This is a genomic window from Pseudomonas palleroniana, assembly GCF_022836895.1.
In the GTDB taxonomy this organism is placed as follows: Bacteria; Pseudomonadota; Gammaproteobacteria; order Pseudomonadales; family Pseudomonadaceae; genus Aquipseudomonas; species Aquipseudomonas palleroniana.
This window is the reverse complement of record NZ_CP092411.1, coordinates 1172501-1229052: the sequence shown is the minus strand read 5'-3', so window position 1 is coordinate 1229052 and position 56552 is coordinate 1172501. Positions and strand designations below refer to the sequence as shown.

60 protein-coding genes, 4 tRNA genes and 2 rRNA genes (2 of these 66 running past the window's edge) are annotated in these 56552 nt (G+C 57.4%); 9 read left to right on the top strand and 57 right to left on the bottom strand.

Features of this window, described 5'->3' with window-relative positions; genetic code table 11:
* Positions 1 to 3123 carry the 3' portion of an Lhr family helicase gene (locus MJP36_RS05520; protein WP_244385005.1) on the top strand. Its footprint begins 1125 nt before the window's first position, so only the last 3123 of its 4248 coding nucleotides appear in the window; its start codon lies off the left edge, out of view; its stop codon occupies positions 3121 to 3123.
* A 65-nt stretch (positions 3124 to 3188) separates the two neighbouring features.
* Here MJP36_RS05520 and MJP36_RS05515 read toward each other — a convergent pair whose 3' ends face one another.
* Positions 3189 to 5306, bottom strand: coding sequence for a mechanosensitive ion channel family protein (locus tag MJP36_RS05515; RefSeq protein ID WP_244385004.1), 2118 nt, complete (start codon positions 5304 to 5306; stop codon positions 3189 to 3191).
* A gap of 173 nt (positions 5307 to 5479) precedes the next feature.
* On the opposite strand from MJP36_RS05515, the gene MJP36_RS05510 reads away from it, so the two are divergent.
* From MJP36_RS05510 to MJP36_RS05490, 5 genes are all read left to right on the top strand, one after another.
* Positions 5480 to 6682, top strand: a complete 1203-nt coding sequence (locus MJP36_RS05510; RefSeq protein WP_090365582.1) for an MFS transporter — start codon at positions 5480 to 5482, stop codon at positions 6680 to 6682.
* A gap of 148 nt (positions 6683 to 6830) precedes the next feature.
* Entirely contained in the window at positions 6831 to 7757 is a 927-nt protein-coding gene (locus MJP36_RS05505; protein WP_060755273.1) for a DUF72 domain-containing protein, read from the top strand.
* Positions 7754 to 8530, top strand: coding sequence for an endonuclease/exonuclease/phosphatase family protein (locus MJP36_RS05500; RefSeq protein WP_060755274.1), 777 nt, complete (start codon positions 7754 to 7756; stop codon positions 8528 to 8530). Before MJP36_RS05505 ends, MJP36_RS05500 begins: the two co-directional genes overlap by 4 nt.
* Entirely contained in the window at positions 8527 to 9789 is a 1263-nt protein-coding gene (gene clsB, locus MJP36_RS05495; protein ID WP_060755275.1) for a cardiolipin synthase ClsB, read from the top strand. Before MJP36_RS05500 ends, clsB begins: the two co-directional genes overlap by 4 nt.
* Entirely contained in the window at positions 9779 to 10735 is a 957-nt protein-coding gene (locus tag MJP36_RS05490) for a lysylphosphatidylglycerol synthase domain-containing protein (RefSeq protein WP_161548475.1), read from the top strand. Before clsB ends, MJP36_RS05490 begins: the two co-directional genes overlap by 11 nt.
* A gap of 5 nt (positions 10736 to 10740) precedes the next feature.
* Here the strand turns inward: MJP36_RS05490 and MJP36_RS05485 are convergent, their stop codons facing one another.
* Both MJP36_RS05485 and MJP36_RS05480 read right to left on the bottom strand, forming a co-directional pair.
* Entirely contained in the window at positions 10741 to 11496 is a 756-nt protein-coding gene (locus tag MJP36_RS05485) for an alpha/beta hydrolase family protein (protein WP_060755277.1), read from the bottom strand.
* Positions 11486 to 12595, bottom strand: coding sequence for a DUF3182 family protein (locus MJP36_RS05480; protein ID WP_244385003.1), 1110 nt, complete (start codon positions 12593 to 12595; stop codon positions 11486 to 11488). Before MJP36_RS05480 ends, MJP36_RS05485 begins: the two co-directional genes overlap by 11 nt.
* Before the next feature lie 207 nt (positions 12596 to 12802).
* Here MJP36_RS05480 and MJP36_RS05475 point away from each other — a divergent pair, with 207 nt between their 5' ends.
* A complete protein-coding gene (locus MJP36_RS05475) occupies positions 12803 to 13366 on the top strand; it encodes a cysteine hydrolase family protein (RefSeq protein WP_244385002.1) in 564 nt (187 codons plus the stop codon).
* Positions 13367 to 13387: 21 nt separating this feature from the next.
* Here the strand turns inward: MJP36_RS05475 and tam are convergent, their stop codons facing one another.
* Positions 13388 to 14149 (bottom strand): trans-aconitate 2-methyltransferase, encoded by a 762-nt coding sequence (gene tam, locus MJP36_RS05470; protein WP_244385001.1) that lies wholly within the window; start codon positions 14147 to 14149, stop codon positions 13388 to 13390.
* 101 nt (positions 14150 to 14250) lie between these two features.
* Between tam and MJP36_RS05465 the strand changes: the two genes are divergently transcribed.
* Positions 14251 to 15159: a LysR family transcriptional regulator gene (locus tag MJP36_RS05465; protein WP_199777903.1), complete on the top strand. Its 909-nt coding sequence runs from the start codon at positions 14251 to 14253 to the stop codon at positions 15157 to 15159.
* 69 nt (positions 15160 to 15228) lie between these two features.
* On the opposite strand, the gene MJP36_RS05460 is transcribed toward MJP36_RS05465, so the two are convergent.
* Both MJP36_RS05460 and MJP36_RS05455 read right to left on the bottom strand, forming a co-directional pair.
* Positions 15229 to 15744 carry a single-stranded DNA-binding protein gene (locus MJP36_RS05460; RefSeq protein WP_003232445.1) on the bottom strand — a complete coding sequence of 172 codons (516 nt, stop codon included), beginning with the start codon at positions 15742 to 15744 and terminating at the stop codon, positions 15229 to 15231.
* Between the two features lie 9 nt (positions 15745 to 15753).
* Entirely contained in the window at positions 15754 to 17148 is a 1395-nt protein-coding gene (locus MJP36_RS05455) for an MFS transporter (RefSeq protein ID WP_060755282.1), read from the bottom strand.
* 178 nt (positions 17149 to 17326) lie between these two features.
* On the opposite strand from MJP36_RS05455, the gene uvrA reads away from it, so the two are divergent.
* A complete protein-coding gene (uvrA, locus tag MJP36_RS05450) occupies positions 17327 to 20161 on the top strand; it encodes an excinuclease ABC subunit UvrA (protein WP_244385000.1) in 2835 nt (944 codons plus the stop codon).
* Between the two features lie 66 nt (positions 20162 to 20227).
* On the opposite strand, the gene bfr is transcribed toward uvrA, so the two are convergent.
* The 51 genes from bfr to MJP36_RS05195 form a co-directional block, all read right to left on the bottom strand.
* Positions 20228 to 20692: a bacterioferritin gene (gene bfr, locus MJP36_RS05445; protein ID WP_015886133.1), complete on the bottom strand. Its 465-nt coding sequence runs from the start codon at positions 20690 to 20692 to the stop codon at positions 20228 to 20230.
* Positions 20693 to 20847: 155 nt separating this feature from the next.
* On the bottom strand, positions 20848 to 22296 hold the full coding sequence (locus MJP36_RS05440; RefSeq protein ID WP_060755284.1) for a catalase: 1449 nt from the start codon (positions 22294 to 22296) through the stop codon (positions 20848 to 20850).
* A 235-nt stretch (positions 22297 to 22531) separates the two neighbouring features.
* Entirely contained in the window at positions 22532 to 22918 is a 387-nt protein-coding gene (gene rplQ / locus MJP36_RS05435) for a 50S ribosomal protein L17 (RefSeq protein ID WP_003176402.1), read from the bottom strand.
* Positions 22919 to 22959: 41 nt separating this feature from the next.
* Complete coding sequence (locus MJP36_RS05430) at positions 22960 to 23961, bottom strand: DNA-directed RNA polymerase subunit alpha (protein WP_003176403.1); 1002 nt, start codon at positions 23959 to 23961, stop codon at positions 22960 to 22962.
* Between the two features lie 22 nt (positions 23962 to 23983).
* Complete coding sequence (gene rpsD, locus MJP36_RS05425) at positions 23984 to 24604, bottom strand: 30S ribosomal protein S4 (protein ID WP_003176404.1); 621 nt, start codon at positions 24602 to 24604, stop codon at positions 23984 to 23986.
* An 18-nt stretch (positions 24605 to 24622) separates the two neighbouring features.
* Positions 24623 to 25012, bottom strand: a complete 390-nt coding sequence (gene rpsK / locus MJP36_RS05420; RefSeq protein ID WP_002555466.1) for a 30S ribosomal protein S11 — start codon at positions 25010 to 25012, stop codon at positions 24623 to 24625.
* 30 nt (positions 25013 to 25042) lie between these two features.
* Positions 25043 to 25399: a 30S ribosomal protein S13 gene (gene rpsM, locus MJP36_RS05415; RefSeq protein ID WP_003194635.1), complete on the bottom strand. Its 357-nt coding sequence runs from the start codon at positions 25397 to 25399 to the stop codon at positions 25043 to 25045.
* A 129-nt stretch (positions 25400 to 25528) separates the two neighbouring features.
* Complete coding sequence (gene rpmJ / locus MJP36_RS05410; RefSeq protein ID WP_002555468.1) at positions 25529 to 25645, bottom strand: 50S ribosomal protein L36; 117 nt, start codon at positions 25643 to 25645, stop codon at positions 25529 to 25531.
* Positions 25646 to 25672: 27 nt separating this feature from the next.
* A complete protein-coding gene (gene secY, locus MJP36_RS05405) occupies positions 25673 to 27001 on the bottom strand; it encodes a preprotein translocase subunit SecY (protein ID WP_016969470.1) in 1329 nt (442 codons plus the stop codon).
* Positions 27002 to 27439 carry a 50S ribosomal protein L15 gene (rplO, locus tag MJP36_RS05400; protein WP_060755285.1) on the bottom strand — a complete coding sequence of 146 codons (438 nt, stop codon included), beginning with the start codon at positions 27437 to 27439 and terminating at the stop codon, positions 27002 to 27004.
* Between the two features lie 3 nt (positions 27440 to 27442).
* Positions 27443 to 27619 carry a 50S ribosomal protein L30 gene (gene rpmD / locus MJP36_RS05395; RefSeq protein WP_003176408.1) on the bottom strand — a complete coding sequence of 59 codons (177 nt, stop codon included), beginning with the start codon at positions 27617 to 27619 and terminating at the stop codon, positions 27443 to 27445.
* A gap of 2 nt (positions 27620 to 27621) precedes the next feature.
* Positions 27622 to 28122: a 30S ribosomal protein S5 gene (gene rpsE / locus MJP36_RS05390; protein ID WP_003176409.1), complete on the bottom strand. Its 501-nt coding sequence runs from the start codon at positions 28120 to 28122 to the stop codon at positions 27622 to 27624.
* A 3-nt stretch (positions 28123 to 28125) separates the two neighbouring features.
* Positions 28126 to 28476, bottom strand: a complete 351-nt coding sequence (gene rplR / locus MJP36_RS05385; RefSeq protein ID WP_003186037.1) for a 50S ribosomal protein L18 — start codon at positions 28474 to 28476, stop codon at positions 28126 to 28128.
* Between the two features lie 10 nt (positions 28477 to 28486).
* Entirely contained in the window at positions 28487 to 29020 is a 534-nt protein-coding gene (gene rplF / locus MJP36_RS05380) for a 50S ribosomal protein L6 (protein WP_003176412.1), read from the bottom strand.
* Positions 29021 to 29032: 12 nt separating this feature from the next.
* Entirely contained in the window at positions 29033 to 29425 is a 393-nt protein-coding gene (gene rpsH, locus MJP36_RS05375; RefSeq protein WP_010206883.1) for a 30S ribosomal protein S8, read from the bottom strand.
* Between the two features lie 208 nt (positions 29426 to 29633).
* The gene (gene rpsN, locus MJP36_RS05370; protein ID WP_003176414.1) at positions 29634 to 29939 is read right to left on the bottom strand and encodes a 30S ribosomal protein S14; all 306 of its coding nucleotides are present in this window, start codon (positions 29937 to 29939) and stop codon (positions 29634 to 29636) included.
* 13 nt (positions 29940 to 29952) lie between these two features.
* Entirely contained in the window at positions 29953 to 30492 is a 540-nt protein-coding gene (rplE, locus tag MJP36_RS05365) for a 50S ribosomal protein L5 (RefSeq protein ID WP_003194642.1), read from the bottom strand.
* A 22-nt stretch (positions 30493 to 30514) separates the two neighbouring features.
* A complete protein-coding gene (gene rplX / locus MJP36_RS05360) occupies positions 30515 to 30829 on the bottom strand; it encodes a 50S ribosomal protein L24 (protein ID WP_007896770.1) in 315 nt (104 codons plus the stop codon).
* Positions 30830 to 30840: 11 nt separating this feature from the next.
* Entirely contained in the window at positions 30841 to 31209 is a 369-nt protein-coding gene (rplN, locus tag MJP36_RS05355) for a 50S ribosomal protein L14 (protein WP_002555479.1), read from the bottom strand.
* A 23-nt stretch (positions 31210 to 31232) separates the two neighbouring features.
* Positions 31233 to 31499, bottom strand: coding sequence for a 30S ribosomal protein S17 (rpsQ, locus tag MJP36_RS05350; RefSeq protein WP_003176419.1), 267 nt, complete (start codon positions 31497 to 31499; stop codon positions 31233 to 31235).
* A gap of 2 nt (positions 31500 to 31501) precedes the next feature.
* The gene (gene rpmC / locus MJP36_RS05345; RefSeq protein ID WP_002555481.1) at positions 31502 to 31693 is read right to left on the bottom strand and encodes a 50S ribosomal protein L29; all 192 of its coding nucleotides are present in this window, start codon (positions 31691 to 31693) and stop codon (positions 31502 to 31504) included.
* Positions 31693 to 32106, bottom strand: coding sequence for a 50S ribosomal protein L16 (gene rplP, locus MJP36_RS05340; RefSeq protein WP_003176421.1), 414 nt, complete (start codon positions 32104 to 32106; stop codon positions 31693 to 31695). The genes rpmC and rplP overlap by 1 nt, the downstream gene beginning before the upstream one ends.
* A gap of 12 nt (positions 32107 to 32118) precedes the next feature.
* On the bottom strand, positions 32119 to 32805 hold the full coding sequence (gene rpsC / locus MJP36_RS05335) for a 30S ribosomal protein S3 (protein WP_003176422.1): 687 nt from the start codon (positions 32803 to 32805) through the stop codon (positions 32119 to 32121).
* 13 nt (positions 32806 to 32818) lie between these two features.
* Positions 32819 to 33151, bottom strand: a complete 333-nt coding sequence (rplV, locus tag MJP36_RS05330) for a 50S ribosomal protein L22 (RefSeq protein WP_003103908.1) — start codon at positions 33149 to 33151, stop codon at positions 32819 to 32821.
* Between the two features lie 11 nt (positions 33152 to 33162).
* Complete coding sequence (gene rpsS / locus MJP36_RS05325) at positions 33163 to 33438, bottom strand: 30S ribosomal protein S19 (RefSeq protein WP_002555486.1); 276 nt, start codon at positions 33436 to 33438, stop codon at positions 33163 to 33165.
* A 16-nt stretch (positions 33439 to 33454) separates the two neighbouring features.
* Complete coding sequence (rplB, locus tag MJP36_RS05320) at positions 33455 to 34279, bottom strand: 50S ribosomal protein L2 (RefSeq protein ID WP_003186055.1); 825 nt, start codon at positions 34277 to 34279, stop codon at positions 33455 to 33457.
* A 14-nt stretch (positions 34280 to 34293) separates the two neighbouring features.
* On the bottom strand, positions 34294 to 34593 hold the full coding sequence (rplW, locus tag MJP36_RS05315; protein WP_002555488.1) for a 50S ribosomal protein L23: 300 nt from the start codon (positions 34591 to 34593) through the stop codon (positions 34294 to 34296).
* Positions 34590 to 35192, bottom strand: a complete 603-nt coding sequence (gene rplD / locus MJP36_RS05310; protein ID WP_003176424.1) for a 50S ribosomal protein L4 — start codon at positions 35190 to 35192, stop codon at positions 34590 to 34592. The genes rplW and rplD overlap by 4 nt, the downstream gene beginning before the upstream one ends.
* A gap of 12 nt (positions 35193 to 35204) precedes the next feature.
* A complete protein-coding gene (gene rplC, locus MJP36_RS05305; protein WP_003194649.1) occupies positions 35205 to 35840 on the bottom strand; it encodes a 50S ribosomal protein L3 in 636 nt (211 codons plus the stop codon).
* 81 nt (positions 35841 to 35921) lie between these two features.
* On the bottom strand, positions 35922 to 36233 hold the full coding sequence (gene rpsJ / locus MJP36_RS05300) for a 30S ribosomal protein S10 (protein WP_003186070.1): 312 nt from the start codon (positions 36231 to 36233) through the stop codon (positions 35922 to 35924).
* Positions 36234 to 36390: 157 nt separating this feature from the next.
* On the bottom strand, positions 36391 to 37584 hold the full coding sequence (gene tuf, locus MJP36_RS05295; RefSeq protein ID WP_060755286.1) for an elongation factor Tu: 1194 nt from the start codon (positions 37582 to 37584) through the stop codon (positions 36391 to 36393).
* Between the two features lie 30 nt (positions 37585 to 37614).
* Positions 37615 to 39720: an elongation factor G gene (gene fusA, locus MJP36_RS05290; protein ID WP_060755287.1), complete on the bottom strand. Its 2106-nt coding sequence runs from the start codon at positions 39718 to 39720 to the stop codon at positions 37615 to 37617.
* A gap of 30 nt (positions 39721 to 39750) precedes the next feature.
* On the bottom strand, positions 39751 to 40221 hold the full coding sequence (rpsG, locus tag MJP36_RS05285; protein WP_002555493.1) for a 30S ribosomal protein S7: 471 nt from the start codon (positions 40219 to 40221) through the stop codon (positions 39751 to 39753).
* 118 nt (positions 40222 to 40339) lie between these two features.
* The gene (gene rpsL, locus MJP36_RS05280) at positions 40340 to 40711 is read right to left on the bottom strand and encodes a 30S ribosomal protein S12 (RefSeq protein WP_002555494.1); all 372 of its coding nucleotides are present in this window, start codon (positions 40709 to 40711) and stop codon (positions 40340 to 40342) included.
* A gap of 217 nt (positions 40712 to 40928) precedes the next feature.
* Entirely contained in the window at positions 40929 to 45128 is a 4200-nt protein-coding gene (gene rpoC, locus MJP36_RS05275) for a DNA-directed RNA polymerase subunit beta' (RefSeq protein ID WP_090365559.1), read from the bottom strand.
* Positions 45129 to 45192: 64 nt separating this feature from the next.
* Positions 45193 to 49266, bottom strand: coding sequence for a DNA-directed RNA polymerase subunit beta (gene rpoB / locus MJP36_RS05270; protein ID WP_060755289.1), 4074 nt, complete (start codon positions 49264 to 49266; stop codon positions 45193 to 45195).
* A 219-nt stretch (positions 49267 to 49485) separates the two neighbouring features.
* A complete protein-coding gene (rplL, locus tag MJP36_RS05265; protein ID WP_060755290.1) occupies positions 49486 to 49851 on the bottom strand; it encodes a 50S ribosomal protein L7/L12 in 366 nt (121 codons plus the stop codon).
* Between the two features lie 78 nt (positions 49852 to 49929).
* The gene (gene rplJ / locus MJP36_RS05260; protein WP_016969477.1) at positions 49930 to 50430 is read right to left on the bottom strand and encodes a 50S ribosomal protein L10; all 501 of its coding nucleotides are present in this window, start codon (positions 50428 to 50430) and stop codon (positions 49930 to 49932) included.
* A 199-nt stretch (positions 50431 to 50629) separates the two neighbouring features.
* Positions 50630 to 51325, bottom strand: coding sequence for a 50S ribosomal protein L1 (gene rplA / locus MJP36_RS05255; protein WP_003232403.1), 696 nt, complete (start codon positions 51323 to 51325; stop codon positions 50630 to 50632).
* Complete coding sequence (gene rplK / locus MJP36_RS05250; protein WP_003176435.1) at positions 51325 to 51756, bottom strand: 50S ribosomal protein L11; 432 nt, start codon at positions 51754 to 51756, stop codon at positions 51325 to 51327. The genes rplA and rplK overlap by 1 nt, the downstream gene beginning before the upstream one ends.
* Before the next feature lie 117 nt (positions 51757 to 51873).
* On the bottom strand, positions 51874 to 52407 hold the full coding sequence (nusG, locus tag MJP36_RS05245) for a transcription termination/antitermination protein NusG (RefSeq protein WP_003176436.1): 534 nt from the start codon (positions 52405 to 52407) through the stop codon (positions 51874 to 51876).
* 9 nt (positions 52408 to 52416) lie between these two features.
* Positions 52417 to 52785: a preprotein translocase subunit SecE gene (secE, locus tag MJP36_RS05240; RefSeq protein WP_003194658.1), complete on the bottom strand. Its 369-nt coding sequence runs from the start codon at positions 52783 to 52785 to the stop codon at positions 52417 to 52419.
* Positions 52786 to 52830: 45 nt separating this feature from the next.
* A tRNA-Trp gene (locus MJP36_RS05235) sits at positions 52831 to 52906 on the bottom strand.
* A gap of 163 nt (positions 52907 to 53069) precedes the next feature.
* A tRNA-Thr gene (locus MJP36_RS05230) sits at positions 53070 to 53145 on the bottom strand.
* A gap of 26 nt (positions 53146 to 53171) precedes the next feature.
* Positions 53172 to 53245 (bottom strand) — tRNA-Gly (locus tag MJP36_RS05225).
* A gap of 24 nt (positions 53246 to 53269) precedes the next feature.
* Positions 53270 to 53354, bottom strand: a tRNA-Tyr gene (locus tag MJP36_RS05220).
* 143 nt (positions 53355 to 53497) lie between these two features.
* Complete coding sequence (locus tag MJP36_RS05215) at positions 53498 to 53944, bottom strand: hypothetical protein (protein WP_060755291.1); 447 nt, start codon at positions 53942 to 53944, stop codon at positions 53498 to 53500.
* 7 nt (positions 53945 to 53951) lie between these two features.
* Positions 53952 to 54701: a pantothenate kinase gene (locus MJP36_RS05210; RefSeq protein ID WP_244384999.1), complete on the bottom strand. Its 750-nt coding sequence runs from the start codon at positions 54699 to 54701 to the stop codon at positions 53952 to 53954.
* Positions 54691 to 55650 (bottom strand): bifunctional biotin--[acetyl-CoA-carboxylase] ligase/biotin operon repressor BirA, encoded by a 960-nt coding sequence (birA, locus tag MJP36_RS05205; protein ID WP_244384998.1) that lies wholly within the window; start codon positions 55648 to 55650, stop codon positions 54691 to 54693. The genes MJP36_RS05210 and birA overlap by 11 nt, the downstream gene beginning before the upstream one ends.
* 153 nt (positions 55651 to 55803) lie before the next feature.
* A 5S ribosomal RNA gene (gene rrf / locus MJP36_RS05200) occupies positions 55804 to 55919 on the bottom strand.
* Positions 55920 to 56070: 151 nt separating this feature from the next.
* Positions 56071 to 56552: ribosomal RNA gene (locus MJP36_RS05195) — 23S ribosomal RNA — on the bottom strand (it continues 2411 nt past the right edge of the window).

The following is a 56552-nucleotide window of genomic DNA, read 5'->3' as shown; positions in this document are numbered from 1 at the left end:
GGCACGCCCAAGGGCCGTCTGTTTGCCACTACCCGCGATGACTTGATCGAATGCGCCGCCCTGCTCGACTGCGTCAGGCGGGGCGAGCTGGATACGCTGCAGATCCCCGTGGCGCCGCTGGACGTACTGGCACAGCAGATCATCGCCGAAGTCAGCGCCCAGGAATGGCCGGAACAGGCGCTGCTCGAGCTGGTTCGTCGTGCCTCACCCTACGCCGCGCTGGATGAGCGCCATTATCAGGCGCTGCTGCATATGCTCAGCGACGGCTATAACGGGCGCCAAGGCATCCGCAGCGCCTACCTGCACCGCGACGCGGTCACCCATACTCTGCGCGGCCGCCGGGGCGCCCGGCTGACGGCCGTCACCAGCGGTGGCACCATCCCCGACAACGCCGACTACAGCGTGCTGCTCGAACCCCTGGGCTTGAATATCGGCAGCGTCAATGAGGACTTCGCGGTGGAAAGCATCGCCGGGGATATCTTTCAGCTCGGCAATACGTCCTACCGAATTGTGCGCGTGGACGCCGGCAAGGTGCGCGTCGAGGATGCCCACGGCCAGCCACCGACCATTCCTTTCTGGCTCGGCGAAGCGCCTGGGCGCAGCAACGAGCTGTCGGCGGCGGTGGCGCGCTTGCAGGGGCAACTGGACGCCCTGCTCGGCGCCAGCCCGGGCGACTTGCAAGCCGCGCTGGGCTGGCTCACCGACACCCTCGGCCTGAACCGCGCCAGCGCCGAGCAGATTCTCGATTACCTGGCCCGCGCGCGCCTGGCACTGAGCGCCTTGCCGTCACAGGACACGCTGATCATGGAGCGCTTTTTCGACGAGTCCGGCGGCACTCAACTGATCATCCACACACCGTTCGGCAGCCGCCTCAACCGCGCCTGGGGCCTGGCCCTGCGCAAGCGGTTTTGTCGCACGTTCAATTTCGAGTTGCAGGCCGCCGCCAGTGAAAATGCCATCGTGCTGTCGCTGTCCACCAGCCACAGCTTTGCGCTGGATGAGGTGTGGCGGTATCTCAACAGCCACAGCGCCGAGCACATCCTGATCCAGGCCGTGCTGGATGCGCCGTTGTTCGGCGTGCGCTGGCGCTGGAACGCCGGCGTGGCCCTGGCGTTGCCGAGGTTTACCGGTGGGCGCAAGGTGGCGCCGCAGATCCAGCGCATGAAAAGCGAAGACCTGATCGCCAGCGTGTTCCCCGACCAGATCGCCTGCCTGGAAAACCTGGCCGGGGAGCGCGAAGTCACCGACCACCCGCTGGTCGAGCAAACCCTCGACGACTGTCTGCACGAAGCCATGGACAGCGATGCCTGGCTGGCCCTGCTGCGACGCATGGAGCGCGGCGAGGTGCGCCTGATCAGCCGCGACCTGCCGGCGCCCTCGCCTATGGCCGCCGAAATCCTCAGCGCCCGCCCCTACACCTTTCTCGACGACGCCCCGCTGGAAGAACGCCGCACCCAGGCCGTGCTCAACCGGCGCTGGAGCGACCCGCAGAGCACCGACGACCTCGGTGCGCTGGACGCCGACGCTATCGCCGGCGTGCGTGAAGAAGCCTGGCCGGCGCCCAACGGCCCGGACGAAATGCATGAGGCGTTGATGAGCCTGGCGTGTATCGCCGCCCGTGAAGTCACGCCGCAATGGGCCGCGTGGCTGCAGGCCTTGGCCCAGGCTGGGCGCGCCTATCCGTTGCCCAACGGCCTGTGGGTGGCCGTGGAACGCTTGAGTTGCTTGCAGGCGATCTATCCCGGCAACTGGCCGCTGCTGCCGGGCTTCGATGAACCCTGGAGCTATGATGAAGCGATGGTAGAAGTGCTGCGCGCACGCCTGGGCGGGTTCGGCCCATTGAGCCTGAGCGAAATCGCCACGCCCCTGGAACTGCCGGTGAGCGATGTCACCCAGGCACTGGCGCGTCTGGAGCAGGAAGGCTATGTGCTGCGCGGTCGCTTCAGCCCCGGCGCCAACGCAGAACAATGGTGCGAACGGCATTTGCTCGCGCGCATTCATCGCTACACGGTCAAGCGCCTGCGCCGCGAAATCGAACCGGTGGCGTTGCAGGACTTCATGCGTTTTCTGTTTGATTGGCAGCACCTGTCCACCGCCACACGCGGCCAGGGCAGCGCCATGTTGGCGCAGATCATGGCCCAGTTCGAAGGCTATGCCGCAGCCGCATCCGCCTGGGACACCGACTTGCTCAGCGCGCGACTCAAGGACTACACCTGCACCTGGCTCGATGAACTGTGCCGCAGCGGCAAGCTGGTGTGGATGCGTTTGAATAACAAGGCCAGCGCCAGCGCATTGCGCAGTACCCCGGTCGTGCTGTTGCCCCGCAGCCAGGCGCCATTGTGGAGTGGGCTGACCGATCTGACCGACAGCGCGACGTTGTCGCCCAAGGCGCAGAAAGTCCACCAAGCCCTGCGTGAACAGGGCGCGCTGTTTTTTGATGAACTGGTGCATGAAGCTCACCTGCTGCGCAGTGAACTGGAAACCGCATTGCAGGAACTGGTGGGTGCCGGGTTGGTGAATGCCGACAGCTTTGCCGGGCTGCGTGCGCTGACCACGCCCGCCAGCAAACGCCAGGCGCGCAGCAGCCGGCGTGGGCGTGGCGCCTTTGTCGGTGGAATGGACGATGCCGGCCGTTGGGCCTTGGTGCGCCGCTCAACCAGCGCCGCCGGCGCGCATTCGGCCGAAACGCTGGAGCATGTGGCGATGACGCTGCTGCGCCGTTATGGCGTGGTGTTCTGGCGTGTGCTGGAGCGCGAGGCGGAGTGGCTGCCGAGCTGGCGAGAGTTGTTGCGCACCTTTCATCGGCTGGAGGCGCGTGGGGAAATCCGTGGCGGACGCTTTGTCAGTGGCTTGGCGGGGGAACAGTTTGCGTTGCCGGAGGCGATCCCGTTACTGCGCGAAGTACGCCGCAGGCCACACGACGGCAGCCTGGTTGCCGTGTGTGGCGCGGACCCGTTGAACCTGGTCGGCACCCTGTTGCCGGGCAGCAAGGTGCCGGCACTAAGCGGGAACCGGATCGTGTACCGCGACGGGTTGCCCGCAGCGGTGCTGGTGAGCGGCAAGCAGCAACTGCTGGTGGATACGGATCAGCAGGCGGTGCAGGAGAAGTTGATCAGGCATTGAAATGGGGGGCCTCATCGGGAGCAAGCCCCCTCCCACAAGGGGAATGCCGGAAAAAAACGACCCGGTCATTGAGGGCGCGGTTGTTCGGTCAGCACCCCTGACGCCGGTGCCTCTTCATCCGGCTCATCCACCTGGGCGTTGCGCTTGGGCAACAGGACCTGCTGTGGATAAGTTTGCGCGAAGTGCACCTGCGCACAGTTATCCACAAGCTTTTTCAGGCGCTGGTTGAACGCACGGCTGACGGCATATTGGCCACCCGACACCGTGCGGAACTGCGCGGTGAGCACCACGCCGTTGAGGTCCATCTTGTCGACGCCGAAGACCTCCAGCGGCCCTTGCAGGTTGTACTTGAGGAACACGTCATCACGGATCGACTGCCCGGCCTCGCGGATCAGCTCCACGGCTTTATCCACGTCGGTATCGTAGGTGAACTGCACCGAGAAGAACGCATAGGCAAATTGCCGCGACTGGTTGGTGACCGCCTTGATCTGCCCGAACGGCACCGAGTGCACAAAGCCTTTACCGTCGCGCAGGCGCAGGGTTCGGATGGTCAGCCCCTCGACCGTACCGGCGTGGCCGGAGTCCAGCACCACCCAATCGCCAATCGACAGGGTGTCTTCGATGATGATGAACAGGCCGGTGATCACGTCCTGCACCAATTGTTGGGAGCCAAAACCGATGGCCAGGCCGACCACACCGGCACCCGCCAACAGCGGCGCGACGTTGATCCCAAGATTGGCCATGGTGGTGATTGCGCAGATCACCACCAGGATGATTTTCACCGCATTGCGCAGCAGCGGCAGGATGGTTTTGACCCGCGTGCTCGGCTGGCGGCCGGAACGCTTGTTCACCGGTGGCTTCAACGCTTCCTGGATCGCCGTGTCGAGGACCACCCAGAACAGCCAGGTCACCAGCAGGATCAGGCCGATACTGCTCAAGGAGTCACTGATCGCCCGGCCGACCGAGTTGCGCTGGGCAAATTCAAACAACGACACGCCCCAGATACGCCCGAGAATTTCGATAAACGCGATGGCCATGACAATGCGCAGGATCGCGTGCAACAGGCTGAGGAAGCGCTCCTTGTAGGCGCTGCTGCGCTGGATCGCCACTTGGCTGCGAGACTTGAACAGGTGTTGCAGCACCGTACTGAGGAACACCGTGCCAATCAGCAAGATCGTGGTGAACAAGGCGCAACGCAGGGCCTTCTGACTATCGTCGCCGGCGCCGATCAGGTTGATCGCCGAGACCAGCACCATCAACAGGATCGGCCAGTACCACAAGCCGGAAAACACCCGCAGCGATTGTTGCAGCGCCGGGTGTATAAGGCGTTGCGCCAATGGCCGATTGCGAATCAAATGGGCCACCGGACGCCGTAGGCGTATCACCAGTACGCCAAAGATTACCGTGGCAAACAGCCCCGTGAACACGGCAATGCTGCTGGTGATATTGCCGCCCAGTTGCCGGGCGATCTGCGGGCTGGTCAAGGCATCGCTGAGGGCGGCCAGAAAGCCGATCAGGAACAACGGCCTGGGCGAGTAACCGCGAATAATCCGCACGGCCGCACGCTTATGCCCGACGTTGAACATGACGATGACGCACAACAACATCGAGGTGGAAAAAATGCCGCTGCTGGTGGCATAGGCGAAACACAGCGCCAGCGCACGCCCCACGGACGAGGGTAGAAAGTGGCTGACGTAAAGCGTCAGTGGCAGGCACACCAATGCCGGCAGGGTGTAGGGCAGTACGTACCCCAACAGCGCCTGCAGGCGCCCACGCCGCTCAATGAAGCGCCGGCGACTCAAGCGCCGTACGATCAAACGTCCCAGCAGCATCAACAACGCAAAGGCGCCGCCCCATACCCCGGACAGCAGCAGGAAATCCCCGGCCACGCTCCACGGCGAGCGCTCGGCGGTCTGGTCGACCAGGCGCCCGACCTCATCCGCCGCACGGTCGGCGCGAAGGCGCCAGGCGTCGATGAGGTTTTGATTGAGGTCGAGTTTGTCTTGCACGTCGTCGATGCTCGAGCTGATGGCGCCGAGCAAGCCACCTTCCACCAACAGCTCCGGCTTGGCCGGTTCGGCAGGCGCCGCCGCCGGAGCCGGCGCAGTCGTGGCAGCTTGCAGCACGCCGTTGCCAAACAACAGCAGCGCACCGAGCAGTAATGCGGTCTTGAGAGTGGGCAAAACAGCGGCTCCTTCAGCAGGGTCTGTAAGGAACTGACGGGTTTGCGCCCTGATCGTTCCCCTCGCCTTACTTTTGCGCACGAGGCAAATATCAAATGCCAATCCTTGGCTTTTTCCGCACAAGCCAAACCCAGACACTGCGCTCCTGAATCAAACCCACCGGAGTTGCAGCCATGCCCATTGCCTTGCTCGCGCTGACCCTCAGCGCTTTCGCCATCGGGACGACCGAGTTCGTCATCGTTGGCCTGTTACCCACCATCGGCACCGACCTGGGTGTCGACCTGCCGTCCGCCGGCCTGCTGGTCAGCCTCTACGCCCTGGGCGTCGCCATCGGCGCGCCGGTGCTCACCGCCCTCACCGGCAAAGTGCCGCGCAAATTGCTGCTGCTGTCGTTGATGGTGCTGTTCACCCTCGGCAACCTGCTGGCCTGGCAGGCGCCGAGTTATGAGTCCCTGGTGCTGGCGCGGATCGTCACCGGCCTGGCCCATGGCGTGTTTTTCTCGATCGGCTCGACCATCGCCACCAGCCTTGTGCCCAAGGAAAAAGCCGCCAGCGCAATCGCCATCATGTTTACCGGCTTGACCGTCGCCCTGGTCACCGGCGTACCGCTGGGCACCTTCATCGGCCAGCATTTCGGCTGGCGTGAAACCTTCCTGGCCGTCTCGGCCCTGGGCGTCATCGCGTTTATCGGCAGCCTGATCTATGTGCCGAAAAACATCAGCCACAGCAAACCCGCGTCACTGCTGCAACAACTGCAAGTGCTCCAGCAACCGCGCCTGCTGCTGGTGTATGCCATGACCGCCATCGGCTACGGCGGCTCGTTTATCGCGTTCACCTTCCTGGCGCCGATCCTTCAGGATATCTCGGGCTTCAGCGCCAGCACGGTGAGCCTGGTGCTGCTGGTGTACGGCGTTTCGGTGGCCGCCGGGAATATCTGGGGCGGCAAGCTTGCCGATAAACGCGGCCCTATCAGTGCCTTGAAAATCATCTTCGCCCTGCTCGCGGCGGTGTTGTTCATGCTGACGTTCACCGCAGCGAGCCCGTGGCTGGCCCTGGCCACCGTACTGGTGTGGGGCGCGGTCGCCTTCGGTAACGTGCCGGGCCTGCAGGTGTATGTGGTGCGCCAGGCTGAGCATCACACCCCGCAAGCGGTGGATGTGGCATCGGGGCTGAATATCGCCGCGTTTAACCTGGGTATCGCCGGTGGCGCCTGGGGCGGTGGTTTGATCGTGGCGCATATGGGGCTGATCCACACGGCCTGGATCGGTGGCCTGGTGGTGCTGGTGGCATTGGCACTGACGGCATGGAGTGGCCGGCTGGACCGGTTGGGGCCGGTGTATGCCGAGTCGTCGAACCCTGTCGTCGCCGGGCACTGAAGCCGTCGCAGCGCAAACGCCAGGGGGGAGCGGGCTTGCTCGCTCCCTCCTGGGTATGTGCCGTCTGTAGGAACGGGGAAACTTTCCGCCGAGTCTCTCAGTCATCCCTGAACAGCGGTCAACCGACCCATCATTCACGGGAGCAACCATGGCGGCGATACACATCGGCATTTCCGGCTGGCGCTACAAGCCTTGGCGCGGGGATTTCTACCCCGAGGGGCTGACCCAGAAACGTGAGTTGCAGTTTGCGTCACGCGCCGTCAACAGCATCGAAATCAACGGCTCGTTCTACGCGCTGCAAACTCCCAAGCGCTACGCCGAGTGGTATGCGCAGACGCCTGAAGACTTCCAGTTCAGCGTCAAGGCGCCGCGCTATATCACGCATATCCTGCGCCTGCGCGAGGTGCACAAGGCGATGGCCAATTTCTTCGCCTCAGGTGTACTGGAGCTGAAAGAAAAGCTTGGGCCGATCCTCTGGCAGTTCCCGCCCAGCTTCCAGTTCGACCCGCCACTGTTCGAAGCCTTCCTGGCCGAATTACCCACCAATACCCAACAAGCCGCCGCCCTCGCCCGCCAGCATGAGCCGCGCCTGAATGGCAAGGCGAGCATGCAACCCCATGGCAAGCGAGCGTTGCGCCATGCCGTGGAGATTCGCCATAAAAGCTTTGCGGTACCGGAATTCGTGCAGATGCTGGCAACACACGGCGTGGCACTGGTGGTCGCAGACACCGCCGGCAAGTGGCCCTATCTCGAAGACGTCACCGCCAATTTCCTTTATCTGCGCTTGCACGGCGACAAAAAGCTGTACGCCAGCGGCTACAGCGACGAAGCCCTCAAGCGTTGGGGCGATCGCATCGAGTGCTGGGCGCAGGGCAAGCAACCGGCGGATGCGCATCTGGTCGCCCCACAACGCAAGCCCCGCGCCCTTAAACAGCGCGAGGTCTTCTGCTTTTTCGACAATGACATCAAGGTGCGCGCGCCCTTTGATGCACGCCAATTGCTGCAGCGTTTCGGGCTAGACAAACACCTGGTGACAACGCCCGGCACATTGCCGGAGCCTGGGGTGTTGCCATGACCCAAGTGGAGCTGGTCCCTACCCCGCCCACCACGGCCATCACGCATTTCACGGTGCTGACGGTGAATATCCACAAGGGCTTCACCGCGCTGAATCGACGCTTCATCCTGCCCGAGCTGCGTGAAGCGGTGCGCAGCGTCGGTGCCGATATGGTGTTCCTGCAGGAAATCCACGGCACGCACGAACGCCACCCCCAGCGCTACAGCGACTGGCCAAATATGCCGCAGTACGAGTTCCTCGCCGACAGCATCTGGCCGCAGTTCGCTTACGGGCGCAATGCGGTCTACCCCCATGGCGATCACGGCAACGCGCTGTTGTCGAAATTCCAGATCGTGCGCTACGACAACCTCGATATCTCGCAAAGCGGGCATGAAAACCGTGGCCTGCTGCATTGCGTGCTGCGCTTGCCGGGCACCGGGCAGGAAGTGCACGCGATCTGCATTCATTTAGGCTTGCGTGAGGTGCATCGCCAGCAGCAATTGCGCTTGCTGGAGCAGCGCATCAGCGAGATTCCCGCCACGGCGCCGCTGGTGGTGGCCGGCGATTTCAACGACTGGCGCCAGAAGGCCGACCTGAGCCAGAGCGGCCTTCAGGAAGTCTTCGTGCAAGCCCTGGGCAAGCCGGCGCGCACATTTCCTGCACGCCTGCCTTTGCTGCCATTGGACCGAATTTACGTGCGCAATTTGAAGGTGCATAACCCCCGGGTACTGACGACACGGCCGTGGTCTCACCTCTCGGACCATGTGCCGCTGTCGGTGGAGATCGAACTATGACCGTTGCCGTAGAGCATATTTCCACTGATCAGCCGCCAGACGAAGCCAAGGCCCGCGACCTGGATTACGGCTGGCAGAGCGGTAACCAGGTCGAGTTGCTGGAGAACGGCGAGGCGTACTTTCCACGGGTCTTCGATGCCTTGCGTAACGCCCGACGGGAGATCCTGCTGGAGACCTTCATCCTCTTCGAAGACAAGGTCGGCCATGAGCTCAAGGCCGTGCTGATCGAGGCCGCGAACCGTGGAGTGAAGGTCGTGGCCAGCCTGGATGGATTTGGTTGCGGCGAGCTGAGCCCGGCGTTCCTGGGGGAACTGGCCGAGGCCGGAGTGGTGGTGCAGATGTTCGACCCGGCGGCCAAGACGCTGGGCATTCGCACCAATTGGTTTCGTCGCCTGCACCGCAAGATTGTGGTGGTGGATGCCGAAGTCGGGTTCATCGGCGGCATCAACTTCTCTGCCGATCACTTGGGTGATTATGGCCCCGAGGCCAAGCAGGATTATGCGCTGCGCATTATCGGGCCTGCGGTGGCGGATCTGCATCATTTTGCGCTTGCGCAAAGTGGCCGCCAGGTACGCACGCGCCGCGGCTGGCGGCGGCGCCAGCAGAGGCCGTCGCTATGGAACACCGAAAACGGCGATGGCCAGGTGCGCCTGATTTACCGCGATAACGTGCAGCACCGCGATGACATCGAAGAAGCCTACATCCACGCATTGAGCCAGGCACAACAGCGCGTGGTGATCGCCAACGCCTACTTTTTCCCCGGCTATCGCCTGTTGCGCGAAATCCGCAATGCCGCGCGCCGGGGCGTGCACGTGCAACTGATCATGCAGGGCCAGCCTGACGTGCTGTTGGCCAAACTGGCGGCGCGCACGCTCTATGGTTATCTGCTCAAGGACGGCGTGGTGATTCACGAGTACTGCGAGCGCCCGCTGCACGGCAAGGTGGCGCTGGTGGATGACGACTGGAGCACCGTGGGTTCAAGCAATCTGGACCCGTTGAGCCTGGCGTTGAACCTGGAAGCCAATGTGCTGATCCGCGATCGTGCATTCAATCAGCATCTGTATGAGCGCCTGGAAAACCTGGCCAACAACCATTGCCGCACCCTGCCGGAAAACCGCAAGCAGCGCCTGTGGCTCTGGCGTTTGACCGTCGGGTTCCTGGTGTTTCATGTGATGCGGCATTTCCCGGCGCTGGCAGGCCGGTTGCCGAAGCACAAGCCTCGACTCGAACCTTTTGAGGTCCAGCACCATGACATCTGATGCCCAAGGTTCGCGATTCAAGCGTTGGAAAAAACCGCTGACCATCGCCTTCTTCCTGTTGCTGATCGTGCTGTTCACCCTGCTCGCGCGGCGTATAGATTGGAGCGAAGTGATCCAGACCCTGGGCGACTTCAAGGTGCGCACACTGGTGATCGCCAGCGCGCTGACGCTGTGCAGTTTCCTGGTGTACGCCAGCTTCGACCTGATCGGCCGCACCTATATTCGCCAGCCCCTGGTGTGGAAGCAGATTTTGCCGGTGGGCATCATCAGCTACGCGTTCAACCTCAACCTGAGCGCCTGGGTTGGCGGTATCGCCATGCGTTACCGGCTGTATTCGCGGCTGGGGGTCAGCACCGCCAATATCGCCAAAATCCTCGGCCTCAGCCTGGCGACCAACTGGTTCGGCTACATGGCGATAGCCGGGGTTATTTTCAGCAGCGGACTGGTCAGCATGCCGCCCGGCTGGAAAGTCAGCAGCAGTGCGTTGCAGGGCATCGGCGCTGTGTTGGTACTGGTCAGCCTCGGTTATCTGCTGGCCTGCCAGTATTCGAAAAAGCGCGCCTGGACGATCCGCGGCATGGAAATCAACCTGCCGTCCCTGCGCATGGCGTGCTTGCAGTTGATGTTGGGGGCGCTGAACTGGTCGCTGATGGCCGCGGTGATCTTCACCCTGCTACCGGCCAAACTGGACTACCCACTGGTGCTGGGCGTGCTGCTGATCAGCGCGATTGCCGGGGTGCTCACCCATATACCGGCCGGGCTGGGCGTACTGGAAGCGGTGTTCATTGCGCTGATGCAGCATGAGGCGTCACGGGGCAGCTTGCTGGCGGGGTTGATCGCCTATCGGGCCATCTACTTTATTGTGCCGCTGTTGATCGCGCTGATGATGTACCTCGGCGTGGAAGCCAAAGCCAAGGCGCTCAGGGTCAAGAAGACACCCGCATGAACGCTCTACCGGGCCTGGATGATACTCAACCGTTCGCCCACCACCATCTCGGTGACCCAGTCCACCAGGATTGAGGTGTAGGCCTGCTGGGACACCGGATCGCTGAGGGAATGGTCGGCCCCATCGATGATGCGATGCGTCAGGGAATGCGTGTGCTGGCACGCCGCCCGGTAGCTCATGATCGTCGCGTGGGGCACATGGTCATCGGTTTCCGATTCGACAATCAGTACATCCCCGGTAAACACGGAACACGCGTGCAAGGCGCGATTGGTCTCGGCATGAACCAGCGTACTGCGGTAATCCATCAGGTCGGCCTTATCCAGATCGCGTTTGGGCTTGAGCCATTCCTGGTCGCGGTACAGCGCAGGCACGCGCAACGCCAGCCAGCGCACGGGGCGCAACGAGGTGAGTATCGCCGCGAGGTAGCCGCCGTAGCTGGTGCCCACCACGGCCACGGCCGAGGTATCGATTGCCGGGTGCGCCAGTAACCGATCGTAGGCCGCCAGCAGGTCGCGCAGGTTGTCTTCACGAGTCACTCGCGCCAATGGAATGCCACTACCGGCGTGGCCGCGCAGGTCGAAGGTCAGGCACACGCACCCCAGGCCGGCAATGCCTTTGGCGCGTTCAAGGTCGCGCTCCTGGCTACCGCCCCAGCCGTGCACAAACAATACCCCGGGTACTTTGGACTTGGGGCTCAGGAACGTAGCGCTCATCTGTTCGTCGTCAATATCGATCGCAATGCTTTCGCTTCTAGCCGTCATAAGTTTTAACCGTCACGTACTTGAGAAGAAATTCGCTGTTTTGCGCCGGGCCGCGATACACCTCGATGGCGTCGGCGGGCAGCGGTTGGTCCTCGTAGGTTTCCACTGAGGACACACGGATCGCACGCAGGCCGGGGTCGTTGATAAACGTTTGCAGGGCGGCGATTTCCGCACTGCTGGCCCCGCCCATGCGCCAGGATTGTTCAAGCACACCACTGCGACGCTGGCCATCGTTGTCCAGGCCCTGGGCGATGTCGTAGTTGCGCCGTGAAGCATAAAAACCGGGGTACGCCTCATCGGCCGCCGTGTCGAAAACCCTGGCTTGTCCGATGGCCTCGCGCACGTCATCGGACAGTTCGAGCTGCAACAGGTCGTCGTGACCTCCCGGTACCACCAGCAGGTTGGAGCCGCCGTAGACGTCTTCGCCCTGCCCGTCTCTGGTCAGGTATTGCTCGCCGCAGTAGCTCAACACGTGACCGGCGATAAAACTCTGCCCCACGCTGTGGGTGACCACATCGTGCAGGTCCTGCTCCAGCACCATGCCTTCACTGAAACGTTGCGCGGCGTCGGGCCGTGCCAGTACCACGTCGAATTCATCCACGCTGTGGATAACTTCCTGGCCACGCCCCGCGCAGGCATGCACGGGTTTCATGCGAATGGGCCCGCTGTAGAGCAAACGGGTCGCTGCAGGTCGTGCGTCTTCCAGGGCAAAGACACTCAAGCCGTCCAATACGACGGTTCGCACACGCTCGCAGAACAGCGTTGACCAACCTTCGGGGGTTTTGGCTTGCGGGCTGAGCACACCATGACTGATGGCTTTGGTGCAGATGAAATCGTGGTCGACGTAGCCGCCCCACAGATCTTCCGGGCCATAGACATTGAGTGCGCGTGCCTGGGCCTGGCCCACCAGGGTTTGTGTGGGTAAAAGGTACAAGGCTCGACCGGCATGCAACTCGGGGTGGTAGCTGCCACCGAATCTGAGCCCCAGAATCTGCGCCAGCCAGCGTGCCAGGGCACGGTTGGTTTCCACCTCGTGCAACGGCGCGCCCTCGCGTGTGGAGTGAGCGACTACCAGCCTCTTGCGTTGAATCGGGGTCATGCGTCCCCCTTGGCCATCCCGCCATGTATGTGGGGATAAGGTTGCAGGGATCACGCCAAGGCGCGCTGAAAAAGGACGTTTGTGAAATCAAGCAGTTGCAAAGAAAGCGATGGCAGTTAGCCTGTTTTATTCTGCACGACGCCGCTTTAAGGTGGTGGCGTTCTGCACGATTCTGCGCAGCCCATCATCCATCGCGAGGCAACACACATGGTCAAGCAAGCACTCATCCTGATCGATATCCAGAATGACTATTTCCCCCAGGGTAAGTGGCCGCTTGACGGCGTGGAGACTGCGGCGGACAAGGCCGCACAGGTGCTGCAGGCGTTTCGCCAGAAAGGCGATGCGGTGATCCATGTGCGTCACGAGTTCACCTCCGACGACGCTCCGTTCTTCACGCCGGGCTCCGAGGGTGCCCACCTGCACAGCAAAGTGCTGAATGAGGGCAACGAGCCGGTGGTACTCAAACACTTTGTGAACGCCTTTCGCCAGACTGACCTGCGCACCCTGCTGGAACAGCGCAGCATCACCGAACTGGTGGTGGTCGGCAGCATGAGCCATATGTGCATCGACGGCGTGGTACGGGCTGCCGCAGACCTGGGGTACAAGGTCACGGTGATTCATGATGCCTGTGCGACACGCGACCTGGAGTTCAACGGCCAGCTGATTCCAGCGGCGCAGGTGCATGGGGCCTACATGGCGTCGCTGGCATTTGGTTATGCCGCCGTGATGTCGGCGGATGAGTACCTGAAGGCGCAAGCGGCGGCGGTGTGACCACCACTTGGCGTGGTTGCGTCAGCGGGTTGCGATAATGAACAGGCGCGGAAACGGCAGCAGCACGGTGCCATCGCCCAGGGCTGGGTAAGCCTGGGTAATCCGCGCCGTGTATTGCTGGAGGAAATCGGCCCTTTGATCCTCGCTCAAAGGCGCGAGGAACGGCCTGAGGGCAGAGCCCTTGAACCATTCCACCACTGCGGCGTGATCCGCCAATGGGTGCTGGTAGGTGGTGCGCCATACATCCACGGTGCTGCAATGTTTGCTCAGCAGTTCGTAGTAGTAGCTCGCGGTGTGGCGTTCATTGTGTTTGACCGCGCCGATCTTGGCGGACCAAGAGCCATCTGCCGCCACTTCGCGGGCAAGCCGGTGGGCGGGTTCATCGAGGTTGTCCGGTGTCTGCACCGCCAGCGTGCCACCGGGCGTCAGTTGCCGGACCAGATGCGGGTAAAGCGTGGCGTGGTCGGGCAGCCATTGCAGGGACGCGTTAGCCAAAATCACATCGAAGGTTTGCGCAGGTTTCCAATCACCGATATCCGCCCGTTCGAAGTTCAGCGCGGGCAGCCGTTGACGGGCGTCCGCCAGCATGTCATCGGAGTTGTCCATACCGGTAATGCGAGCCTGCGGATAGCGCTCGGCCAACACTTCAGTGGAGTTGCCAGGACCACAACCCAGGTCGACGGCATTGTGCACTTGGGTATTGGGAATAGCCGCGACGAGATCGCGCACCGGACGTGTGCGCTGTTGTTCGAACATCGTGTACTGCTTGGCTGACCAGGTCATCGCGGCTTTCCTTCTTTTTGAGGTTGGCCACAGCCTAAATCTTGTGAGCCATGAGAACAAATGCCAGGATTGAAGCTCTCCCATACCTGGAAAGTATCCCAATGTTGGAACTGCGCCAGCTCAAAGCCTTCGTCGCTATCGCTGAAGAAGGCTATATCACCCGCGCCGCCGAACGCCTGGGCATGCAACAGCCACCCTTGACGCGGATGCTGCAAAGCCTTGAGGCCCAGCTGGGGGTGAGCTTGATGGAGCGCTTGCCGCGTGGCGTGCGCCCCACCACTGCCGGCCTGGCCTTGTTGGATGAGGCGCGGGAAATACTGGCTCAGGCAGAGGGGCTGGCCGACGTCGTGCGCCGTGCCGCGCGAGGTGAACGTGGCCGCCTGGCGATCGGATTTACCAGTTCGGCCGCCCTGCACCCGTTTGTACCCAGTGTATTGCGGCTGTTTCGCGAAACCTTTGTCGGCGTCTCGGTAGTGCTGGAGGAAGCCGGCACCGGCGAACTACTGGATGCGTTGGTGCACGAGAAACTCGACGCGGCGTTTATCCGCTCGCCGCTCAGCGGGACGCAGTCGCTGCAGGACGAGCCGATTCTGGTAGAGCCTATGCTGCTGGCGCTGCCGACGGACCACCCCTTGGCAATCGATCCAGCCTCGCCCCTGCCATTGGCGGCATTGGCGACCGAGTCCTTCGTGCTGTATCGCCGTCGCGTGGGGTTGGGGTTGTATGACGCGATCCTGGTGGCCTGCCGTGAAGCGGGGTTCAGCCCGCAGGTGGTCCAGGAAGCACCGCGCATGACCGCGACCTTGAGCCTGGTGGCGGCAGGACTCGGAGTGTCGATTGTACCGGCGTCGATGCAGCGGCTGCGGGGCGACGGCATCGTCTATCGGGAGCTGACGGAGTGCCAGAGCCTGGTGGCGCCGTTGCACCTGGCAACGCGGATCGGTGACGGTTCGGCGGTCTTGGGCCGGTTCAAGGAGATGGTGGTGACAGCGGCGTCGACGGAAGCGTGATCAACGGCAATAAAAAACCCCCGGGAGGTTTAGCCATCGGGGGTTTTGTGTGCTTGGGGTCTTCAGACCTTAGAACGGGATATCGTCATCAAAGCTGTCGAAATCCGGAGCCGGCTGCGGTGCGGCCTGTTGTGGCGCAGGGCGCGACTCACGCTGTGGCTGCTGGCTTGGCTGCGGACGCGACTGCTGTGGGCGCGGCGCCGAGTTGGACATGCCGCCCTGGCCCTGTTGGTCGCCCTGTGGACGGCCGCCCAGCAGTTGCATGGTGCCTTGCATGTCGACCACGATTTCGGTGGTGTAACGCTTGATGCCGTCTTTTTCCCACTCGCGGGTTTGCAGTTTGCCTTCGATGTAGACCTGCGAACCTTTGCGCAGGTACTCACCGGCGATCTCTGCCACCTTGCCGAACATCGACACACGGTGCCATTCGGTTTTCTCGACCTTCTGGCCGGTCTGCTTGTCGGTCCACTGTTCGCTGGTCGCCAGACTCAGGTTGGTCACGGCATTACCGTTAGGCAAGTAGCGAACTTCGGGATCCTGGCCGCATGTACCGACCAATATGACTTTGTTAACCCCACGGGCCATAACGTTCTCCTAGGCTGGGCGCGCTGTCGGCACTGGGTTGACCAGTTGCTCGAGCGTCGCGCGATCCAATAATTCGGTGTCCAATTTGATGTAGATGGCGGCTTCTTCAGCAACAACCACGGCATCGGTAACCCCAGTGACGGCCTTGAGGCGCTCAACCAGACCGGCTTCGCGGATCGCTTCTGGCGATAACGGCAAACGCAGGCTCGTCACATAGGGAGGTTCGCGCATGGTAACAGCAAAGGCCAGCCAGAGGGCAGCCAGACCTGCGCATCCCAGGAACACAACCGACAAACCGCCATGCTGGAACATCCAGCCACCCATGATGCCGCCCAGCGCAGAACCAAGGAACTGGCTGGTGGAATACACCCCCATCGCCGTGCCCTTGCCGCCGGCCGGTGAAACTTTACTGATCAGCGAAGGCAACGAGGCTTCCAGCAGGTTGAACGCGGTGAAGAACACCACCGTGCCGATCACCAGCGCCCGCAGGCTGTCGCCGAACTCCCAGAAGAATAGCTCAGTGAGCATCAGGGTCGTGACGGCGCCGAGTAAAACTCGTTTCATTTTGCGTTTCTTCTCGCCGTAGATGATGAACGGGATCATGGCGAAGAACGAAATCAACAGCGCGGTGAGGTAGACCCACCAGTGCTGCTCCTTGGGCAGGCCGGCTTTTTCGACCAGGGCCAGGGGCAGCGCGACGAAGCTGCACATCAGCATGGCGTGTAATACGAAGATACCTAAATCGAGGCGCAGCAGGTCCGGATGCTTGAGCGTCGGCAACAGCGCCTTGCGTGCGACACCCGATTCACGGTGCTGCAACGTGCCGGTGGACCGCGGCACCATGAACGCCACGATCACGATCCCGAACAACGCCATGCCGCCGGTGGCGAGGAACAACCCATGCAGGCCGAACGCGCGGGTCAGCAGCGGGCCGACCACCATGGCCACCGCAAACGACAGGCCGATGGTCATGCCGATCATGGCCATGGCTTTGGTGCGATGTTGTTCGCGGGTCAGGTCCGAGAGCAAGGCCATGACGGCAGCGGAAATGGCTCCGGCGCCTTGCAGGATGCGTCCGGCGATCACGCCCCAGATGGAATCGGACTGGGCCGCGAGCACACTACCGAGGGCGAATACGATCAGCCCGAGGTAGATCACCGGGCGGCGGCCAATGCGGTCGGAAATGATCCCGAATGGAATCTGGAAAATCGCCTGGGTCAAGCCATAGGCGCCAATTGCCAGGCCGATCAAGGCCGGGGTCGCTCCTGCGAGATCCATTCCATAGGTCGCCAGCACCGGCAACACCATAAACATGCCAAGCATACGGAAGGCGAACACTAGGGCCAGACCGCTTGCCGCTCGGGTCTCGCCGCTACTCATGCGTTCGCTGTGGGGATCGTGCATGGAAAAACCTCGTGTGAACCGGCGGCGATTCTACCAGTCCCATCGATTGAGAGGGTATATGCGGCGCTTTGCCGCGCAGCTTTCATGTAAGGCTGCACCCGGCACTTTGACAGTGTATATTCATCCAGTCTTTAGCCGTATACTCCTGCATAATTTACGCCCGCCGTGCGAGGCCATCTTGGACAAGATCCTGATTCGTGGGGCTAGAACCCACAACCTGAAGAACATCGACCTGACCCTGCCGCGGGACAAACTGATCGTCATCACCGGCTTGTCCGGGTCCGGCAAATCGTCCCTGGCGTTCGACACGCTGTATGCCGAAGGCCAGCGGCGTTATGTGGAATCGCTTTCGGCGTATGCCCGGCAGTTCCTGTCCATGATGGAAAAACCCGACGTCGACACCATTGAAGGCCTGTCGCCGGCGATTTCCATCGAGCAGAAGTCGACGTCCCACAACCCGCGCTCCACCGTGGGCACCATCACCGAAATCTACGACTACCTGCGCTTGCTTTACGCACGGGTGGGCATCCCGCGTTGCCCGGACCACGATATTCCCCTGGAAGCCCAGACCGTCAGCCAGATGGTCGACCTGGTATTGGCCCAGCCGGAAGGCGCAAAGCTGATGCTGCTGGCGCCGGTGATTCGTGAGCGCAAGGGTGAACACCTTTCCGTCTTCGAGGAACTGCGTGCCCAGGGTTTCGTGCGTGCGCGCATCAACGGCAAGCTTTATGAACTGGACGAAGCGCCGAAGCTCGACAAGCAGAAGAAGCACTCCATTGATGTAGTGGTCGACCGCTTCAAGGTGCGCGCGGACCTGCAGCAGCGCCTGGCGGAATCATTCGAAACGGCATTGAAGCTGGCGGATGGCATTGCCCTGGTGGCGCCGATGGACGACGAGCCGGGCGAGGAGATCATCTTTTCTGCGCGCTTCGCCTGCCCGATCTGTGGCCATGCCATCAGCGAACTGGAACCCAAGCTGTTCTCCTTCAACAACCCCGCTGGCGCCTGCCCGACCTGTGATGGCCTGGGGGTGAAGCAATTCTTCGATATCAAGCGCCTGGTCAACGGCGAACTGACCTTGGCGGAAGGGGCGATACGCGGCTGGGACAGGCGTAACGTCTATTACTTCCAGATGCTGGGGTCGCTGGCGTCGCATTATAAATTCAGCCTGGAAGTGCCGTTCAACCAGCTATCGGCGGAGCAGCAGAAAGTCATCCTCCATGGCAGCGGCTCACAGAACGTCGACTTCAAATACCTGAATGACCGCGGCGATATCGTCAAACGCTCTCACCCGTTCGAAGGCATCGTACCGAACCTGGAGCGTCGTTACCGCGAGACCGAGTCGGCCAGCGTGCGCGAAGAACTGGCGAAATTCCTCAGCACTCAACCCTGCCCGGACTGCCGGGGTACTCGCCTGCGTCGTGAGGCGCGGCATGTGTGGGTCGGTGAGAAGACCTTGCCGGCGGTGACCAGCCTGCCGATCGGTGACGCCTGTGAGTACTTTGGTGTGCTTAAGCTGACGGGGCGTCGTGGGGAAATTGCCGACAAGATCCTCAAGGAAATTCGCGAACGCTTGCAGTTCCTGGTCAACGTTGGCCTGGACTACCTCTCGCTGGACCGCAGTGCCGATACCTTGTCTGGCGGTGAAGCCCAGCGGATTCGCCTCGCCAGCCAGATTGGTGCCGGCCTGGTGGGCGTGCTGTACATCCTTGATGAACCGTCGATCGGCTTGCACCAGCGCGACAACGATCGCTTGCTGGGCACGTTGAAACACCTGCGCGATATCGGCAACACGGTGATTGTGGTCGAGCACGATGAAGATGCAATCCGCCTGGCGGACTACGTCGTCGACATTGGCCCGGGCGCAGGTGTGCACGGTGGGCATATTGTCGCCGAGGGCACGCCTGCCGAAGTCATGGACCACCCGGACTCGTTGACCGGCAAGTACCTGTCCGGCCGCGTGAAGATCGAGGTCCCGGCCAAGCGCACACCGCGCAACAAGAAGCTGGCGCTGCACCTCAAAGGCGCACGGGGTAATAACCTGCGCAACGTCGACCTGGAGATTCCGCTGGGCCTGCTGACCTGCGTGACTGGTGTTTCCGGCTCGGGTAAATCGACGCTGATCAACAATACGCTGTTCCCTTTGAGTGCCACCGCCCTGAACGGCGCAACCACCCTGGAAGCGGCCGCGCACGACAGCATCAAGGGTCTTGAGCACCTGGACAAGGTGGTCGATATCGACCAAAGCCCGATTGGCCGCACGCCGCGCTCCAACCCGGCGACGTACACCGGGTTGTTCACGCCCATTCGCGAGCTGTTTGCGGGCGTCCCGGAATCCCGCTCACGCGGCTACGGGCCTGGCCGGTTCTCGTTCAACGTCAAGGGCGGGCGCTGTGAAGCGTGCCAGGGCGATGGGTTGATCAAGGTCGAAATGCACTTCCTGCCAGACATCTACGTGCCGTGCGACGTGTGCAAGAGCAAGCGCTATAACCGCGAAACCCTGGAGATCAAGTACAAGGGCAAGAGCATTCATGAAACCCTGGAGATGACGATCGAGGAGGCGCGGGAGTTCTTTGACGCGGTTCCGGCATTGGCGCGCAAGCTTCAGACGCTGATGGATGTGGGCCTGTCGTACATCAAGCTGGGGCAATCGGCGACTACCTTGTCCGGCGGTGAAGCGCAGCGGGTGAAGTTGTCTCGCGAGCTGTCCAAGCGCGATACGGGCAAAACCCTGTATATCCTCGATGAGCCGACCACGGGCCTGCACTTCGCGGATATCCAACAACTGCTCGATGTGTTGCACCGTCTACGCGACCACGGCAATACCGTTGTGGTAATCGAACACAACCTCGACGTGATCAAGACAGCCGACTGGCTGGTAGACCTGGGGCCGGAAGGCGGCTCCAAGGGTGGCCAGATCATTGCAGTGGGCACACCGGAGCAGGTTTCCGAAATGCCGCAGTCACATACGGGCTACTACTTGAAGCCGTTGTTGGCGCGCGACAAGGCCTGATTTATCGGAACCATGAAAAAGCCCCTGCCACGGCAACGTGACAGGGGCTTTTTCATGGCCGGTGAATCAGAACTGCGATTGCAGGTAATTTTCCAGGCCTACCAACTTGATCAGGCCCAACTGCTTTTCCAGCCAGTAGGTGTGGTCTTCTTCGGTGTCATTCAACTGCACCCGCAGGATCTCGCGGGTGACATAGTCGTTGTGCTGCTCACAGAGCTCGATGCCCTTGCACAGCGCAGCACGCACCTTGTATTCGAGACGAAGGTCGGCGGCGAGCATATCCGGCACCGTGGTACCCACATCCAGATCGTCGGGACGCATGCGCGGCGTGCCTTCGAGCATCAGGATACGGCGCATCAGTGCGTCGGCGTGCTGTGCCTCTTCTTCCATTTCGTGGTTGATACGCTCATAGAGCTCGGTAAAGCCCCAGTCTTCGTACATGCGCGAATGGATGAAATATTGGTCACGAGCTGCCAGTTCGCCCGTCAGCAACGTGTTGAGGTAATCGATTACGTCGGGGTGACCTTGCATCGCCCTACATCTCCCTGCTTGAAAGTTTGTAGTTTGAACCATGATGACTCGAAGGTCACGGGACTAACGGCAGAAAAGTGAAGATATTCCGAGAAAAGTAGCTGAAATAACGCAAAAACCGCCCAAATGAGGGCGGTTCTGCTTATCGTTTAGAGTCAGTTAAGCGATACACCCAGTGCCTTTGCGATTGCTTCTCCATAAGCAGGATCTGCCTTGTAGAAGTGCTGCAGTTGACGCTGGACCACATCGCTGGAAACGCCCCCCATCGCACCGGCGATATTGTTGGTGAGCAATGCTTTCTGCTCATCGTTCATCAGGCGGAACAGCGCACCGGCGTGGCTGTAGTAATCCGTGTCTTCACGGTGATCGTAACGGTCAGCCGCACCACTCAATGCCAACGCCGGCTCCGCGTACTGAGGGGCTTGTTTCGGCGCATCGGCGTAGCTGTTTGGCTCGTAGTTGGGCGTTGCGCCGCCGTTGCTGCCAAAAGCCATTGAGCCATCGCGCTGGTAGCTATTAACCGGGCTGCGTGGAGCATTCACCGGCAATTGCTGGTGGTTGGTTCCAACGCGGTAGCGGTGGGCATCAGCGTAGGCAAACACGCGACCTTGCAGCATACGGTCTGGCGACAAACCAACGCCTGGCACCATATTGCTTGGGCCGAATGCGGCTTGTTCCACTTCAGCGAAGTAGTTTTGCGGGTTGCGATTCAGTTCCAGTTCGCCGACTTCGATCAGCGGGAATTCCTTCTGCGACCAGGTTTTAGTCACATCGAACGGGTTCTCGTAGTGAGCGTTTGCCTGGGCCTCGGTCATGATCTGGATGCAGACACGCCATTTTGGGAAGTCTCCACGCTCGATCGCACCGAACAGATCACGCTGGGCGTAATCAGGGTCGGTACCTGCCAGGCGAGCAGCCTCTGCCGGCGCCAGGTTCTTGATGCCCTGCCGGGTCTTGTAATGCCATTTGACCCAGTGACGTTCGCCCTTGGCATTGATCAGACTGTAGGTGTGGCTACCAAAACCGTGCATGTGACGGTAGCCGTCAGGAATACCACGATCCGAAAACAGGATGGTGACCTGGTGCAGCGCCTCAGGAGAGTGCGACCAGAAGTCCCACATCATTTGCGCGCTTTTCAAGTTGCTTTGCGGCAAACGCTTTTGGGTGTGGATGAAGTCCGGGAACTTCAGCGGGTCACGGATGAAGAACACCGGAGTGTTGTTACCCACAATGTCCCAGTTGCCTTCTTCGGTGTAGAACTTCAGGGCGAAGCCCCGTGGATCGCGCTCGGTATCAGCCGAACCACGCTCACCCCCTACGGTGGAAAACCGCAAGAAGGTGGGGGTCTGCTTGCCCACGGACTCGAACAGTTTGGCACTGGTGTATTGGGTGATGTCTTTGGTAACGGTGAAGGTGCCATAAGCGCCCGAGCCCTTGGCATGCACACGACGCTCAGGAATGTTTTCGCGGTTGAAGTGAGCGAGCTTCTCGATCAGATGAAAATCATCAAGCAGCAACGGGCCACGCGGGCCTGCGGAACGGGAATTCTGGTTATCCGCGACGGGGGCGCCGCTGGCGGTAGTAAGGATTTTGTTCTGGCTCATATTCAATTTCCTCAGGTCGGACTTGGAACTGCTGGCTAATCGGCTTGGAGGAAGTATTGACCATCAATATGACGTCTACAAATTCATTAAATCGTAAGCATCAATAGAAAATTACTAACAACCTCCCCAGCCCTATAGTGCCAAGAGCCACCTGTGGAAACTTGTATCCAACGCGCTTTTTACACGCACAAAAAAACCGGGCACTAGGCCCGGTTTTTTATTACAGCTTGTCGTCTTACTCGGCGCTTACAGCTTCGCCAGCAGTAGCACGATCAACCAACTCGACGTACGCCATAGGCGCGTTGTCGCCAGCGCGGAAACCGCACTTGAGGATGCGCAGGTAGCCACCCTCACGGGTAGCGTAACGCTTGCCCAGGTCGTTGAAGAGCTTACCAACGATAGCTTTCGAACGAGTACGGTCGAAAGCCAGACGGCGGTTAGCCAGGCTGTCTGTCTTGGCCAAAGTGATCAGCGGCTCAGCAACGCGACGCAGTTCTTTAGCTTTCGGCAGTGTAGTTTTGATCAGCTCGTGCTCGAACAGCGACACCGCCATGTTTTGGAACATGGCCTTGCGGTGCGAGCTGGTACGGCTCAGGTGACGACCACTTTTACGATGACGCATGGTTCATTCCTTACCAAACTCACGTTCGGTGATTACGACGATCAGGCAGTCGCCTTGTCGTCCTTCTTAAGACTTGCAGGCGGCCAGTTGTCGAGGCGCATGCCGAGGGACAGACCGCGGGAGGCCAGAACGTCCTTGATTTCAGTCAAGGATTTCTTGCCCAGGTTCGGAGTCTTCAACAGTTCTACTTCGGTACGCTGAATCAGGTCGCCGATGTAGTAAATGTTTTCCGCCTTAAGGCAGTTAGCCGAACGTACAGTCAGTTCCAGATCGTCAACCGGGCGAAGCAGGATCGGATCGATCTCGTCTTCCTGCTCGATTACCACTGGTTCGCTGTCACCTTTGAGGTCGACGAACGCAGCCAACTGCTGTTGCAGAATGGTTGCAGCGCGGCGGATAGCCTCTTCCGGGTCCAGAGTACCGTTGGTTTCCAGATCAATAACCAGCTTGTCCAGGTTGGTACGCTGTTCGACACGGGCGTTTTCCACCACGTATGCGATACGGCGAACCGGGCTGAACGAAGAGTCAAGCTGCAAGCGACCAATGCTGCGGCTTTCATCTTCATCGCTCTGACGCGAGTCGGCCGGTTCATAACCACGACCACGAGCTACGGTGAGCTTCATGTTCAGGGCGCCGTTAGACGCCAGGTTAGCGATTACGTGATCGGGGTTAACGATCTCGACATCATGATCCAGCTGAATATCGGCAGCGGTAACCACCCCCGAACCCTTCTTCGACAAGGTCAGCGTAACTTCGTCACGGCCGTGCAGCTTGATAGCCAGACCTTTAAGGTTCAACAGGATTTCAATTACGTCTTCCTGTACACCTTCGATGGCGCTGTACTCGTGGAGCACACCGTCAATCTCGGCCTCGACTACTGCACAGCCGGGCATTGAGGACAACAGGATGCGGCGCAGCGCGTTGCCCAGGGTGTGGCCAAAACCACGCTCGAGAGGCTCGAGAGTGATCTTGGCGCGGGTTGGACTGACAACCTGCACATCAATGTGGCGGGGTGTCAGGAACTCATTTACCGAAATCTGCATGGATGCACCTATTTTCTAGCCCTTACTTGGAGTAGAGCTCGACAATCAGGCTTTCGTTGATGTCGGCGGACAGATCACTGCGAGCAGGAACGTTCTTGAAAACGCCCGACTTCTTCTCAGTGTCTACTTCTACCCATTCTACGCGGCCACGTTGGGCACACAGATCGAGAGCTTGGACAATGCGAAGCTGGTTTTTTGCTTTCTCGCGAACTGCGACCACGTCACCAGCACGAACCTGGTAGGACGGAACGTTTACGGTCTGACCGTTAACGCTGATCGACTTGTGCGATACCAGCTGACGGGATTCGGCACGAGTCGAACCAAAGCCCATACGGTATACAACGTTGTCCAGACGGCATTCGAGCAGTTGCAGCAGGTTTTCACCGGTTGCACCTTTCTTGCCAGCAGCTTCTTTGTAGTAGCCGCTGAACTGACGCTCGAGAACGCCGTAGATACGACGGACCTTCTGCTTTTCACGCAGTTGGGTGCCGTAGTCGGACTGGCGACCGCGGCGTTGGCCGTGGATACCAGGTGCTGCTTCAATGTTGCACTTCGATTCGATCGCGCGCACGCCGCTCTTCAGGAAGAGATCGGTGCCCTCGCGACGAGCGAGTTTGCATTTTGGACCAATGTAACGAGCCATTCTTTACAATCTCCTGGATTACACGCGGCGCTTCTTCGGCGGACGGCACCCGTTGTGCGGGATTGGCGTCACGTCGGTGATGCTGGCGATCTTATAGCCACAGCCGTTCAAAGCACGGACAGCGGACTCACGACCTGGACCTGGACCCTTGACGTTAACGTCGAGGTTTTTCAGGCCATATTCCAGCGCAGCTTGACCAGCACGTTCAGCAGCTACTTGAGCAGCGAACGGAGTGGACTTGCGGGAACCGCGGAAACCCGAACCACCAGAGGTAGCCCAAGAAAGCGCATTACCTTGACGGTCGGTGATGGTCACGATGGTGTTGTTAAAAGAAGCATGGATGTGGGCGATGCCATCAACCACTGTCTTTTTAACTTTTTTACGAGGACGAGCAGCAGGTTTTGCCATGATAATTTTCCTGTCGATTCGCTGGGGCGATTACTTGCGGATCGGCTTACGCGGACCTTTACGGGTACGCGCGTTAGTCTTGGTACGCTGACCGCGTACTGGAAGACCACGACGATGACGCAGACCGCGATAGCAACCGAGGTCCATCAAACGCTTGATTTTCATGTTGATTTCGCGACGCAGGTCACCTTCAGTGGTGAACTTCGCCACTTCGCCACGCAGCTGTTCAATCTGCTCGTCGCTCAGATCCTTGATCTTAGCGGCTGGGTTTACCCCAGCAACTGCGCAAATCTTCTGCGCAGTAGTGCGACCAACACCATAGATGTAGGTCAGCGAGATAACAGTGTGCTTGTTATCTGGAATGTTAACGCCTGCAATACGGGCCATTCAGTGGGACTCCAATTGACAGCTACCTACGCCCCGGAAGCCAAGAAATAGGGCGCGAGATAATATCGCTGTAATAACAAATAATCAACCCGGCAGCGCACTAGCTGCCGGGCTTCAAGCGGATCACACTCAGCCTTGGCGCTGTTTGTGACGCGGTTCCGCGCTGCAAATTACTCGAACAACACCTTCGCGGCGAATAATCTTGCAGTTACGGCACAGCTTTTTCACCGATGCACGAACTTTCATCACCAACTCCTCGAACCTTATGGGTACTCAGCGCAACATGCCGCTGCCGTAACCCTTCAGGTTGGCTTTCTTCATCAGGGATTCGTACTGGTGCGAAACGAGGTGCGATTGTACTTGGGACATGAAGTCCATCACAACCACGACCACGATCAGCAACGAGGTCCCGCCAAGGTAGAACGGAACGTTTGCTGCGACCACAAGGAACTGGGGCAACAGGCACACGGCCGTCATATATAGAGCACCGAACAGGGTCAAACGAGTCAGAACGCCATCAATGTAGCGTGCCGACTGCTCACCTGGACGGATGCCCGGAATAAAGGCACCGGACTTCTTCAGGTTTTCCGCTACGTCTTTCGGATTGAACATCAACGCCGTATAGAAGAAGCAGAAGAAAATAATCCCTGCACTAAACAGCAGAATATTCAACGGCTGACCAGGAGCGATCGACTGAGAAAGGTCCTGCAGCCAGCCCATATTTTCAGACTGACCAAACCAGGTACCCAACGAAGCCGGAAACAGCAAAATGCTGCTCGCGAAAATTGCCGGGATAACACCGGCCATATTCACTTTCAGCGGCAAGTGGCTGGTCTGCGCAGCAAAAACCTTACGGCCCTGCTGACGCTTGGCGTAGTGAACAGCGATACGACGCTGGCCACGCTCAATGAACACCACAAAACCGATAATCGCTACTGCCAGCAAACCGATGGCAACCAAGGCGAAGATATTGATATCACCCTGACGTGCAGACTCGAAAGACTGCCCAATTGCCCTCGGAAGACCGGCGACGATACCTGCGAAAATCAACATCGAGATACCGTTACCAACACCACGCTCAGTAATCTGCTCACCCAGCCACATCATGAACATCGCACCAGCCACAAAAGTGGATACCGCGACGAAATAGAAGCCAAAGTCACCAGTGAACGCAACGCCCTGCCCTGCCAGGCCAACGGACATGCCGATAGCTTGAACCAGGGCAAGGACGACAGTGCCGTAGCGGGTGTACTGGCTAATCTTGCGACGGCCAGCTTCACCTTCCTTCTTCAACTGCTCCAGCTGCGGGCTGACGGCGGTCATCAGCTGCATGATGATCGATGCCGAAATGTACGGCATGATCCCCAATGCAAAGATGCTCATCCGCTCCAGCGCGCCGCCGGAAAACATGTTGAACAAGCTAAGAATGGTCCCCTCATTCTGTCGAAACAGGTCTGCGAGTCGGTCCGGGTTGATACCTGGAACCGGGATGTGTGCGCCTATTCGGTAGACGATAATCGCCAGGAACAGAAAACGCAGACGTGCCCAAAGTTCAGACATACCGCCTTTGCCGAGCGCAGAGAGAGCACCTTGCTTAGCCATTTATTCCTCGAACTTGCCGCCAGCTGCTTCGATAGCCGAACGCGCACCTTTGGTGGCGCCGATTCCCTTGCCGATAGTGACAGCGCGAGCCACTTCACCGGACAGCATGATTTTCACACGCTGTACGTTGACGTTGATCACGTTGGCATCTTTCAGGGTCTGCAGAGTAACGATGTCGCCGTCCACTTTAGCCAGCTCGGACAGACGCACTTCTGCGCGGTCCATGGCTTTCAGGGATACGAAACCGAACTTAGGCAGGCGACGATGCAGCGGCTGTTGACCGCCTTCAAAGCCTGGAGCAATGGTGCCACCGGAACGGGAGGTCTGACCTTTGTGACCACGGCCACCAGTCTTACCCAAACCGCTACCGATACCACGGCCCGGACGATGCTTTTCGCGACGGGAACCCGGCGCTGGACTCAGATCATTGAGTTTCATCGATTAACCCTCTACACGCAGCATGTAGTAAGCCTTGTTGATCATCCCGCGATTCTCGGGAGTATCCTGGACTTCTACAGTGTGACCGATGCGACGCAGACCCAAACCTTTAACGCACAGTTTGTGGTTAGGGATGCGGCCGGTCATGCTTTTGATCAGCGTTACTTTAACGGTAGCCATGATCAGAAGATCTCCTTGACAGTCAGGCCACGCTTGGCAGCGATGGACTCAGGAGATTGCATAGCTTTCAAACCCTTGAAAGTGGCGTGAACCACGTTTACTGGGTTAGTCGAGCCATAGCACTTGGCCAGAACGTTCTGAACGCCAGCAACTTCGAGGACAGCACGCATAGCGCCGCCAGCGATGATACCGGTACCTTCAGAAGCAGGCTGCATGTACACCTTCGAAGCGCCATGGGCGGACTTCATTGCGTACTGCAGAGTGGTGCCGTTCAGATCAACTTGGATCATGTTGCGACGAGCAGCTTCCATTGCCTTCTGGATCGCAGCAGGCACTTCACGCGACTTGCCACGGCCGAAGCCAACACGCCCTTTACCATCACCTACCACGGTCAACGCGGTGAAAGTGAAGATACGGCCGCCTTTAACGGTTTTGGCTACGCGGTTAACTTGAACCAGCTTCTCAATGTAGCCTTCGTCGCGCTTTTGGTCGTTATTTGACATAACTTAGAACTCCAGCCCAGCTTCACGAGCAGCATCAGCCAGCGCTTTAACGCGGCCGTGGTACTTGAAGCCAGAGCGGTCGAAAGCCACTTGCGAGACGCCAGCGGCCTTAGCACGCGTAGCGACCAGCTGGCCAACCTTTGTGGCCGCGTCGATGTTGCCGGTGGCACCATCACGCAGTTCTTTATCCAAAGTCGAGGCGCTTGCCAGGACTTTGTTGCCGTCGGCCGAGATGACCTGGGCGTAGATGTGCTGCGACGAGCGGAACACGCAGAGACGCACGACTTCGAGTTCGTGCATTTTCAGGCGTGCTTTGCGAGCGCGACGCAGTCGAGTAACTTTTTTGTCGGTCATTTGCTATGCCCTACTTCTTCTTGGCTTCTTTACGACGGACGACTTCGTCCGCGTAGCGCACACCTTTGCCTTTGTACGGCTCTGGTGGACGGAAGTCGCGGATCTCAGCGGCCACTTGACCTACCAGCTGCTTATCGATGCCCTTGATCAGGATATCGGTCTGGCTAGGGGTCTCAGCGGTGATGCCTTCCGGCAGTTCGTAATCCACTGGGTGCGAGAAGCCAAGGGCCAGGTTCAAAACCGTGCCTTTTGCTTGCGCTTTGTAACCAACACCGACCAGCTGGAGCTTACGCTCGAAGCCTTGGCTTACGCCTTGGACCATGTTGTTTACCAACGCACGCGTGGTACCGGCCATTGCGCGAGTTTGTTGATCGCCATTGCGAGCGGCAAAACGCAGCTCACCGGCTTCTTCAACGATCTCAACGGACGAATGGATGTTCAGTTCAAGAGTACCCTTGGCACCCTTCACCGAAAGCTGTTGGCCTGCGAATTTGACTTCGACACCGGCTGGCAGCTTAACGGGGTTCTTAGCGACGCGAGACATGCTTATCCCCCCTTAGAACACAGTGCAAAGAACTTCGCCGCCGACACCGGCAGCGCGCGCAGCACGATCAGTCATCACACCTTTGTTGGTGGAGACGATAGACACGCCCAGACCGCCACGAACTTTCGGCAGATCTTCAGCGGACTTGTACTGACGCAGGCCTGGACGGCTAACGCGCTTCACTTCCTCGATGACCGAACGGCCTTCGAAGTACTTCAGCTCGATGGACAGCAGTGCTTTTACATCGCTGCTGATCTGATAACCCGCAATGTAGCCTTCGTCTTTCAGGACTTTGGCAACAGCTACCTTCAACTTGGAAGATGGCATGCTTACGACGGACTTTTCAGCCATCTGGGCATTACGGATACGAGTTAGCATGTCCGCTAACGGGTCCTGCATACTCATGGGCTAGACGCTCCTAATACAAAAAAATTAGCCTTGCGGCTACATATGTCGCCGAGAATCTCCGGGCATAGAAAACACGGGCTCAGGCGAGCCGGGTATTCTAGACACACTCCGGAAATGAAACAAGCCCCAAAAGGGGCTTGTTCCAGATTCAAGGTCACCGGTGGTCGTTATCTTGCGACGCCAACCACCTGGACTTCGAAAGTACTTACCAGCTGGCTTTAACCAGACCTGGTACGTCACCACGCATTGCCGCTTCACGCAGTTTGTTACGGCCGAGGCCGAACTTGCGATAAACGCCGTGTGGACGACCGGTCAGGCGGCAGCGGTTACGCATGCGCGAAGCGCTTGCGTCACGTGGCTGCTTCTGCAGGGCAACTGTAGCTTCCCAACGCGCTTCTGGACTTGCGTTCAGATCAACGATGATTGCTTTCAGTGCTGCACGCTTCTTGGCGTACTTGGCAACCGTGAGCTGACGCTTCAGCTCGCGGTTTTTCATGCTCATCTTGGCCATGGTCCTACTCCAATCAGTTGCGGAACGGGAATTTGAAAGCACGCAGCAGGGCGCGACCTTCATCATCGTTCTTGGCAGTGGTGGTCAGGGTGATGTCCAGACCGCGGAGAGCATCGATCTTGTCGTAGTCGATTTCCGGGAAGATGATCTGCTCTTTCACGCCCATGCTGTAGTTACCACGACCATCGAAGGACTTGGCATTCAGGCCGCGGAAGTCGCGAACCCGAGGCAGGGAGATCGACAGCAGACGATCCAGGAATTCGTACATACGCTCACGGCGCAGAGTTACCTTGACGCCGATCGGCCAACCTTCACGGACTTTAAAGCCAGCGATGGATTTCCGAGCGTAGGTCACAACGACTTTTTGGCCGGTGATCTTTTCCAGGTCAGCAACAGCGTGCTCGATGACTTTTTTGTCGCCGATCGCTTCGCCCAGACCCATGTTCAGGGTAATTTTGGTAACGCGCGGAACTTCCATCACGTTCCCAAGCTTAAGTTCTTCCTTAAGCTTAGGGGCGATTTCCTTCCGGTAAATCTCTTGTAGTCGTGCCATGGTCTTATCTACCTAGCAGTGTTCAAGCATCAACCGCTTTTTGGGTCGACTTGAAGACACGAATTTTCTTACCGTCTTCTACTTTGAAACCAACGCGATCAGCCTTGTTGGTTTCGCCGTTGAAGATGGCGACGTTAGAAGCGTGCAGTGGCGCTTCTTTCTCGACGATACCGCCCTGTACGCCCGACATCGGGTTAGGCTTGGTATGACGCTTGACCAGGTTCAGACCACCAACGACCAGACGGTCGTCAGCGAGAACCTTCAGCACCTTACCGCGCTTACCTTTGTCTTTGCCGGCGATCACGATGATCTCGTCGTCACGACGAATCTTTTGCATGTCGGATCTCCTTACAGCACTTCTGGGGCGAGCGAGACGATCTTCATGAACTTCTCAGTACGAAGTTCACGGGTCACTGGCCCAAAGATACGGGTGCCGATCGGCTCTTGCTTGTTGTTCAGAAGAACAGCAGCGTTGCCATCAAAGCGGATAATGGAGCCATCTGCACGGCGTACGCCGTGACGAGTGCGGACTACAACAGCAGTCATCACTTGGCCTTTTTTCACCTTACCGCGAGGAATTGCTTCCTTCACGGTAACTTTGATGATGTCACCGATACCAGCGTAACGACGATGGGAGCCACCCAGCACCTTGATGCACATAACGCGGCGAGCGCCGCTGTTATCGGCCACATCGAGCATGGATTGAGTCTGAATCATATAATTTCTCCGACCCCTAGTCCTTAGACTTCCACAGCGCGTTCGAGAACATCAACCAGTGCCCAAGACTTGGTCTTGGCCAGCGGACGAGTTTCACGAATAGTGACTTTGTCGCCGATGTGGCACTGATTGGTTTCGTCGTGCGCGTGCAGCTTAGTCGAACGCTTAACATATTTACCGTAGATCGGGTGCTTAACGCGACGCTCGATCAGAACGGTGATGGTTTTGTCCATCTTGTCGCTGACAACACGGCCAGTCAGCGTACGGACAGTCTTTTCGGCTTCAGCCATGATCACTTACCTGCCTGCTGGTTGAGCACAGTCTTCACGCGAGCTATGTCACGCTTAACTTGCGAGAGCAGATGAGACTGCCCCAACTGGCCAGTTGCTTTCTGCATACGCAGATTGAACTGGTCGCGCAGCAGGCCGAGCAGTTGCTCGTTCAGCTGCTGTGCGGATTTTTCACGAAGTTCATTCGCTTTCATCACATCACCGTCCGTTTAACAAAGGAGGTGGCGAGCGGCAGCTTTGCAGCAGCCAGGGCGAAAGCCTCACGCGCCAGCTCTTCAGAAACACCCTCGATTTCATACAGGACTTTGCCTGGCTGAATCTGGGCAACCCAGTATTCCACGTTACCCTTACCTTTACCCATCCGAACCTCGAGAGGTTTTTTGGAAATCGGCTTGTCCGGGAATACACGGATCCAGATCTTGCCACCACGTTTTACGTGACGGGTCAGAGCACGACGCGCTGACTCGATCTGACGAGCGGTGAGACGACCACGAGCTACAGACTTCAGCGCGAACTCGCCGAAGCTGACTTTGCTACCGCGCTGAGCCAGACCACGGTTGTGGCCTGTCATCTGCTTGCGGAACTTCGTACGCTTAGGTTGCAACATTTGGCGTACCCCTTACTTAGCAGCTTTTTTACGAGGCGCTGGTGCTTGTGGTTTCAGTTCTTCTTGGCGACCACCAATTACTTCGCCTTTGAAGATCCAAACCTTTACACCGATCACACCGTAAGTGGTGTGAGCTTCGTAGTTGGCATAGTCGATGTCGGCACGCAGGGTGTGCAGTGGCACACGACCTTCGCGATACCATTCAGTACGTGCGATTTCAGCACCGCCGAGACGACCGCTCACTTGGATTTTGATGCCTTTGGCACCAATGCGCATTGCGTTCTGTACGGCACGCTTCATAGCGCGACGGAACATTACGCGACGCTCCAGCTGCTGAGCTACGCTCTGCGCAACCAGCATACCGTCGAGCTCCGGCTTGCGGATCTCTTCGATATTGATGTGCACAGGCACACCCATTTGCTTGGTCAGGTCCTGACGCAGTTTCTCAACATCTTCACCTTTCTTCCCGATAACGATACCTGGACGAGCGGTGTGGATGGTGATACGTGCAGTTTGGGCCGGACGATGGATATCGATACGGCTTACGGACGCGCTTTTTAGTTTGTCTTGGAGATACTCACGCACCTTCAGATCAGCGAACAAGTAGTCCGCATAAGTCCGACCGTCTGCGTACCAGACGGAGGTGTGCTCCTTGACGATTCCCAGGCGAATGCCAATGGGATGTACTTTCTGACCCATCTCTTCGACTCCGTTACTTGTCAGCAACCTTGACAGTGATATGGCAAGACCGCTTGACGATGCGATCAGCACGGCCTTTGGCACGTGGCATGATGCGCTTCAGCGAACGCCCTTCGTTAACGAAAACGGTGCTGACTTTCAGGTCATCAACGTCTGCGCCTTCGTTATGCTCGGCGTTGGCTACGGCCGACTCCAGCACTTTCTTCATGATCTCGGCGGCTTTCTTACTGCTGAAAGCCAACAGGTTGAGCGCTTCGCCCACCTTCTTCCCGCGGATCTGGTCGGCGACCAAGCGGGCTTTCTGGGCGGAGATTCGAGCGCCCGACAACTTAGCGGCTACTTCCATTTCCTAACCCCTTAACGCTTGGCTTTCTTGTCTGCCACGTGCCCACGATAAGTGCGGGTACCGGCGAACTCGCCCAGTTTGTGGCCGACCATGTCTTCGTTAACGAGAACTGGGACGTGTTGACGACCGTTGTGTACTGCGATGGTCAGACCGACCATTTGTGGCAGGATCATCGAACGACGCGACCAGGTCTTAACTGGTTTGCGATCGTTCTTTTCCGCCGCCACTTCGATCTTCTTCAGTAGGTGAAGATCAATAAAAGGACCTTTTTTCAGAGAACGTGGCACTGTCGTATCCCTCTATTTACTTGCGACGACGGACGATCATTTTGTCGGTACGCTTATTACCACGAGTCTTCGCGCCCTTAGTCGGGAAGCCCCATGGCGATACCGGATGACGACCACCAGAGGTACGACCTTCACCACCACCGTGTGGGTGGTCAACCGGGTTCATGGCAACACCACGAACGGTTGGGCGAACGCCACGCCAGCGTTTGGCACCAGCTTTACCCAACGAACGCAGGCTGTGCTCGGAGTTCGAGACTTCGCCCAGGGTCGCACGGCATTCAGCCAGCACTTTACGCATCTCACCAGAACGCAGACGCAGGGTCACGTAGACACCTTCACGAGCGATCAGCTGAGCCGAAGCACCAGCGGAACGAGCGATTTGCGCGCCTTTACCTGGCTTCAATTCGATGCCGTGTACGGTGCTACCAACTGGAATGTTGCGCAGTTGCAGAGCGTTGCCCGGCTTGATCGGTGCCAGAGCACCTGCGATCAGCTGGTCGCCAGCGCTCACGCCTTTAGGGGCGATGATGTAGCGACGCTCGCCATCTGCGTACAGCAGCAGAGCGATGTGAGCAGTACGGTTTGGATCGTATTCGATACGCTCGACAGTGGCAGCGATGCCATCTTTGTCGTTGCGACGGAAGTCGACCAGACGATAATGCTGCTTATGGCCACCACCGATGTGACGAGTGGTAATACGACCATTGTTGTTACGACCACCAGACTTCGATTTCTTCTCGAGCAGCGGTGCGTGAGGAGCGCCTTTATGCAGCTCCTGGTTGACCACCTTGACCACAAAACGGCGGCCAGGGGAAGTCGGTTTGCATTTAACGATTGCCATGATGCACCCCTTCCTTACTCAGCACTGCTGCTGAAATCGAGATCTTGGCCTGGCTGAAGGGAGATAACTGCCTTCTTCCAGTCATTACGCTTGCCCAGACCGCGAGCAGTGCGCTTGCTCTTACCCAGAACGTTCAGGGTAGTAACACGCTCTACTTTCACGCTGAACAGGCTTTCGACGGCCTTCTTGATTTCCAGCTTGGTTGCGTCAGTTGCAACCTTGAAAACGAACTGGCCTTTCTTGTCAGCCAGAACCGTAGCCTTTTCGGAAACGTGCGGGCCAAGCAGAACTTTAAATACGCGTTCCTGGTTCATCCCAGCAGCTCCTCGAATTTCTTCACGGCCGACACGGTGATCAACACCTTGTCGTATGCGATCAGACTAACTGGATCGGAACCTTGCACGTCACGTACATCAACGTGTGGCAGGTTACGAGCAGCCAGGTACAGGTTCTGATCAACAGCTTCCGACACGATCAAAACGTCGGTCAGGCTCATGTTGTTCAGTTTGCCCAGCAGATCTTTGGTTTTCGGGCTTTCAACAGCGAAGTCCTGAACCACGACCAGACGGTCGGTACGCACGAGTTCAGCAAGGATGGAGCGCAGAGCTGCGCGGTACATCTTCTTGTTGAGCTTCTGCGAGTGATCCTGCGGACGAGCTGCGAAAGTGGTACCGCCGCCACGCCAGATTGGGCTACGGATAGTACCGGCACGAGCACGGCCAGTACCTTTCTGACGCCAAGGGCGCTTACCGCCACCACGAACGTCGGAACGGGTCTTTTGCTGCTTGCTACCTTGACGGCCGCCGGCCATGTAGGCCACGACTGCTTGGTGAACCAGCGTCTCGTTGAATTCGCCGCCAAATGTCAGTTCGGAAACTTCGATCGCTTGAGCGTCATTTACATTTAATTGCATGTCAGCTTCCCCTTAACCGCGAGCCTTGGCCGCTGGACGTACAACCAGGTTGCCGCCAGTAGCGCCAGGAACAGCACCCTTGACCAACAACAGATTGCGTTCAGCGTCGACGCGCACTACTTCGAGGGACTGCACGGTCACGCGCTCAGCGCCCATATGACCGGACATTTTCTTGCCCTTGAATACACGACCAGGAGTCTGGCACTGGCCAATAGAGCCCGGGACGCGGTGGGAAACGGAGTTACCGTGAGTGTTGTCTTGGCCACGGAAATTCCAACGCTTGATCGTACCCTGGAAGCCTTTACCCTTGGACTGACCGGTTACATCAACCAGTTGACCAGCGGCGAAGATTTCAGCGTTGATCAGATCGCCAGCCTGGTAGTCGCCGTCTTCGAGACGGAACTCCATGACAGTACGACCAGCTGCAACGTTTGCTTTAGCGAAGTGACCTGCTTGAGCAGCAGTCACGCGCGAAGCACGACGCTCGCCGACAGTGACTTGCACTGCACGATAGCCATCGGTTTCTTCAGTTTTGAACTGGGTGACGCGATTCGGCTCGATCTCAATGACCGTGACCGGAATGGAGACACCTTCTTCGGTGAAAATACGGGTCATACCGCATTTACGACCGACTACACCAATAGTCATGTTGTAAACCTCATGAGTGTACGGGGCTTTCACCCGCTATGGCCGCCCATTTCAGAGCGTTACACGACTAAGACCCAAGTCTTAGCCGAGGCTGATCTGTACTTCCACACCGGCCGCCAGATCGAGCTTCATAAGTGCATCAACGGTTTTATCCGTTGGCTGGACGATGTCCAGTACGCGCTTATGAGTACGGATCTCGTACTGGTCACGCGCGTCTTTGTTGACGTGCGGGGAGACCAGAACGGTGAACCGCTCTTTACGGGTAGGCAGTGGAATTGGACCACGCACTTGAGCACCAGTACGTTTCGCGGTTTCCACGATTTCCTGGGTGGATTGGTCGATCAGGCGATGGTCAAAAGCCTTCAACCTGATACGGATTTGCTGATTTTGCATTGGATTTCAGACTCCGGCTGCTATTCCCACCGGGCGCAATGCACCCGTTAAAAGGAGGCGCAATTCTATAGACGCCCCAGATAGGTGTCAACCCAATAAAAAAGCCCCCGCTGAGCGGGGGCTTTTCAAAGCATCGAAGCTATCTCAGGAGAGATGCTTACTCGATGATTTTAGCTACAACACCAGCACCAACGGTACGGCCGCCTTCACGAATAGCGAAGCGCAGACCGTCTTCCATTGCGATGGTCTTGATCAGGGTAACTTCCATTTGGATGTTATCGCCTGGCATTACCATTTCAACGCCTTCTGGCAGCTGGCAGTTACCAGTCACGTCAGTAGTACGGAAGTAGAACTGTGGACGGTAGCCTTTGAAGAACGGAGTGTGACGACCGCCTTCTTCCTTGCTCAGAACGTAAACTTCTGCGGTGAACTTGGTGTGCGGCTTAACCGAACCTGGCTTAACCAGAACCTGACCACGCTCAACGTCGTCACGCTTGGTGCCACGCAGCAGAACGCCGCAGTTCTCGCCAGCACGACCTTCGTCGAGCAGTTTGCGGAACATCTCAACACCGGTGCAGGTGGTGGTGGTGGTGTCACGCAGACCAACGATTTCCAGCGGATCTTGAACGCGAACGATACCGCGCTCGATACGACCAGTCACAACAGTACCGCGACCAGAGATCGAGAACACGTCTTCGATTGGCATCAGGAACGGCTTGTCGGTCAGACGAACTGGCTCTGGGATGTAGCTGTCCAGAGTTTCTACCAGCTTCTTAACAGCGGTAGTACCCATTTCGTTGTCGTCTTTGCCTTCCAGAGCCATACGAGCAGAACCGATGATGATCGGAGTGTCGTCGCCTGGGAAGTCGTAAGTGCTCAGCAGATCGCGCACTTCCATCTCAACCAGTTCCAGCAGCTCAGCGTCGTCTACCAGGTCAGCCTTGTTCAGGAAAACCACGATGTACGGAACGCCTACCTGACGGGACAGCAGGATGTGCTCACGGGTTTGTGGCATCGGACCATCAGCGGCCGAGCAAACCAGGATCGCGCCGTCCATCTGGGCAGCACCGGTGATCATGTTCTTCACATAGTCAGCGTGACCTGGGCAGTCAACGTGAGCGTAGTGACGGATCAGCGAGTTGTATTCAACGTGCGCGGTGTTGATGGTGATACCACGAGCTTTTTCTTCTGGTGCGCTGTCGATCTTGTCGAATTCAACTACGGCCGAACCGAAAACTTCGGAGCAGACGCGAGTCAGAGCAGCGGTCAGAGTGGTTTTACCGTGGTCAACGTGGCCGATGGTGCCAACGTTTACGTGCGGTAGGGAACGATCAAATTTTTCTTTAGCCACGACAATTAACTCCTTGCCTAAAGGACTGAATCAGCCTTGTTTTTTGGATACAGTTTCAGCGATGTGCGCCGGAGCTGTGTTGTATTTTTTGAATTCCATAGAGTAGCTTGCGCGACCCTGGGACATGGAGCGAACGTCGGTCGCATAACCGAACATCTCACCCAACGGAACCTCGGCACGAATCACTTTGCCGGAAACCGTGTCTTCCATACCCAAGATCATGCCGCGACGACGGTTAAGGTCGCCCATGACATCACCCATATAGTCTTCAGGTGTAACAACTTCTACCGCCATGATTGGCTCAAGCAACTCACCACCGCCCTTCTGGGCCAGTTGCTTGGTTGCCATGGAAGCAGCCACCTTAAACGCCATCTCGTTGGAGTCGACGTCGTGGTAAGAACCGTCAAAAACGGTTGCTTTCAGGCCGATCAGCGGATAGCCGGCAACAACACCGTTCTTCATCTGCTCTTCGATACCCTTCTGGATAGCAGGGATGTATTCCTTAGGAACAACACCACCCACTACTTCGTTCAAGAATTGCAGACCTTCCTGACCTTCGTCAGCAGGAGCAAAACGGATCCAGCAGTGACCGAACTGACCACGACCGCCGGACTGACGAACGAACTTGCCTTCGATTTCACAGTTCTTCGTGATGCGCTCACGATAGGAAACCTGAGGCTTACCGATGTTGGCTTCGACGTTGAACTCACGGCGCATCCGGTCAACCAGGATGTCCAGGTGCAGCTCGCCCATGCCGGAGATGATCGTTTGACCAGTCTCTTCATCAGTCTTGACGCGGAAAGATGGATCTTCCTGAGCAAGCTTGCCCAGAGCGATACCCATTTTTTCCTGGTCATCCTTGGTCTTAGGCTCTACGGCAACCGAAATAACCGGCTCCGGGAAGTCCATGCGAACCAGGATGATTGGCTTGGCAGCGTCGCACAAAGTCTCACCAGTGGTGACGTCCTTCATGCCGATCAGGGCCGCGATGTCACCAGCGCGAACTTCCTTGATCTCTTCACGGGCGTTTGCGTGCATCTGCACCATACGACCCACGCGCTCTTTCTTGCCTTTAACCGAGTTGATCACGCCGTCGCCGGATGCCAACACGCCCGAGTAAACGCGGACAAAGGTCAAGGTACCCACGAATGGGTCGGTAGCGATCTTGAACGCCAGGGCCGAGAACGGCTCGCTGTCGTCAGCATGACGCTCCATCTCTTCTTCCTCGTTATCAGGGTTGGAACCCTTGATAGCAGGAATGTCGGTTGGAGCAGGCAGGAAGTCGATAACGGCGTCGAGAACCAGGGGAACACCCTTGTTCTTGAAGGAAGAACCGCAAACAGCCAGGACGATTTCGCCAGCGATAGTACGCTGACGCAGAGCGGCCTTGATTTCCGCGTTGGTGAGCTCTTCACCTTCGAGGTACTTGTTCATCAGCTCTTCGCTGGCTTCGGCAGCAGCCTCAACCATGTTGTTGCGCCACTCGTCAGCCAGCTCTTGAAGCTCGGCAGGGATAGGCTTGCGAACAGGAACCATGCCTTTGTCAGCGTCATTCCAGTAAACAGCTTCCATGTTGATCAGATCGATCTGACCCTGGAAGTTGTCTTCGGAACCGATAGCCAATTGGATTGGCACCGGAGTGTGACCCAGACGCTGCTTGATCTGACCGATCACGCGCAGGAAGTTGGCGCCAGCACGGTCCATCTTGTTTACGTAAACAAGACGTGGAACGCCGTATTTGTTGGCCTGACGCCATACGGTTTCCGACTGAGGCTCAACACCCGAGGTACCACAGAACACAACGACAGCGCCGTCGAGTACGCGCAGGGAACGTTCAACTTCAATAGTGAAGTCTACGTGGCCTGGGGTATCGATTACGTTGAAGCGGTGCTCGTCTTTGTACTGCTTCTCGGAACCTTTCCAGAAGGCGGTAATGGCAGCAGAAGTAATGGTAATACCACGCTCCTGCTCCTGAACCATCCAGTCTGTGGTCGCGGCGCCATCATGCACCTCGCCCATTTTGTGACTTTTGCCGGTGTAAAACAGTACGCGCTCGGTGGTGGTGGTTTTACCAGCATCCACGTGAGCGACGATACCGATGTTACGGTAGCGGCTAATCGGAGTAGTACGAGCCATAAAGCCCTCGCAAAATTAGTGAAGCTAAAATTAGAAGCGGTAGTGCGAGAAAGCTTTGTTAGCTTCAGCCATACGGTGCACGTCTTCACGCTTCTTAACAGCAGCACCTTTACCTTCGGCAGCGTCCAACAGTTCGCCAGCCAAACGCAGAGCCATAGACTTCTCGCCGCGCTTACGGGCGAAGTCTACCAACCAGCGCATTGCCAGAGCGTTACGACGGGACGGACGAACTTCAACCGGAACCTGGTAAGTAGCACCGCCTACACGGCGCGACTTCACTTCGACCAGCGGAGCGATGGCGTCGAGAGCTTTCTCGAAGATTTCCAGGGGGTCGCTGTTCTTGCGTTCTTTAACCTTTTCCAGCGCGCCATAAACGATACGCTCGGCAACGGCTTTCTTGCCGCTTTCCATCACGTGGTTCATGAACTTGGCCAGAATTTGGCTTCCGTATTTTGGATCGTCAAGCACTTCGCGCTTGGCTGCTACGCGTCTTCTTGGCATGGATAAGCCCTCAAACGGTCTTCAGGTTCGCTCGGAATCGGTGCCCTTTCGGGACGCCTCCGACCTTACTCTTATCGACTCAGAAAATAAGATGATTCAGTTTTACAAAAAGCCGCTACTACTTAGGCTTCTTGGTACCGTACTTCGAACGACCCTGGTTACGACCTTTAACGCCGGAAGTATCCAAGGAGCCGCGTACGGTGTGGTAACGAACACCTGGCAAGTCTTTTACACGACCGCCGCGGATCAGTACCACGCTGTGCTCTTGCAGGTTGTGGCCTTCACCACCGATGTACGAGGAAACCTCGAAACCGTTGGTCAGACGCACACGGCATACTTTACGCAGTGCCGAGTTAGGTTTTTTCGGCGTGGTGGTATACACACGGGTGCATACGCCACGACGTTGCGGGCAGTTCTGCAGCGCAGGTACGTCGGATTTCTCGACGATACGCTTACGCGGCTGACGTACCAGCTGGTTGATAGTTGCCATCTACTAGCTCCACTGTTGTCTTGCGACGCTATTGTCTTGCAAGAAAAGCAAAATGGCAGGAACGCATTCCCGCCAAATTTAGGGGTACAAGAGTCTAAAGAGGATCTTGCCCCCAGTCAAGGCAAGGCCCCGACCTCCCCTTCCATCGAACCGGGGCAAAAATGCCTCGATCCGACGAATGGGGGCTGCCAGGGCCCAGACTTATTTATCGCAGAACTCAGTTACCGCTAGAGTTCAGCGCTTCGGTCAGTGCAGCTTCCACTTCACTGGCGCTAACGCGCAGCGGCTTATCAGCATCACGGCGACGCTTACGCTCGCTGTGGTATGCCAAACCGGTACCCGCCGGGATCAGACGACCCACGACCACGTTTTCTTTCAGGCCTCGCAGGTAATCGCGCTTGCCGGTTACCGCTGCTTCGGTCAGTACGCGAGTGGTCTCCTGGAAGGAGGCCGCCGAGATGAACGACTCAGTGGACAACGACGCCTTGGTGATACCCAGCAACACGCGAGTGAACTTGGCGACGAACTTGTCTTCGGCTGCCAGCTTCTCGTTCTCTACCAGTACGTGAGTCAGTTCCATCTGGTCGCCCTTGATGAAGCTGGAATCGCCGGACTCGGAGATCTCAACTTTACGCAGCATCTGACGCAGGATGGTCTCGATGTGCTTATCGTTGATCTTCACGCCTTGCAGGCGGTAAACGTCCTGGATCTCGTTGACGATATACTTGGCGAGCGCACTCACACCCAGCAGACGCAGGATGTCGTGTGGATCGCTCGGACCGTCGGAGATAACTTCGCCGCGGTTTACCTGCTCGCCTTCGAACACGTTCAGGTGACGCCACTTCGGAATCAACTCTTCATACGGATCGCTACCGTCGTTCGGGGTAATGACCAGACGGCGCTTGCCCTTGGTCTCTTTACCGAACGCGATGGTGCCGCTGACTTCAGCCAGAATCGACGCTTCCTTCGGACGACGAGCTTCGAACAAGTCGGCAACACGCGGCAGACCACCGGTGATGTCACGGGTCTTCGAAGTTTCTTGCGGGATACGCGCGATAACATCACCGATCGCGATCTTCGCACCATCCGCTACACCGACCAGGGCGTTGGCTGGCAGGAAGTACTGAGCGATTACGTCAGTGCCTGGCAGCAACAGATCCTTGCCGTTGTCATCAACCATCTTCACGGCAGGACGGATGTCTTTACCGGCAGCTGGACGATCTTTCGGATCGAGAACTTCAATGTTGGTCATACCGGTCAATTCGTCAGTCTGACGCTTGATCGTGATGCCTTCTTCCATGCCCACGTAGGTCACGGTACCTTTCATTTCGGTAACGATCGGGTGAGTGTGCGGATCCCACTTGGCCACGATTGCGCCAGCGTCGACCTTGTCACCTTCTTTAACCGAAATCACAGCACCGTACGGCAGCTTGTAGCGCTCACGCTCACGACCGAAGTCATCAGCGATTGCCAGCTCACCGGAACGGGAAACGGCAACCAGGTGGCCATCCACTCGCTCAACGTGTTTCAGGTTGTGCAGACGGACGGTACCGCCATTTTTCACCTGAACGCTGTCAGCTGCGGAGGTCCGGCTTGCCGCACCACCGATGTGGAACGTACGCATCGTCAACTGGGTACCCGGCTCACCGATGGACTGGGCAGCGATTACGCCAACCGACTCACCGATGTTCACCTGGTGACCACGAGCCAGGTCGCGGCCGTAGCACTTGGCGCAAATGCCATAGCGGGTTTCGCAGCTGATCGGCGAACGAACAATCACTTCGTCGATGCTGTTGAGTTCGATGAACTCGACCCACTTCTCATCAACCAGAGTGCCGGCAGGAACGATAACTTCCTCGGTACCTGGCTTGAATACGTCACGGGCAATAACACGACCCAGTACGCGCTCACCCAGCGGTTCTACAACGTCACCGCCTTCAATGTGCGGAGTCATCAGCAGGCCATGCTCGGTGCCGCAATCGATCTCGGTTACAACCAGATCTTGTGCAACGTCTACCAGACGACGAGTCAGGTAACCGGAGTTAGCCGTTTTCAACGCGGTATCCGCCAGACCTTTACGAGCACCGTGAGTGGAGATGAAGTACTGAAGTACGCTCAAACCTTCACGGAAGTTCGCAGTAATCGGCGTTTCAATGATGGAGCCGTCCGGCTTGGCCATCAGGCCACGCATACCGGCGAGCTGACGGATCTGCGCAGCAGAACCCCGTGCGCCCGAGTCGGCCATCATGTACATCGAGTTGAAGGACTCTTGCTCAACTTCGTCGCCGTGACGGTCGATGACTTTCTCTTTCGAGAGGTTGGCCATCATCGCCTTGGAAACTTCGTCGTTCGCCTTGGACCAAAGGTCGATCACCTTGTTGTACTTCTCGCCCTGGGTTACCAGGCCGGACGCATACTGGCTCTCGATTTCTTTCACTTCGTCGGTGGCGGCACCGATGATGCGGGCTTTTTCATCCGGGATAACGAAGTCGTTAACACCGATGGAAACGCCGGAAATGGTCGAATAAGCAAAACCGGTGTACATCAACTGGTCGGCGAAGATAACGGTCTCTTTCAAACCAACCACGCGGTAGCACTGGTTGATCAGCTTGGAGATCGCCTTTTTCTTCATCGGCAGGTTGACGACGTCGTACGACAGACCTTTTGGCACAACTTGATACAACAGCGCACGGCCGACAGTGGTGTCGACGATACGGGTGTTGGTCACGCTGCCGCCGTCACGGTCGTTGACGGTTTCGTTGATCCGCACTTTGACCTTGGCATGCAGCGCGGCTTCGCCGGCACGGAACACACGGTCAACTTCTTGCAGGTCAGCGAACACACGACCTTCGCCCTTGGCGTTGATCGCTTCACGAGTCATGTAGTACAGACCCAATACAACGTCCTGCGACGGAACGATGATTGGCTCACCGTTGGCTGGCGACAGAATGTTGTTGGTCGACATCATCAACGCACGCGCTTCCAACTGGGCTTCCAGTGTCAGCGGTACGTGCACGGCCATTTGGTCGCCGTCGAAGTCGGCGTTGTACGCAGCACAGACCAGAGGGTGCAGCTGGATAGCCTTGCCTTCGATCAGTACCGGTTCAAACGCCTGGATACCCAGACGGTGAAGGGTCGGTGCACGGTTGAGGAGAACCGGGTGTTCGCGAATCACTTCAGCGAGAACGTCCCAAACCTCTGGCAGTTCGCGCTCGACCATTTTCTTGGCCGCTTTGATGGTGGTCGCGAGACCGCGCATTTCCAGCTTGCCGAAGATGAACGGCTTGAACAGCTCGAGAGCCATCTTCTTAGGCAGACCGCACTGGTGCAGACGCAGGGTCGGGCCTACGGTAATTACCGAACGACCGGAGTAGTCAACACGCTTACCGAGCAAGTTCTGACGGAAACGACCTTGCTTACCCTTGATCATGTCAGCCAAGGATTTCAGAGGACGCTTGTTGGAACCGGTGATAGCGCGGCCACGACGACCGTTGTCGAGCAGGGCATCGACAGCTTCCTGCAACATACGCTTTTCGTTGCGCACGATGATGTCCGGAGCGGACAGATCAAGCAGGCGCTTCAAGCGGTTGTTACGGTTGATCACGCGGCGGTACAGGTCGTTGAGGTCGGACGTTGCGAAACGGCCACCATCCAACGGTACCAGCGGACGCAGGTCTGGCGGCAGAACCGGCAGAACGGTCAGCACCATCCACTCTGGCAAGTTACCGGAGCCTTGGAAGGCTTCCATCAACTTCAGACGCTTGGACAGCTTCTTGATCTTGGTTTCAGAGTTGGTTTGCGGAATTTCTTCACGCAGACGACCAATCTCGTGTTCCAGGTCGATAGCGTGCAGCAGTTCGCGGACAGCTTCGGCACCCATGCGGGCATCGAAATCGTCGCCGAACTCTTCCAGCGCTTCGAAGTACTGCTCGTCGTTCAGCAGCTGACCTTTTTCAAGGGTGGTCATGCCTGGATCGATAACGACATAGCTCTCGAAGTAGAGAACGCGCTCGATATCACGCAGGGTCATGTCCATCAGCAAGCCGATACGGGACGGCAGCGATTTCAGGAACCAGATGTGGGCAACCGGCGAAGCCAGTTCGATGTGCGCCATGCGCTCACGACGAACTTTGGCCAGCGCAACTTCAACGCCGCACTTCTCGCAGATCACACCACGGTGCTTCAAGCGCTTGTACTTACCGCACAGGCACTCGTAATCCTTTACCGGGCCAAAGATCTTGGCGCAGAACAGGCCGTCACGCTCAGGTTTGAACGTACGGTAGTTGATGGTTTCCGGTTTTTTAACTTCACCGAACGACCACGAACGGATCATCTCAGGCGATGCCAACCCAATACGGATGGCGTCGAACTCTTCGACTTGACCCTGGTTTTTCAGCAAATTCAGTAGGTCTTTCAAGGCCTTTCCTCCTGGCGGAGCAGAGAGCGGGCTAAACAGCCCCGCTCTCGATTCGCGTCACGTGTTATTCGGTTTCCAGATCGATATCGATGCCGAGGGAACGAATTTCTTTGATCAACACGTTGAAGGACTCGGGCATGCCCGGCTCCATACGGTGATCGCCGTCCACGATGTTTTTGTACATCTTGGTCCGACCGTTCACATCGTCCGACTTCACTGTGAGCATTTCTTGCAGAGTGTAAGCAGCACCGTATGCTTCCAGTGCCCAGACCTCCATCTCCCCGAAACGCTGACCACCGAACTGAGCCTTACCACCCAGCGGCTGCTGGGTAACCAGGCTGTACGAACCGGTAGAACGAGCGTGCATCTTGTCGTCTACCAAGTGGTTCAGCTTCAGCATGTACATGTAGCCAACAGTAACCGGGCGCTCGAACTTGTTGCCGGTACGACCGTCGAACAGCTGCATCTGGCCGCTTTCTGGCAGGTCTGCCAGTTTCAGCATGGCCTTGATTTCGCTTTCCTTGGCACCGTCGAACACCGGGGTAGCCATTGGAACGCCGCCGCGCAGGTTCTTCGCCAGATCCAGGATTTCCTGGTCGGAGAAGGTGTCCAGCTCTTCGTTGCGACCGCCGATCTCGTTGTAGATCTCGTGCAGGAACTTACGCAGGTCAGCGACCTTGCGTTGCTCTTCGATCATACGATTGATCTTCTCGCCCAGACCTTTGGCCGCGAGGCCCAGGTGGGTTTCAAGGATCTGACCAACGTTCATACGCGAAGGTACGCCCAACGGGTTGAGGACGACGTCGACCGGGGTGCCATTGGCATCGTGCGGCATGTCTTCAACCGGCATGATCACAGAGACCACACCCTTGTTACCGTGACGACCGGCCATCTTGTCGCCCGGCTGGATGCGGCGACGGATTGCCAGGTAAACCTTGACGATTTTCAGCACGCCTGGAGCCAGGTCATCGCCCTGCTGCAGTTTGCGCTTCTTGTCTTCGAACTTGTCGTCCAGCAGACGGCGACGATCAACGATGTAGGCCTGAGCCTTCTCGAGCTGCTCGTTCAGAGCATCTTCAGCCATGCGCAGTTTGAACCACTGGCCGTGCTCAAGACCGTCGAGAACTTCATCGGTGATGTCCTGACCTTTCTTCAGACCTGCGCCACCTTCGGCCTTGTGGCCTACCAGAGCGGAACGCAGACGTTCGAAGGTCGCGCCTTCAACGATGCGGAACTCTTCGTTCAGGTCCTTACGGATCTCGTCGAGTTGAGTCTTCTCGATGGACAGTGCACGAGCATCACGCTCAACACCGTCACGGGTGAAGACTTGTACGTCGATGACAGTACCTTTGGTGCCGGTAGGCACACGCAGGGAGGTGTCTTTAACGTCGCTGGCTTTTTCACCGAAGATGGCACGCAGCAGCTTCTCTTCCGGAGTCAGCTGAGTCTCGCCTTTCGGAGTGACCTTACCAACCAGGATGTCGCCTGCGCCAACTTCAGCACCTACGTAAACGATACCGGCTTCGTCCAGCTTGTTCAGTGCAGCTTCACCCACGTTCGGGATGTCCGCAGTGATCTCTTCTGGCCCAAGCTTGGTGTCACGAGCCACACAGGTCAGTTCCTGAATGTGGATCGTGGTGAAGCGGTCTTCTTGAACAACACGCTCGGACAGGCAGATGGAGTCTTCGAAGTTGAAGCCGTTCCACGCCATGAACGCGATACGCATGTTCTGACCCAGAGCCAGCTCACCCATGTCGGTGGACGGGCCGTCAGCCATGATGTCGCTACGCTGAACGCGATCACCCTTGCTCACCAGCGGACGCTGGTTGATGCAGGTGTTCTGGTTCGAACGGGTGTACTTGGTCAGGTTGTAGATGTCGACACCAGCTTCGCCGGTTTCAACTTCGTCATCAGCAACACGAACCACGATACGGCTGGCATCAACGGAGTCGATCACGCCACCACGACGAGCCACGACGCAAACGCCGGAGTCACGCGCTACGTTACGCTCCATACCGGTACCTACCAGCGGCTTGTCAGCACGCAGGGTGGGTACAGCTTGACGCTGCATGTTGGAACCCATCAACGCACGGTTGGCGTCGTCGTGCTCCAGGAACGGGATCAACGACGCTGCAACCGACACTACCTGCTTCGGCGAAACGTCCATCAAGGTGACGTCTTCCGGCGCCTTGACGGTGAACTCGTTCAAGTGACGAACAGCTACCAGCTCATCGATCAGGACTTTCTTGTCACTCATCGTGGCCGAGGCCTGAGCGATCACGTGATCAGCTTCTTCGATGGCGGACAGGAAAACGATTTCGTCGGTGACCAGAGCGTCCTTAACCACACGGTACGGGCTCTCGAGGAAGCCGTACTGGTTGGTGCGCGCGTACGCAGCCAAGGAGTTGATCAGACCGATGTTCGGACCTTCTGGCGTTTCGATCGGGCAAACACGACCGTAGTGCGTCGGGTGTACGTCACGAACCTCAAAGCCTGCACGCTCACGGGTCAGACCACCCGGGCCCAGTGCGGATACACGGCGCTTGTGGGTGATCTCGGAGAGCGGGTTGTTCTGGTCCATGAACTGCGAGAGCTGGCTGGAACCGAAGAACTCTTTCACCGCCGCAGCCACTGGCTTGGCGTTGATCAGGTCTTGCGGCATCAGGCCTTCGCTTTCAGCCATCGACAGACGCTCTTTGACCGCACGCTCAACACGCACCAGGCCAACGCGGAACTGGTTCTCGGCCATTTCGCCTACGCAGCGAACGCGACGGTTACCCAAGTGGTCGATGTCGTCGACGATGCCTTTACCGTTACGGATGTCGACCAGGGTCTTCAGGACCGCAACAATGTCTTCCTTGCACAGCACGCCCGAACCTTCGATCTCGGTACGACCGATACGACGGTTGAACTTCATCCGGCCGACCGCAGACAGGTCATAGCGCTCAGGGCTGAAGAACAGGTTGTTGAACAGGGTTTCGGCAGCGTCTTTGGTCGGTGGCTCACCAGGACGCATCATGCGATAGATCTCGACCAGCGCTTCCAATTGGTTGCTGGTGGAGTCGATCTTCAGAGTATCGGAGATGAACGGACCGCAGTCGATATCGTTGGTGTACAGAGTCTCGATGCGAACAACCTGAGCCTTGGCGATCTTGGCCAGGATCTCGGTGTTCAGCTCGGTATTGCACTCAGCCAGGATTTCGCCTGTAGCCGGGTGAACGATGACCTTGGCGGTGGTGCGACCCAGAACGTAGTCCAGAGGCACTTCCAGCTCTTTGATACCAGCCTTTTCGATCTGGTTGATGTGGCGCGCAGTGATACGGCGACCAGCCTCAACAATAACCTTGCCCTTCTCGTCCTGGATATCCAGAACGGCAATTTCACCACGCAGGCGCGAAGGCACCAATTCCAGGCTGAGGGTTTCACCCTTCAGGCTGAATACGTTGGTGGTGTAGAAGGCATCCAGCACTTGCTCAGTGGTATAACCGAGTGCGCGCAGCAGTACCGAGGCCGGCAGCTTGCGACGACGGTCGATACGCACGAACACGCAGTCTTTCGGGTCGAACTCGAAGTCCAACCACGAACCGCGGTACGGAATGATCCGCGCGGAATACAGGAGCTTACCGGAGCTGTGCGTCTTGCCGCGGTCGTGGTCAAAGAACACGCCCGGGGAACGGTGCAGCTGGGAAACGATTACACGCTCGGTACCGTTGATTACGAAGGTACCGTTTTCAGTCATCAGTGGGATTTCGCCCATGTAGACTTCTTGCTCTTTGATGTCCTTGATCGCTTTGTTCGACGATTCTTTATCGAAAATGATCAGGCGGACTTTTACCCGCAACGGTACGGCGTACGTAACACCGCGCAACACGCATTCTTTGACATCAAATGCCGGTTCGCCCAGGCGATAACCGACGTACTCCAGCGCAGCATTGCCGGAGTAGCTGATGATCGGGAAAACGGATTTGAAGGCCGCATGCAGGCCCACGTCGCGGAACTGATCTTTGGTCGCTCCCGCCTGCAAGAATTCACGATACGAATCCAGCTGGATAGCCAGAAGGTACGGGACATCCATGACGTCCGGCAACTTGCTAAAGTCCTTGCGGATACGTTTTTTCTCAGTATATGAGTAAGCCATCAGCGTTCCCCAGCTTGGTCACCTGCTTGTTTGGCCCCTCCGACGGGAGCAGCCAGAAAATCTTGCAAACCCCATGGTTTGCACCACCGCATCGGGTGGCTACAGCGCGTTAATGGCGGCGACCGAGTCGACAGCCAAGAACGGAAAAAGGCCGGTGGCAAGAGCCACCAGCCATCAGCCTTCAGCTTAACGCTTGGGCTGGAGACGCAAGGTCGATGCTTACTTCAGCTCGACTTTAGCGCCTGCTTCTTCCAGTACTGCTTTGGCTTTGTCAGCTGCGTCTTTGGCAACAGCTTCCAGAACCATGGCAGGAGCGCCGTCAACTACAGCCTTGGCTTCTTTCAGGCCCAGACCGGTCAGTTCACGTACTGCCTTGATCACGTTTACTTTCTTCTCGCCAGCTTCGGTCAGCATGACGTTGAATTCGGTTTGCTCTTCAGCAACAGCAGCAACAGCGGCTGGGCCGGCGGAAGCAGCAGCAGCGGAAACGCCGAATTTTTCTTCGAAAGCTTTGATCAGCTCAACAACCTGCAGAACCGACATTTCAGCTACGGCGTTGAGGATATCTTCTTGGGAGATAGACATTACTGTATTTCCTGAATTGGGGGACGGCCTACGCGGCCATCGAAATAAACAAAAATACGCGAGAGAAGTCGCTCAGCCTTAGGCTGCGGCAGCTTCTTTTTGCTCGCGAACTGCAGCCAGAGTACGAGCCAGCTTGCTGGTAGCGCCTTGAATCACGCTCATCAGCTGCGAAATGGCTTCGTCGCGGGTCGGCAGTGTTGCCAGTACGTCGATTTGGTTAGCTGCGAGGAACTTGCCCTCGAACGCAGCTGCCTTGATCTCGAACTTATCCTGACTCTTGGCGAACTCTTTGAACAAACGGGCAGCAGCGCCTGGATGCTCTTTGGAGAAAGCGATCAGAGTCGGGCCGGTGAACACGTCGTTGAGAACACTGTATTCAGTGTCAGCAACAGCGCGCTTGAGCAGGGTGTTACGTACAACACGTACGTATACGCCAGCTTCACGAGCCTCTTTACGGAGTCCGGTCATAGCGCCTACTGTCACACCACGGGCATCAGCCACGACAGCGGACAGAGCAGCTTTGGCAGCCTCGTTGACTTCAGCGACGATGGCCTTCTTGTCTTCGAGATTAATTGCCACGGGTTTAACTCCTGCTTGTTACCGTTTCATCTGGCCGAAGCCGGATGTCGTTTTGGTGTCTGATTCGGTAAGGAACCGGGAGCACCATCTGCGTAGGCTTGTGGTTTAAGACTTGCGCCGCCTACGGTCTTGGATAGCCCCCGCCAGGCAGGGACCCCAATTTTTTCAATTGACGCAGTCTCCTGCGCCAATCTGTGTCTTATACGTCCAGCGAGCCTTGGTCGATGACCAGACCTGGACCCATAGTGGTGCTCAGGGTAACGCGCTTAACGTAGATACCTTTCGAGGAAGCCGGCTTGATACGCTTCAGATCAGCGATCAGGGCTTCAACGTTTTCCTTCAGCTTGACGGCATCAAAGCCGACTTTGCCAACGGAGGTGTGAATGATGCCGTTTTTGTCGGTGCGATAACGAACCTGACCAGCCTTGGCGTTTTTAACCGCGGTGGCTACGTCTGGAGTTACGGTACCGACCTTAGGGTTAGGCATCAGGCCGCGTGGACCGAGGATCTGACCCAACTGACCTACAACGCGCATTGCATCCGGGGAAGCGATAACTACGTCATAGTTCAGGTCGCCGCCTTTCATTTCGGCAGCCAGGTCGTCCATGCCAACGCGGTCAGCGCCAGCGGCCAGAGCAGCTTCAGCTGCCGGACCCTGGGTGAACACAGCAACACGTACAGTCTTGCCAGTACCGTGTGGCAGCACAGTTGCGCTACGAACGACCTGGTCGGATTTACGTGGGTCAACACCCAGGTTTACAGCAACGTCCACAGACTCGCTGAACTTGACAGTCGACAGCTCGGTCAGCAGGGCAGCGGCGTCTACAAAGTTGTAGGCCTTGCCTGCTTCGATTTTGCCGGCGATAGCCTTTTGGCGCTTGGTCAGCTTAGCCATTACACACCCTCCACGTTAAGGCCCATGCTACGAGCAGAACCGGCGATGGTACGCACGGCTGCATCCATATCAGCTGCAGTCAGATCCGCGTTTTTGGTTTTCGCGATTTCTTCCAGCTGAGCACGAGTAACAGTGCCGACTTTAACGGTGTTAGGACGAGCGGAACCGCTAGTCAGACCAGCAGCTTTCTTCAGCAGAACCGAAGCCGGGGTCGACTTGGTTTCGAAAGTGAAGCTACGGTCGCTGTATACAGTGATGATCACTGGAGTCGGCAGACCTGGCTCAAGACCCTGAGTACGGGCGTTGAAGGCCTTGCAGAATTCCATGATGTTCACGCCGTGCTGACCCAGAGCTGGACCGACGGGTGGGCTAGGGTTGGCCTGAGCGGCCTTCACTTGCAGCTTGATGTAAGCGGTAATCTTCTTGGCCATGAGGCACTCCAATTACGGGTTCAAACGCCTCGAAAGGCTCCCCGGTTACTTGCGCGTTTATCCCAGTGACGACAAAACCCCACAGCCTAAGGCTGCGGGGTTGGGATGCTTGCTCAGCTAGACCTTCTCGACCTGGCTGAACTCCAACTCTACCGGAGTAGAGCGACCGAAAATGAGCACTGCCACTTGGATCCGGCTCTTCTCGTAGTTAACTTCTTCGACCGTACCGTTGAAATCAGCAAACGGACCGTCTGTGACACGAACAACCTCACCCGGCTCGAAGAGAGTCTTCGGCTTAGGCTTGTCACTACCATCAGCAACACGACGCAGAATTGCTTCCGCCTCTTTGTCAGTGATAGGAGCAGGCTTATCAGCAGTACCGCCAATGAAGCCCATGACACGAGGAGTATCCTTGACCAAGTGCCAAGTACCTTCATTCATGTCCATCTGAACCAGCACATAGCCAGGGAAGAACTTGCGTTCGCTCTTACGCTTCTGGCCATTCCGCATTTCAACCACTTCTTCAGTGGGAACCAGAATTTCGCCGAAGCCATCTTCCATGCCTGCAAGCTTTACGCGCTCCAGCAAAGAGCGCATAACATGCTTCTCGTAACCCGAGTAAGCATGCACAACGTACCAACGCTTAGCCACGGGACACCCTTAGCCAACAATCAAGGAAACAAGCCAGCCGAGCAGGGAATCAAGCCCCCACAGCAGCAACGCCATAACCAGAACAACAGCCACAACGATCAACGTGGTCTGCGTGGTTTCTTGGCGAGTCGGCCAAACGACTTTACGAATTTCGGTGCGAGCTTCCTTTACCAGGACTGCGAAAGACTTGCCTTTGGCAGTCTGCAGGCCTACAAAGGCAGCTACAGCAGCAAGAGCAAGCAAAGCAAGTACACGGTACAGGATCGGCGAAGCAGAATAGTACTGATTGCCAACAACGCCTACGACCACCAAAGCGACTACAGCGAGCCACTTGACCAGATCGAAACGAGAGCTTTGAGCTTCAGCCTTAGGAGTCATCTATGAAGATCCTGTGAAAAGAAAGCCAGACACACCACGTGAATCTGGCAGGTCAGGAGGGAATCGAACCCCCAACCTACGGTTTTGGAGACCGTCGCTCTGCCAATTGAGCTACTGACCTAAAACAAAATCAGGCCGACCATTATGCAGACCTGAAAAAGACTTTACAACAACCAACCCCAAGAGACTTGAAAACACCCTGACAACCAAGCCAGAAACAACGCAATCAAGCCGAGATAAGCTGTTAAAACAAAGGCAGATATTTTCATATCTGCCTTGTTATATGGAGCTCTTGAGCGGATTTGAACCGCTGACCTCACCCTTACCAAGGGTGTGCTCTACCAACTGAGCTACAAGAGCGAAACACCTTGCACAACCTGCAAACTTGGAGCGGGTAGCGGGAATCGAACCCGCATCATCAGCTTGGAAGGCTGAGGTTCTACCACTAAACTATACCCGCGGAGCTTGCAGCTCACGCTAAAAATGGTGGAGGGGGAAGGATTCGAACCTTCGAAGTCGTAGACGTCAGATTTACAGTCTGATCCCTTTGGCCGCTCGGGAACCCCTCCTAAGCGAGCCGGCATTTTACATTACGCCGACCTTCTGTCAAGCATTTTCTCATTTAAAAATATGAGGTTAGCTGCGTTGACCTTCGCTTCACACTGTAGACCGTAAAGGTCTTCACTGCGAAGCGGGCGCCATTCTATGCAAACTATTCGAGACTTGCAACGCCTTCGCACAACATTATTTTATGTTTTAACTCATTGAATTCCTTAGCAAGGTTTTCAAACGGCAGATCATCAGCCAGACGCCTGCTTTCCGGAGACACGCGAAGCCAGTAACCGAAAGCATCAGGAACGTTCAAGGTTTGGATCTTGGCCTTTATATCCAAGCTCATGAGGCGCTGCTCAAGCAACTGCGCCTGCCGCATATCTGAGAACCCACCCACGTATAAGCAGGTATTCTGAGCTTCTGGAGCCTTGGCTCGATCACGGCGGGCAACGCCATCGGAAGACTCACTCAGCAGACGAATGTCTTGCTGAGACCCCTTATAAAGACTCAATGGAGTGACATCTTTCGCACGCAACGGAGCCTCTTGCTGATGCCAGACGTAGTAGAAGACATTGAGCACAAGCAAAAGCAAAAACAGCCAACGCATAAACACCTCAGGACAAAGGGCACGCCATAGCCAGGCCGACGAAAACCAGATCAGGAACGAGCCGCCCCTGCGGAACGACTTCCGCAACCAAGTCCGCATCCCCCCCTGTGAGGAACACCGAGAACTCATCCCCCCAATAACTTCGGGCAAGCTCAAGCTGAGTCAGCACAAACCCCCTTAACATCAGCGTACAACCTCGCTCAACCGCTTCCACGGTAGTACGGCCGGGAGAGAGCCGCTCCAGCGCCTGCTCAGCAGCGGTATCGTCGTATCGAATCTTTCGCGTATGCGTGCGCAATTGACTGCGCATAAGGGGCATGCCCGGGCAGATGAAGCCCCCCAGGTGCTCACCATCAGCCGCAATAAAGTCCGCAGTCGCTGCGGTTCCGAAATCAAGTACCAGGCAAGCACTTGAGCCCAACTTGAATGCCCCAAGCATTGCCAGCCAACGATCAAGCCCCAGTCGTTCAAATTCTTCATAGCCGTTACGCACCCCTGCCATTTCCCGCGCAGAAGCCGCACACGACACGCTGACGCCAAACACCCGCTCCAACACCTCCACCAGCTTATCGGTCTCCTCGACAGCTCGAACGCTCACTAGTCGGCACCGCGTTAGCGACAGATCTGGAAGTGAGAGCAGACTTTCAACCAATGAAGCGTCCGAGCCAACCACCCCCTCAGCCAAGACTCCCGCTTTATCCGGCCCAAGTACACGCCACTTGATGAAGCTATTCCCACAGTCGAGCTCAAGAATCATCACGCAACCTCAGGCTTAACTCACCACCGCTGTATGTTTTCTCGACACCATCAACACTCAGGCGCAATGCACCCTGGCGATCGATACCTAGCACCACCCCATCAATTTGGTTGACGCCCGCTATGAGAGACACAGCCCTACCCTGCCACAAATGATTTTGCTCCCATTCCTCCTGGAGAGCAGAGAAGCCAAGGCTTTTATGTCGGTCCAGATAGCCCTGCAACTGCAAACCCAACCTTGCAACCAAATGGTTGCGATCGACCGAAGACCCAGTCTCCAACTGAACCGACGTCCATTGCTGATCAACATCAGCCGCCTTCTGCATATTCACATTAATACCGATACCGAGCACAACGTGACAAATGTCAGCAGGATCCCCCACCAACTCAAGCAAAATACCGGCAATCTTTTTGTCTTCAACCAAAACATCGTTTGGCCATTTTAAGGCCGCACGCTGCACACCCGCCTCACGCAGGGCCTGCATGACCGCTAACCCCACAACCAGACTGAGGCCCTCCAACTGCCGCAGCCCGCCCTCAATGCGCAACACGAGGCTGTAATACAGATTCTGCGCGTATGGACTGACCCATTTACGACCACGCCTACCGCGCCCTGCGGTTTGCTGCTCGGCCAGCACCAGGAACGGCGCAGCGCAGCCGGCGTCAACAAGACGCAAAGCTTCAGCATTAGTGGAATCAACAGAGTCGGAAATGTAGACAGGCCATACAGTGGAGCCCGAATTCGCCGCAATTTCCTCGGCATTCAGGAACGCCAGCGGAGACGCGAGTTGATAGCCCCTGCCCCGGACTTTATGGATGGGCAGATTCAACTCAGCCTCAAGATGCTGAAGCTGTTTCCAAACAGCGCTGCGGCTTACGCCCAGAGCGGCCCCCAGAGCCTCACCAGAATGAAATCGGCCATCTTTTAGAAGTTCTAACAACGTCAACATGCACATATCGCCTCACGATGAGGCACGCATGATAGCCATGCGCAAAGCCATTGCATAGAAATGGCCGAACTCTAGCCTTCATCGGCCCCACGCATTTTCGATCGCCCAAAACAAAACCCCATCTGCTTTCGCAAATGGGGTTTCGGAATTTAATCTTGACGATGACCTACTCTCACATGGGGAAACCCCACACTACCATCGGCGATGCATCGTTTCACTACTGAGTTCGGGATGGGATCAGGTGGTTCCAATGCTCTATGGTCGTCAAGAAATTCGGGTACTGAATCGTAGCCAGTTGGCTTCGCTTCAGCAAATTGGGTATGTAATAGAAGTCGGTGTCTTGTGAGCGTCGAACTTTCGGTTCATAGCGTCTTCACACACCGCAATCTGGCCTTTCGACTCAAATTGCTTGGGTGTTATATGGTCAAGCCTCACGGGCAATTAGTATTGGTTAGCTCAACGCCTCACAGCGCTTACACACCCAACCTATCAACGTCGTAGTCTTCGACGGCCCTTCAGGGAACTCAAGGTTCCAGTGAGATCTCATCTTGAGGCTAGTTTCCCGCTTAGATGCTTTCAGCGGTTATCTATTCCGAACATAGCTACCCGGCAATGCCACTGGCGTGACAACCGGAACACCAGAGGTTCGTCCACTCCGGTCCTCTCGTACTAGGAGCAGCCCCTCTCAAATCTCAAACGTCCACGGCAGATAGGGACCGAACTGTCTCACGACGTTCTAAACCCAGCTCGCGTACCACTTTAAATGGCGAACAGCCATACCCTTGGGACCGGCTTCAGCCCCAGGATGTGATGAGCCGACATCGAGGTGCCAAACACCGCCGTCGATATGAACTCTTGGGCGGTATCAGCCTGTTATCCCCGGAGTACCTTTTATCCGTTGA

Bases quoted from the DNA above. Each gene is read 5' to 3' on its own strand.
- MJP36_RS05510 (WP_090365582.1), top strand. From the start codon at position 5,480: ATGCCCATTGCCTTGCTCGCGCTGACCCTCAGCGCTTTCGCCATCGGG.
- MJP36_RS05505 (WP_060755273.1), top strand. From the start codon at position 6,831: ATGGCGGCGATACACATCGGCATTTCCGGCTGGCGCTACAAGCCTTGG.
- MJP36_RS05500 (WP_060755274.1), top strand. From the start codon at position 7,754: ATGACCCAAGTGGAGCTGGTCCCTACCCCGCCCACCACGGCCATCACG.
- clsB (WP_060755275.1), top strand. From the start codon at position 8,527: ATGACCGTTGCCGTAGAGCATATTTCCACTGATCAGCCGCCAGACGAA.
- MJP36_RS05490 (WP_161548475.1), top strand. From the start codon at position 9,779: ATGACATCTGATGCCCAAGGTTCGCGATTCAAGCGTTGGAAAAAACCG.
- MJP36_RS05485 (WP_060755277.1), bottom strand. From the start codon at position 11,496: ATGACGGCTAGAAGCGAAAGCATTGCGATCGATATTGACGACGAACAG.
- MJP36_RS05480 (WP_244385003.1), bottom strand. From the start codon at position 12,595: ATGACCCCGATTCAACGCAAGAGGCTGGTAGTCGCTCACTCCACACGC.
- MJP36_RS05475 (WP_244385002.1), top strand. From the start codon at position 12,803: ATGGTCAAGCAAGCACTCATCCTGATCGATATCCAGAATGACTATTTC.
- tam (WP_244385001.1), bottom strand. From the start codon at position 14,149: ATGACCTGGTCAGCCAAGCAGTACACGATGTTCGAACAACAGCGCACA.
- MJP36_RS05465 (WP_199777903.1), top strand. From the start codon at position 14,251: ATGTTGGAACTGCGCCAGCTCAAAGCCTTCGTCGCTATCGCTGAAGAA.
- MJP36_RS05460 (WP_003232445.1), bottom strand. From the start codon at position 15,744: ATGGCCCGTGGGGTTAACAAAGTCATATTGGTCGGTACATGCGGCCAG.
- MJP36_RS05455 (WP_060755282.1), bottom strand. From the start codon at position 17,148: ATGCACGATCCCCACAGCGAACGCATGAGTAGCGGCGAGACCCGAGCG.
- bfr (WP_015886133.1), bottom strand. From the start codon at position 20,692: ATGCAAGGTCACCCCGACGTAATCGATTACCTCAACACGTTGCTGACG.
- MJP36_RS05440 (WP_060755284.1), bottom strand. From the start codon at position 22,296: ATGAGCCAGAACAAAATCCTTACTACCGCCAGCGGCGCCCCCGTCGCG.
- rplQ (WP_003176402.1), bottom strand. From the start codon at position 22,918: ATGCGTCATCGTAAAAGTGGTCGTCACCTGAGCCGTACCAGCTCGCAC.
- MJP36_RS05430 (WP_003176403.1), bottom strand. From the start codon at position 23,961: ATGCAGATTTCGGTAAATGAGTTCCTGACACCCCGCCACATTGATGTG.
- rpsD (WP_003176404.1), bottom strand. From the start codon at position 24,604: ATGGCTCGTTACATTGGTCCAAAATGCAAACTCGCTCGTCGCGAGGGC.
- rpsK (WP_002555466.1), bottom strand. From the start codon at position 25,012: ATGGCAAAACCTGCTGCTCGTCCTCGTAAAAAAGTTAAAAAGACAGTG.
- rpsM (WP_003194635.1), bottom strand. From the start codon at position 25,399: ATGGCCCGTATTGCAGGCGTTAACATTCCAGATAACAAGCACACTGTT.
- rpmJ (WP_002555468.1), bottom strand. From the start codon at position 25,645: ATGAAAGTTCGTGCATCGGTGAAAAAGCTGTGCCGTAACTGCAAGATT.
- secY (WP_016969470.1), bottom strand. From the start codon at position 27,001: ATGGCTAAGCAAGGTGCTCTCTCTGCGCTCGGCAAAGGCGGTATGTCT.
- rplO (WP_060755285.1), bottom strand. From the start codon at position 27,439: ATGAAACTCAATGATCTGAGTCCAGCGCCGGGTTCCCGTCGCGAAAAG.
- rpmD (WP_003176408.1), bottom strand. From the start codon at position 27,619: ATGGCTACCGTTAAAGTAACGCTGATCAAAAGCATGACCGGCCGCATC.
- rpsE (WP_003176409.1), bottom strand. From the start codon at position 28,122: ATGTCAAATAACGACCAAAAGCGCGACGAAGGCTACATTGAGAAGCTG.
- rplR (WP_003186037.1), bottom strand. From the start codon at position 28,476: ATGACCGACAAAAAAGTTACTCGACTGCGTCGCGCTCGCAAAGCACGC.
- rplF (WP_003176412.1), bottom strand. From the start codon at position 29,020: ATGTCTCGCGTCGCTAAGAACCCCGTTAAGCTGCCAGCCGGTGTCGAA.
- rpsH (WP_010206883.1), bottom strand. From the start codon at position 29,425: ATGAGTATGCAGGACCCGTTAGCGGACATGCTAACTCGTATCCGTAAT.
- rpsN (WP_003176414.1), bottom strand. From the start codon at position 29,939: ATGGCCAAGATGAGCATGAAAAACCGCGAGCTGAAGCGTCAGCTCACG.
- rplE (WP_003194642.1), bottom strand. From the start codon at position 30,492: ATGGCACGACTACAAGAGATTTACCGGAAGGAAATCGCCCCTAAGCTT.
- rplX (WP_007896770.1), bottom strand. From the start codon at position 30,829: ATGCAAAAGATTCGTCGTGACGACGAGATCATCGTGATCGCCGGCAAA.
- rplN (WP_002555479.1), bottom strand. From the start codon at position 31,209: ATGATTCAGACTCAATCCATGCTCGATGTGGCCGATAACAGCGGCGCT.
- rpsQ (WP_003176419.1), bottom strand. From the start codon at position 31,499: ATGGCTGAAGCCGAAAAGACTGTCCGTACGCTGACTGGCCGTGTTGTC.
- rpmC (WP_002555481.1), bottom strand. From the start codon at position 31,693: ATGAAAGCGAATGAACTTCGTGAAAAATCCGCACAGCAGCTGAACGAG.
- rplP (WP_003176421.1), bottom strand. From the start codon at position 32,106: ATGTTGCAACCTAAGCGTACGAAGTTCCGCAAGCAGATGACAGGCCAC.
- rpsC (WP_003176422.1), bottom strand. From the start codon at position 32,805: ATGGGTCAGAAAGTACATCCCATTGGCATTCGCCTGGGAATCGTCAAG.
- rplV (WP_003103908.1), bottom strand. From the start codon at position 33,151: ATGGAAGTAGCCGCTAAGTTGTCGGGCGCTCGAATCTCCGCCCAGAAA.
- rplB (WP_003186055.1), bottom strand. From the start codon at position 34,279: ATGGCAATCGTTAAATGCAAACCGACTTCCCCTGGCCGCCGTTTTGTG.
- rplW (WP_002555488.1), bottom strand. From the start codon at position 34,593: ATGAACCAGGAACGCGTATTTAAAGTTCTGCTTGGCCCGCACGTTTCC.
- rplD (WP_003176424.1), bottom strand. From the start codon at position 35,192: ATGCAATTAAATGTAAATGACGCTCAAGCGATCGAAGTTTCCGAACTG.
- rplC (WP_003194649.1), bottom strand. From the start codon at position 35,840: ATGACTATTGGTGTAGTCGGTCGTAAATGCGGTATGACCCGTATTTTC.
- rpsJ (WP_003186070.1), bottom strand. From the start codon at position 36,233: ATGCAAAATCAGCAAATCCGTATCAGGTTGAAGGCTTTTGACCATCGC.
- fusA (WP_060755287.1), bottom strand. From the start codon at position 39,720: ATGGCTCGTACTACTCCGATTAGCCGCTACCGTAACATCGGTATCGTC.
- rpsG (WP_002555493.1), bottom strand. From the start codon at position 40,221: ATGCCAAGAAGACGCGTAGCAGCCAAGCGCGAAGTGCTTGACGATCCA.
- rpsL (WP_002555494.1), bottom strand. From the start codon at position 40,711: ATGGCAACTATCAACCAGCTGGTACGTCAGCCGCGTAAGCGTATCGTC.
- rpoB (WP_060755289.1), bottom strand. From the start codon at position 49,266: ATGGCTTACTCATATACTGAGAAAAAACGTATCCGCAAGGACTTTAGC.
- rplL (WP_060755290.1), bottom strand. From the start codon at position 49,851: ATGTCTATCTCCCAAGAAGATATCCTCAACGCCGTAGCTGAAATGTCG.
- rplA (WP_003232403.1), bottom strand. From the start codon at position 51,325: ATGGCTAAGCTGACCAAGCGCCAAAAGGCTATCGCCGGCAAAATCGAA.
- rplK (WP_003176435.1), bottom strand. From the start codon at position 51,756: ATGGCCAAGAAGATTACCGCTTACATCAAGCTGCAAGTGAAGGCCGCT.
- secE (WP_003194658.1), bottom strand. From the start codon at position 52,785: ATGACTCCTAAGGCTGAAGCTCAAAGCTCTCGTTTCGATCTGGTCAAG.
- MJP36_RS05215 (WP_060755291.1), bottom strand. From the start codon at position 53,944: ATGCGTTGGCTGTTTTTGCTTTTGCTTGTGCTCAATGTCTTCTACTAC.
- MJP36_RS05210 (WP_244384999.1), bottom strand. From the start codon at position 54,701: ATGATTCTTGAGCTCGACTGTGGGAATAGCTTCATCAAGTGGCGTGTA.
- birA (WP_244384998.1), bottom strand. From the start codon at position 55,650: ATGTTGACGTTGTTAGAACTTCTAAAAGATGGCCGATTTCATTCTGGT.